General features: G+C 72.0%; 54 protein-coding genes (2 of these 54 only partly in view). 26 read left to right on the top strand and 28 right to left on the bottom strand.

What is annotated here, in order from left to right:
- Together ABZX65_RS11695 and ABZX65_RS11690 are read left to right on the top strand one after the other, a co-directional pair.
- Positions 1-320, top strand: the end of a protein-coding gene (locus tag ABZX65_RS11695; RefSeq protein WP_355336908.1) for an aldehyde dehydrogenase family protein. It extends 1,201 nt beyond the left edge of the window; only the last 320 of its 1,521 coding nucleotides appear in the window; the start codon falls outside the window, past its left edge; its stop codon occupies positions 318-320.
- Positions 313-1,188, top strand: a complete 876-nt coding sequence (locus ABZX65_RS11690) for an aldehyde dehydrogenase family protein (RefSeq protein WP_355336907.1) — start codon at positions 313-315, stop codon at positions 1,186-1,188. Before ABZX65_RS11695 ends, ABZX65_RS11690 begins: the two co-directional genes overlap by 8 nt.
- Positions 1,189-1,363: 175 nt before the next feature.
- On the opposite strand, the gene ABZX65_RS11685 is transcribed toward ABZX65_RS11690, so the two are convergent.
- Positions 1,364-1,744 (bottom strand): hypothetical protein, encoded by a 381-nt coding sequence (locus ABZX65_RS11685; protein WP_355336906.1) that lies wholly within the window; start codon positions 1,742-1,744, stop codon positions 1,364-1,366.
- Positions 1,745-1,850: 106 nt separating this feature from the next.
- Here ABZX65_RS11685 and ABZX65_RS11680 point away from each other — a divergent pair, with 106 nt between their 5' ends.
- On the top strand, positions 1,851-2,504 hold the full coding sequence (locus ABZX65_RS11680; protein WP_355336905.1) for an ATP-binding protein: 654 nt from the start codon (positions 1,851-1,853) through the stop codon (positions 2,502-2,504).
- Positions 2,505-2,728: 224 nt separating this feature from the next.
- Here ABZX65_RS11680 and ABZX65_RS11675 read toward each other — a convergent pair whose 3' ends face one another.
- The gene (locus ABZX65_RS11675; protein WP_355336904.1) at positions 2,729-3,556 is read right to left on the bottom strand and encodes a SigE family RNA polymerase sigma factor; all 828 of its coding nucleotides are present in this window, start codon (positions 3,554-3,556) and stop codon (positions 2,729-2,731) included.
- A gap of 284 nt (positions 3,557-3,840) precedes the next feature.
- Between ABZX65_RS11675 and ABZX65_RS11670 the strand changes: the two genes are divergently transcribed.
- The 4 genes from ABZX65_RS11670 to ABZX65_RS11655 all read left to right on the top strand — a co-directional run bounded on the left by ABZX65_RS11670 (position 3,841) and on the right by ABZX65_RS11655 (position 7,501).
- A complete protein-coding gene (locus tag ABZX65_RS11670; RefSeq protein ID WP_188279231.1) occupies positions 3,841-4,518 on the top strand; it encodes a response regulator transcription factor in 678 nt (225 codons plus the stop codon).
- Positions 4,519-4,721: 203 nt separating this feature from the next.
- On the top strand, positions 4,722-6,251 hold the full coding sequence (locus tag ABZX65_RS11665) for a HAMP domain-containing sensor histidine kinase (protein ID WP_355337212.1): 1,530 nt from the start codon (positions 4,722-4,724) through the stop codon (positions 6,249-6,251).
- 116 nt (positions 6,252-6,367) lie between these two features.
- Positions 6,368-6,967 (top strand): hypothetical protein, encoded by a 600-nt coding sequence (locus tag ABZX65_RS11660; protein WP_355336903.1) that lies wholly within the window; start codon positions 6,368-6,370, stop codon positions 6,965-6,967.
- A gap of 45 nt (positions 6,968-7,012) precedes the next feature.
- A complete protein-coding gene (locus tag ABZX65_RS11655; protein ID WP_355336902.1) occupies positions 7,013-7,501 on the top strand; it encodes a VanZ family protein in 489 nt (162 codons plus the stop codon).
- A 117-nt stretch (positions 7,502-7,618) separates the two neighbouring features.
- On the opposite strand, the gene ABZX65_RS11650 is transcribed toward ABZX65_RS11655, so the two are convergent.
- Positions 7,619-7,975, bottom strand: a complete 357-nt coding sequence (locus ABZX65_RS11650; RefSeq protein ID WP_355336901.1) for an ATP-binding protein — start codon at positions 7,973-7,975, stop codon at positions 7,619-7,621.
- Between the two features lie 92 nt (positions 7,976-8,067).
- Positions 8,068-9,237: an adenosine deaminase gene (locus ABZX65_RS11645; RefSeq protein WP_355336900.1), complete on the bottom strand. Its 1,170-nt coding sequence runs from the start codon at positions 9,235-9,237 to the stop codon at positions 8,068-8,070.
- A 100-nt stretch (positions 9,238-9,337) separates the two neighbouring features.
- Here ABZX65_RS11645 and ABZX65_RS11640 point away from each other — a divergent pair, with 100 nt between their 5' ends.
- Entirely contained in the window at positions 9,338-10,123 is a 786-nt protein-coding gene (locus ABZX65_RS11640; protein WP_355336899.1) for an alpha/beta hydrolase, read from the top strand.
- Positions 10,124-10,502: 379 nt separating this feature from the next.
- Here the strand turns inward: ABZX65_RS11640 and ABZX65_RS11635 are convergent, their stop codons facing one another.
- Positions 10,503-11,438, bottom strand: a complete 936-nt coding sequence (locus ABZX65_RS11635) for a LysR family transcriptional regulator (RefSeq protein ID WP_355336898.1) — start codon at positions 11,436-11,438, stop codon at positions 10,503-10,505.
- Positions 11,439-11,536: 98 nt separating this feature from the next.
- Here ABZX65_RS11635 and ABZX65_RS11630 point away from each other — a divergent pair, with 98 nt between their 5' ends.
- Positions 11,537-12,808 carry an MFS transporter gene (locus ABZX65_RS11630; protein WP_355336897.1) on the top strand — a complete coding sequence of 424 codons (1,272 nt, stop codon included), beginning with the start codon at positions 11,537-11,539 and terminating at the stop codon, positions 12,806-12,808.
- Here ABZX65_RS11630 and ABZX65_RS11625 read toward each other — a convergent pair.
- The 8 genes from ABZX65_RS11625 to ABZX65_RS11590 all read right to left on the bottom strand — a co-directional run bounded on the left by ABZX65_RS11625 (position 12,780) and on the right by ABZX65_RS11590 (position 22,239).
- Positions 12,780-13,217: a DUF4232 domain-containing protein gene (locus ABZX65_RS11625; protein WP_355336896.1), complete on the bottom strand. Its 438-nt coding sequence runs from the start codon at positions 13,215-13,217 to the stop codon at positions 12,780-12,782. The two genes, ABZX65_RS11630 and ABZX65_RS11625, sit on opposite strands and share 29 nt — an antisense overlap.
- A 474-nt stretch (positions 13,218-13,691) precedes the next feature.
- Positions 13,692-14,969: a thymidine phosphorylase gene (locus ABZX65_RS11620; RefSeq protein ID WP_355336895.1), complete on the bottom strand. Its 1,278-nt coding sequence runs from the start codon at positions 14,967-14,969 to the stop codon at positions 13,692-13,694.
- Positions 14,970-15,002: 33 nt separating this feature from the next.
- On the bottom strand, positions 15,003-15,428 hold the full coding sequence (locus ABZX65_RS11615) for a cytidine deaminase (protein WP_355336894.1): 426 nt from the start codon (positions 15,426-15,428) through the stop codon (positions 15,003-15,005).
- The gene (locus ABZX65_RS11610) at positions 15,425-16,714 is read right to left on the bottom strand and encodes an ABC transporter permease (protein ID WP_355336893.1); all 1,290 of its coding nucleotides are present in this window, start codon (positions 16,712-16,714) and stop codon (positions 15,425-15,427) included. Before ABZX65_RS11610 ends, ABZX65_RS11615 begins: the two co-directional genes overlap by 4 nt.
- Positions 16,711-17,895, bottom strand: a complete 1,185-nt coding sequence (locus tag ABZX65_RS11605; RefSeq protein ID WP_355336892.1) for an ABC transporter permease — start codon at positions 17,893-17,895, stop codon at positions 16,711-16,713. Before ABZX65_RS11605 ends, ABZX65_RS11610 begins: the two co-directional genes overlap by 4 nt.
- Positions 17,892-19,535 carry an ABC transporter ATP-binding protein gene (locus tag ABZX65_RS11600; protein WP_355337210.1) on the bottom strand — a complete coding sequence of 548 codons (1,644 nt, stop codon included), beginning with the start codon at positions 19,533-19,535 and terminating at the stop codon, positions 17,892-17,894. Before ABZX65_RS11600 ends, ABZX65_RS11605 begins: the two co-directional genes overlap by 4 nt.
- 292 nt (positions 19,536-19,827) lie before the next feature.
- Positions 19,828-20,856 carry a BMP family ABC transporter substrate-binding protein gene (locus ABZX65_RS11595; RefSeq protein WP_355336891.1) on the bottom strand — a complete coding sequence of 343 codons (1,029 nt, stop codon included), beginning with the start codon at positions 20,854-20,856 and terminating at the stop codon, positions 19,828-19,830.
- A 153-nt stretch (positions 20,857-21,009) separates the two neighbouring features.
- The gene (locus ABZX65_RS11590) at positions 21,010-22,239 is read right to left on the bottom strand and encodes an amidohydrolase (RefSeq protein ID WP_355337209.1); all 1,230 of its coding nucleotides are present in this window, start codon (positions 22,237-22,239) and stop codon (positions 21,010-21,012) included.
- Between the two features lie 379 nt (positions 22,240-22,618).
- Between ABZX65_RS11590 and cutA the strand changes: the two genes are divergently transcribed.
- On the top strand, positions 22,619-22,951 hold the full coding sequence (gene cutA, locus ABZX65_RS11585) for a divalent-cation tolerance protein CutA (RefSeq protein WP_355336890.1): 333 nt from the start codon (positions 22,619-22,621) through the stop codon (positions 22,949-22,951).
- A 3-nt stretch (positions 22,952-22,954) separates the two neighbouring features.
- On the opposite strand, the gene ABZX65_RS11580 is transcribed toward cutA, so the two are convergent.
- The 3 genes from ABZX65_RS11580 to ABZX65_RS11570 form a co-directional block, all read right to left on the bottom strand.
- Positions 22,955-23,560, bottom strand: a complete 606-nt coding sequence (locus tag ABZX65_RS11580) for a hypothetical protein (protein WP_355336889.1) — start codon at positions 23,558-23,560, stop codon at positions 22,955-22,957.
- 195 nt (positions 23,561-23,755) lie between these two features.
- Positions 23,756-25,189, bottom strand: coding sequence for a glycosyltransferase (locus tag ABZX65_RS11575; RefSeq protein WP_355336888.1), 1,434 nt, complete (start codon positions 25,187-25,189; stop codon positions 23,756-23,758).
- Positions 25,190-25,516: 327 nt separating this feature from the next.
- Complete coding sequence (locus ABZX65_RS11570; RefSeq protein WP_355337207.1) at positions 25,517-26,686, bottom strand: MFS transporter; 1,170 nt, start codon at positions 26,684-26,686, stop codon at positions 25,517-25,519.
- 194 nt (positions 26,687-26,880) lie between these two features.
- Here ABZX65_RS11570 and ABZX65_RS11565 point away from each other — a divergent pair, with 194 nt between their 5' ends.
- Positions 26,881-27,336: a helix-turn-helix domain-containing protein gene (locus ABZX65_RS11565; RefSeq protein WP_355336887.1), complete on the top strand. Its 456-nt coding sequence runs from the start codon at positions 26,881-26,883 to the stop codon at positions 27,334-27,336.
- A gap of 99 nt (positions 27,337-27,435) precedes the next feature.
- Here the strand turns inward: ABZX65_RS11565 and ABZX65_RS11560 are convergent, their stop codons facing one another.
- The 4 genes from ABZX65_RS11560 to ABZX65_RS11545 form a co-directional block, all read right to left on the bottom strand.
- On the bottom strand, positions 27,436-28,587 hold the full coding sequence (locus ABZX65_RS11560; RefSeq protein WP_355336886.1) for a hypothetical protein: 1,152 nt from the start codon (positions 28,585-28,587) through the stop codon (positions 27,436-27,438).
- 102 nt (positions 28,588-28,689) lie between these two features.
- Positions 28,690-29,631 carry an N-acetylneuraminate synthase family protein gene (locus ABZX65_RS11555; RefSeq protein WP_355336885.1) on the bottom strand — a complete coding sequence of 314 codons (942 nt, stop codon included), beginning with the start codon at positions 29,629-29,631 and terminating at the stop codon, positions 28,690-28,692.
- 88 nt (positions 29,632-29,719) lie between these two features.
- Positions 29,720-31,066 carry an acylneuraminate cytidylyltransferase gene (locus ABZX65_RS11550; protein ID WP_355336884.1) on the bottom strand — a complete coding sequence of 449 codons (1,347 nt, stop codon included), beginning with the start codon at positions 31,064-31,066 and terminating at the stop codon, positions 29,720-29,722.
- A gap of 145 nt (positions 31,067-31,211) precedes the next feature.
- Positions 31,212-32,510, bottom strand: a complete 1,299-nt coding sequence (locus ABZX65_RS11545; protein ID WP_355336883.1) for a DUF6716 putative glycosyltransferase — start codon at positions 32,508-32,510, stop codon at positions 31,212-31,214.
- Positions 32,511-32,733: 223 nt separating this feature from the next.
- Here ABZX65_RS11545 and ABZX65_RS11540 point away from each other — a divergent pair, with 223 nt between their 5' ends.
- The 3 genes from ABZX65_RS11540 to ABZX65_RS11530 all read left to right on the top strand — a co-directional run bounded on the left by ABZX65_RS11540 (position 32,734) and on the right by ABZX65_RS11530 (position 35,499).
- Positions 32,734-33,852: a glycosyltransferase family 2 protein gene (locus ABZX65_RS11540; RefSeq protein WP_355336882.1), complete on the top strand. Its 1,119-nt coding sequence runs from the start codon at positions 32,734-32,736 to the stop codon at positions 33,850-33,852.
- A complete protein-coding gene (locus ABZX65_RS11535) occupies positions 33,852-35,219 on the top strand; it encodes an alpha-2,8-polysialyltransferase family protein (protein ID WP_355336881.1) in 1,368 nt (455 codons plus the stop codon). Before ABZX65_RS11540 ends, ABZX65_RS11535 begins: the two co-directional genes overlap by 1 nt.
- Positions 35,220-35,334: 115 nt before the next feature.
- Positions 35,335-35,499, top strand: a complete 165-nt coding sequence (locus ABZX65_RS11530) for an SCO1431 family membrane protein (protein WP_355336880.1) — start codon at positions 35,335-35,337, stop codon at positions 35,497-35,499.
- 48 nt (positions 35,500-35,547) lie between these two features.
- On the opposite strand, the gene ABZX65_RS11525 is transcribed toward ABZX65_RS11530, so the two are convergent.
- The gene (locus ABZX65_RS11525; protein WP_355336879.1) at positions 35,548-37,128 is read right to left on the bottom strand and encodes a methylmalonyl-CoA mutase family protein; all 1,581 of its coding nucleotides are present in this window, start codon (positions 37,126-37,128) and stop codon (positions 35,548-35,550) included.
- 148 nt (positions 37,129-37,276) lie between these two features.
- Positions 37,277-37,642 (bottom strand): hypothetical protein, encoded by a 366-nt coding sequence (locus tag ABZX65_RS11520; RefSeq protein ID WP_355336878.1) that lies wholly within the window; start codon positions 37,640-37,642, stop codon positions 37,277-37,279.
- On the opposite strand from ABZX65_RS11520, the gene ABZX65_RS11515 reads away from it, so the two are divergent.
- Positions 37,614-38,240, top strand: a complete 627-nt coding sequence (locus ABZX65_RS11515) for a L,D-transpeptidase family protein (RefSeq protein WP_355336877.1) — start codon at positions 37,614-37,616, stop codon at positions 38,238-38,240. The genes ABZX65_RS11520 and ABZX65_RS11515 overlap by 29 nt on opposite strands.
- 272 nt (positions 38,241-38,512) lie before the next feature.
- Here ABZX65_RS11515 and ABZX65_RS11510 read toward each other — a convergent pair whose 3' ends face one another.
- Positions 38,513-39,133, bottom strand: coding sequence for an RNA polymerase sigma factor (locus ABZX65_RS11510; protein ID WP_317452472.1), 621 nt, complete (start codon positions 39,131-39,133; stop codon positions 38,513-38,515).
- A gap of 185 nt (positions 39,134-39,318) precedes the next feature.
- On the opposite strand from ABZX65_RS11510, the gene ABZX65_RS11505 reads away from it, so the two are divergent.
- The 6 genes from ABZX65_RS11505 to ABZX65_RS11480 all read left to right on the top strand — a co-directional run bounded on the left by ABZX65_RS11505 (position 39,319) and on the right by ABZX65_RS11480 (position 44,578).
- Entirely contained in the window at positions 39,319-40,119 is an 801-nt protein-coding gene (locus ABZX65_RS11505; RefSeq protein WP_355336876.1) for a DUF4253 domain-containing protein, read from the top strand.
- A 243-nt stretch (positions 40,120-40,362) separates the two neighbouring features.
- Positions 40,363-41,046: a 2-oxo-4-hydroxy-4-carboxy-5-ureidoimidazoline decarboxylase gene (locus ABZX65_RS11500; protein ID WP_355336875.1), complete on the top strand. Its 684-nt coding sequence runs from the start codon at positions 40,363-40,365 to the stop codon at positions 41,044-41,046.
- A gap of 49 nt (positions 41,047-41,095) precedes the next feature.
- Positions 41,096-41,476: a succinate dehydrogenase, cytochrome b556 subunit gene (gene sdhC, locus ABZX65_RS11495; protein ID WP_188279402.1), complete on the top strand. Its 381-nt coding sequence runs from the start codon at positions 41,096-41,098 to the stop codon at positions 41,474-41,476.
- 6 nt (positions 41,477-41,482) lie between these two features.
- Positions 41,483-41,965: a succinate dehydrogenase hydrophobic membrane anchor subunit gene (locus ABZX65_RS11490; protein ID WP_355336874.1), complete on the top strand. Its 483-nt coding sequence runs from the start codon at positions 41,483-41,485 to the stop codon at positions 41,963-41,965.
- Positions 41,966-42,050: 85 nt separating this feature from the next.
- Positions 42,051-43,805 carry a succinate dehydrogenase flavoprotein subunit gene (gene sdhA, locus ABZX65_RS11485; protein WP_355336873.1) on the top strand — a complete coding sequence of 585 codons (1,755 nt, stop codon included), beginning with the start codon at positions 42,051-42,053 and terminating at the stop codon, positions 43,803-43,805.
- The gene (locus ABZX65_RS11480; protein ID WP_355336872.1) at positions 43,805-44,578 is read left to right on the top strand and encodes a succinate dehydrogenase iron-sulfur subunit; all 774 of its coding nucleotides are present in this window, start codon (positions 43,805-43,807) and stop codon (positions 44,576-44,578) included. The genes sdhA and ABZX65_RS11480 overlap by 1 nt, the downstream gene beginning before the upstream one ends.
- A 103-nt stretch (positions 44,579-44,681) precedes the next feature.
- Here the strand turns inward: ABZX65_RS11480 and ABZX65_RS11475 are convergent, their stop codons facing one another.
- Both ABZX65_RS11475 and ABZX65_RS11470 read right to left on the bottom strand, forming a co-directional pair.
- Positions 44,682-45,524, bottom strand: coding sequence for a carboxymuconolactone decarboxylase family protein (locus tag ABZX65_RS11475; RefSeq protein ID WP_355336871.1), 843 nt, complete (start codon positions 45,522-45,524; stop codon positions 44,682-44,684).
- Between the two features lie 51 nt (positions 45,525-45,575).
- Positions 45,576-46,097 carry a MarR family winged helix-turn-helix transcriptional regulator gene (locus ABZX65_RS11470; RefSeq protein WP_355336870.1) on the bottom strand — a complete coding sequence of 174 codons (522 nt, stop codon included), beginning with the start codon at positions 46,095-46,097 and terminating at the stop codon, positions 45,576-45,578.
- Positions 46,098-46,362: 265 nt separating this feature from the next.
- On the opposite strand from ABZX65_RS11470, the gene ABZX65_RS11465 reads away from it, so the two are divergent.
- On the top strand, positions 46,363-47,556 hold the full coding sequence (locus ABZX65_RS11465; RefSeq protein WP_355337205.1) for an MFS transporter: 1,194 nt from the start codon (positions 46,363-46,365) through the stop codon (positions 47,554-47,556).
- A gap of 35 nt (positions 47,557-47,591) precedes the next feature.
- Here the strand turns inward: ABZX65_RS11465 and ABZX65_RS11460 are convergent, their stop codons facing one another.
- The 3 genes from ABZX65_RS11460 to ABZX65_RS11450 all read right to left on the bottom strand — a co-directional run bounded on the left by ABZX65_RS11460 (position 47,592) and on the right by ABZX65_RS11450 (position 51,675).
- Complete coding sequence (locus ABZX65_RS11460) at positions 47,592-49,238, bottom strand: hypothetical protein (protein WP_355336869.1); 1,647 nt, start codon at positions 49,236-49,238, stop codon at positions 47,592-47,594.
- A 98-nt stretch (positions 49,239-49,336) separates the two neighbouring features.
- Positions 49,337-50,944: a HAMP domain-containing sensor histidine kinase gene (locus ABZX65_RS11455; RefSeq protein ID WP_355336868.1), complete on the bottom strand. Its 1,608-nt coding sequence runs from the start codon at positions 50,942-50,944 to the stop codon at positions 49,337-49,339.
- A complete protein-coding gene (locus ABZX65_RS11450; protein ID WP_355336867.1) occupies positions 50,941-51,675 on the bottom strand; it encodes a response regulator transcription factor in 735 nt (244 codons plus the stop codon). Before ABZX65_RS11450 ends, ABZX65_RS11455 begins: the two co-directional genes overlap by 4 nt.
- Before the next feature lie 252 nt (positions 51,676-51,927).
- Here ABZX65_RS11450 and ABZX65_RS11445 point away from each other — a divergent pair, with 252 nt between their 5' ends.
- From ABZX65_RS11445 to ABZX65_RS11430, 4 genes are all read left to right on the top strand, one after another.
- Positions 51,928-54,606 (top strand): MMPL family transporter, encoded by a 2,679-nt coding sequence (locus tag ABZX65_RS11445; protein WP_355337203.1) that lies wholly within the window; start codon positions 51,928-51,930, stop codon positions 54,604-54,606.
- Between the two features lie 176 nt (positions 54,607-54,782).
- Positions 54,783-55,202: a hypothetical protein gene (locus ABZX65_RS11440; RefSeq protein WP_355336866.1), complete on the top strand. Its 420-nt coding sequence runs from the start codon at positions 54,783-54,785 to the stop codon at positions 55,200-55,202.
- A gap of 1 nt (position 55,203) precedes the next feature.
- Positions 55,204-55,848: a DCC1-like thiol-disulfide oxidoreductase family protein gene (locus ABZX65_RS11435; protein WP_355336865.1), complete on the top strand. Its 645-nt coding sequence runs from the start codon at positions 55,204-55,206 to the stop codon at positions 55,846-55,848.
- Between the two features lie 10 nt (positions 55,849-55,858).
- Positions 55,859-56,099, top strand: partial view of a TetR family transcriptional regulator gene (locus ABZX65_RS11430; RefSeq protein ID WP_355336864.1) — the 5' end (the start) only. Its footprint extends 602 nt past the window's final position; only the first 241 of its 843 coding nucleotides appear in the window; it begins with the start codon at positions 55,859-55,861; its stop codon lies beyond the right edge, outside the window.

The following is a 56,099-nucleotide window of genomic DNA, read 5'->3' as shown; positions in this document are numbered from 1 at the left end:
CGACGCTGTTCACCGGCGTCACCCAGGCGCACCGCATCGCCCGCGAGGAGATCTTCGGCCCGGTCCTGTCGGTGCTGACCTTCCGCACCCCGGCCGAGGCGGTCGAGAAGGCCAACAACACCCCGTACGGCCTGTCCGCGGGCATCTGGACCGAGAAGGGCTCGCGCATCCTGTCGATGGCGAACAAGCTCCGGGCCGGTGTGGTGTGGGCGAATACGTTCAACAAGTTCGATCCGGCCTCCCCCTTCGGCGGCTACAAGGAGTCCGGTTACGGCCGCGAGGGCGGTCGGCACGGCCTGGAGGGGTACCTCGATGTCTGACGTCCGCGACGCTCGGCTGAGCGTGTTCAAGACCTACAAGCTGTACGTCGGGGGCAAGTTCCCCCGCAGTGAGAGCGGTCGGGTGTACGAGGTGACGGACTCCAAGGGCGGCGCCTGGCTGGCCAACGCGCCGCAGGCGTCCCGCAAGGACGCGCGGGACGCGGTGGTCGCCGCCCGCAAGGCCGTGTCCGGCTGGTCGGGCGCGACCGCGTACAACCGCGGGCAGGTGCTGTACCGCGTCGCGGAGATGCTGGAGGGGCGGCGCGAGCAGTTCGTCCGCGAGGTCGCGGAGGCCGAGGGGCTCTCCAAGACGAAGGCCGGGGCCGCCGTCGACGCCGCCGTCGACCGCTGGGTCTGGTACGCGGGCTGGACCGACAAGATCGCCCAGGTGGTAGGGGGCGCCAACCAGGTGGCCGGTCCTTACTTCAACCTCTCGACGCCCGAGCCGACCGGTGTGGTCGCCGTCCTGGCTCCCCAGGACTCGTCCTTCCTCGGCCTCGTCTCGGTCCTCGCCCCGGTGATCGCCACGGGCAACACCGCCGTGGTCGTCGCCTCCGAGCGCTCGCCGCTGCCCGCGCTCTCCCTCGGCGAAGTCCTCGCCACCTCCGACGTGCCGGGCGGCGTCGTCAACATCCTCTCCGGCCGCACCTCCGAGATCGCCGCGCCCCTCGCCGCCCACCAGGACGTCAACGGCCTCGACCTCACCGGCGCCGACGCGGACCTCGCCGCCGAGTTGGAGCGGGGCGCGGCCGACAACTTGAAGCGGGTGCGCCGTCCGGCGCCGGAGGACTGGGGGACGGACCCCGGTCTCCCCCGCCTCACCGCGTGGCTCGAGACCAAAACCGTCTGGCACCCCATCGGCGCCTGACGGGTCCCCCGTAGGGGCGCGAGGAACTGCGCGACAAGCCACGACGTGCGTGCACGTCACCACCCGCCCCAGAGGGGCAGATCGGTGGTCTCCGGACCACCGGCCGGTGGGGGCGGGCCGCGCAGTTCCCCGCGCCCCTGAAAAATCGGCCTGCCGTCCCCGGCAAAGGAACCGCTCAGTGCGGGAGGAGTCCCGTGACAGGCCCCACCAGGGGAAGCGTGCCGAGGGAGCCCCCGTTGGTGATCGGAGCGGTCACGGCGGAGGTGGAGACGGGGTGGAAATCGGCGACCTGGGAGCCGACGGCGTTGTCGAGCGGGTCGACACCGGTGTTGCTCAACGGATCGATCGTGAGGTCGCGGACGGGGGCGACGCCCGCACCGAGTGCGCCGGTGACGTACTGGGTGGGGAGCGCGGAGGTGACGTCGGACGTCGGGAGGGCGTCGGTGGCGCTCTGGGCCGCCGCGAGGGGATCGGCGGCGGCGACACCGGCCGGTACGACGACGGCGGCCGCGGCGGCGGTGAGGGTCAGGGCGAGGGCGGTACGGAGCGAGGGCATGGACCGGTTCCTGTCGACGGGAGTCTTCCTGGCGCAGCGTAACGCAATGACCGCGCAGGGTAGTTGTCCTACGGCGGGTCGTCCCCCGGCCGGGGATACGGGACAATTGTTCTCCGTGAGTTCATCCCCGGTGTCGCTTCGCTCCCGTGTGATCCTGCTGACCGGCCCCTCGGGGTCCGGCAAATCGTCCCTCGCCACCCGTGCCGGACTGCCGGTGCTGGCCCTCGACGACTTCTACAAGGCGTGCGACGACCCGACGCTGCCCGCCCTGCCCAGCGGCGCGGGCACCGACTGGGACGCCCCGGGTTCGTGGAACGCGGACGCGGCGCTCGCGGCCGTGGCCGCGCTCTGCGCGGACGGCGCCGCCGACACCCCGGTCTACGACATCGCGACGAGTTCGGTCACCGGCCGTACCCGCCTCGACCTCGGCGGAGCGCCCGTCTTCGTCGCCGAAGGCATCTTCGCCGCCGAGATCGCCGGGCGCTGCCGGGAGCTGGGGCTGCTCGCGGACGCGCTGTGCCTGCGCGGACGCCCGACGACGACGGCGCGTCGGCGTTTCGTACGGGATCTGCGCGAGGCGCGGAAGTCGGTGCCGTTCCTGGTCCGCAGGGGCTGGAACCTCATGCGCGCGGAACGCGCGATCGTGGCCCGTCAGACCGCTCTCGGCTGCCACCCCTGCGGCCGTGACGAGGCGCTGGAACGTATCGCCGCGGCCGTCACCCCCGCGCCCCCGCTGCCCCGCGTCCCGGCCGAGGCGTGACGCCGTAGCGCTATAAAGCCGTAGAGCTGTAGAGCTGTAAAGCCGTAGAGCTGTACGGCAGCGGACGTACGACAGGGCCGGACGGCATTCCCCTGGCCGTCCGACCCTGCTCCCCCGTACCCCCCGGTACCCCCCGTTTCCCCCCTGCTCCCCCGTGTCCCCCCGACCGGCCCCCGTACCGGCGTGTGGAAATCCTTGGCCTTGAGCTGGGCCTCGGACGGCCCTCAGGCGACCAGTTCGCCGAAGGCGTCCTCCTCGTCGCGGCCGAAGCTCAGGGCCTCGTCGTCGCGCATGCGGCGCAGGGAGCGCCAGATGCTGCTCTTGACGGTGCCGACGCTGATCCCGAGGATGTCGGCGATCTCGGGGTCGGTGCGGCCCTCGTAGTAGCGGAGCACGAGCATGGTGCGCTGCTGCTCGGGCAGCCGGGCGAGCGCCTGCCACAGGACGGCGCGCAGTTCGGTGCCGCCCATCTCGTCGGTGTCGCCGACCGTCTCGGGCAGCTCCTCCGTCGGGTACTCGCTGAGCTTGCGCCGCCGCCAGGCGCTGATGTGCAGATTGGTCATGGTGCGCCGCAGGTAGCCGCCGACGGCCGCCTTGTCGCTGATCCGGTCCCAGGCCCGGTAGGTGGAGAACAGGGCGCTCTGGAGCAGGTCCTCGGCCGCGAAGCGGTCCCCGGTGAGGTGGTACGCGGTCGCGTAGAGCGACGCGCGGCGCTCCTGGACGTAGGCGGTGAAGGCCGCTTCGGCCTCGGCCCGCGCCGGGGTGCGGGCGGCGGCGCCGTCGAAGGTGCCGGACGGCTGGTCGGCGGTGGTCGCGGACGGTACGGGCTTCGCCTGGTGCTCGGCGCCGCTGTCGACCGCCGCCATGAACGGCGGGCGGTGCCGGGCGCTCGTCGGGTACGAGGTGCCGCGTCCGGCGCCGCGGACGTACCCCCGTCCGTTCGCGGCGCCGGACTTCTCCGTGGTGCGGACGGCGCAGGTCCCCGTGGAGTGCGCCGAGTGCGTGTGCGTCGCATGAACCGCGGTGTCGGTGGTGATGTGCAGTGTGTTCATGTCCCGCCCCCGTCGTTGGAACCTGATGCGTGGTCTTCGGCGTCGCATCCGGTACGGCGTGCGCTCTTCCGATGTGACAACAGACTGCCGGGCCAGTTTCATGACGCTGTCCGCCGAGTGTCACAGGCCCGTCACAGAGGCCGCGCGCCGCGTGACCGGCCGGTCGGCCCGGGTGCGGCACCGCCGGTCAGCAGGTCACGAGCAGGTCACGCGGACAGGGTCATGTCAGGGCGGAAGGTCCCCGCACTTCATGCGGACGCCGTCGTTAGGCAACAATGACCGGCGTGCCTTTCCTGTTGCTTATCGAGGATGACGACGCCATCCGTACGGGCCTCGAACTCGGCCTGTCCCGTCAGGGTCACCGCGTGGTGGCCGCTGCGACGGGCGAGGACGGCCTGAAGCTGCTCAAGGAGCAGCGCCCCGACCTGATCGTGCTGGACGTGATGCTGCCGGGGATCGACGGGTTCGAGGTGTGCCGGCGCATCCGCCGTACCGACCAGCTCCCGATCATCCTGCTCACCGCGCGCAGCGACGACATCGACGTGGTGGTGGGGCTGGAGTCCGGGGCCGACGACTACGTGATCAAGCCGGTGCAGCCGCGGGTGCTCGACGCCCGCATCCGGGCGGTGCTGCGGCGCGGCGAGCGGGACAGCACCGACTCCGCGGCCTTCGGCGCGATCGTCATCGACCGCAGTGCCATGACGGTGACGAAGGACGGCGAGGACCTTCAGCTCACGCCGACCGAGCTGCGCCTGCTGCTCGAACTGAGCCGCAGGCCGGGACAGGCGCTGTCCCGGCAGCAGTTGCTGCGTCTGGTGTGGGAGCACGACTACCTCGGTGACTCGCGTCTCGTCGACGCGTGTGTGCAGCGGCTGCGCGCCAAGATCGAGGACGTGCCGTCGTCACCGACCCTGATCCGTACGGTCAGAGGCGTGGGCTACCGCCTGGACACGCCCCAGTGACATCGCGGTTCGGCGACGGGCACGGCGGGCACGGCGGGCAGGAACGGCACGACCGGCAGGATCGGCACGACGACCCCTCCGAGAGCGGCCCGACCGACAACGGCCCTTCGGACGACGGCGGTTCCGACGGCACCGCCACCGGCACCGGCACCGGCTCCGCCACCGGCCAGGAACGCGACCGGGGCTGGAACTGGTCGCCCGGCATGGTGCGTTGGACGAGTCTGCGGCTGCGCCTGGTCGCGGTCTTCGCGGCCGTCGCGCTCACGGCCGCCGTCTCCGTCTCCGGCATCGCGTACTGGCTCAACCGCGACGCGGTGCTGACCCGCGCGCAGAACAGCGCGCTGAACGACTTCCGTGACTCCTTGCAGCGCAACGCGGCCTCGCTGCCGGTCTCACCGACCTGCGAGTCGCTGAACACCGCGGCGGGCCGGATCGGCGGACCCGACACATACCAGGTGGTGCTGATCGACACGACGCGGGACAACGCGCCGTGCGCCGCGCCCTCCAACCGGGACGTGTTCACGCTGGACGACGTGCCCGCGCAGTTGCAGCGGGCGGTCAACACCCCGGACGCCAAGGACCACAACCGCTACCACCTGCGGTGGATGCGCATCTCGTTGCAGGGCCGCCCGTATCTGGTAGCGGGCGCGCGGATCAACGACGACGGCGCGACCGGCTACATGCTCAAGTCGCTGGACGCGGAGCGCAAGGACCTCAACTCCCTCGCCTGGTCGCTGGGGATCGCGACCCTGCTCGCTCTGGTGGGCGCCGCGCTGCTCGCCCAGGCGGCGGGCTCGACCGTCCTGCGTCCGGTGCGGCGGCTCGGTGAGGCGGCGCAGCGGCTCGGCGAAGGCCACCTGGACACCCGGCTGAAGGTGTCGGGCACCGACGAACTCGCCGAGATGTCACGGACGTTCAACAGCGCGGCCGAGGCGCTGGAGAGCCGCGTCGAGGAGTTGAGCGCGCGGGAGGCGGCCAGCCGCCGCTTCGTGGCCGACATGTCGCACGAGTTGCGCACCCCGCTGACGGCCATCACGGCGGTCACCGATGTGCTGGAGGACGAGGCGGAGGCGCTGGACCCGATGATCGCCCCGGCGGTACGGCTGGTGGTCAGCGAGACGCGGCGGCTGAACGAGTTGGTGGAGACGTTGATGGAGGTCACCCGCTTCGACGCGGGCACCGCGAAGCTGCGGGTCGACGAGGTCGACGTCGCGGACATGGTGATGGCCTGCATGGACGCCAGGGCGTGGGTCGACTCGGTCGAACTGGACGCGCCGCGCGGCCTGCTGGCCACCCTGGACCCGCGACGGCTGGATGTGATCATGGCGAATCTGATCGGGAACGCGCTCAAGCACGGCGGTTCCCCGGTCCGGGTCAGCCTGCGCAGGGAGGGGGGCGCGGACGGCGACGTCGTCATCGCGGTCTCCGACCACGGCCCCGGCATCCCCGAGGACGTACTCCCGCATGTCTTCGACCGCTTCTACAAGGCGGACGCCTCGCGCGCCCGCTCCGAGGGCAGCGGTCTCGGCCTGTCGATCGCGATGGAGAACGCGCACATCCACGGCGGCGACATCACGGCGGCCAACTCCCCGGACGGCGGCGCGGTCTTCACGCTGCGGCTGCCGGTCAGGCCGCGCACCGACGAGGACGAGGACGACGTGGACGGCGACGGGGGCGCGAACGGCTCGGGCGCCACGGGCACGTCGCAGGGGCCCGGCGGTGACGCGCGATGAGACACCGCCCGACGAAATACCGCCCGACGAGACACCGCCCGACGAGATACGGCCCGACGAGATACGGCCTGATGAACCACCGCTCGATGAGACGCCGCCCGATGAGCCTCGGCCGGATGAGACATGCGCCACACAAGGTGCTGGCCGTCGTCCTGCTCGCCGCGCTGCCGCTGATCGGCGGCTGCGGCATCCGGTCGACCACGGTCCCGGTGGACGCGGGGCCCGCGCCGTCACGGGTGTCGTGCGCGGTGCCGCGCGACGGCAAGGCGCCGGAGACGGACACCGTCGTACGCCAGGTGTATCTGGTGTGCAGCATGCAGACCACGCCGGTCAAGCGGAATGTGACGCTGCGGCCGGGCAGGATCGACCGGCTGACGCAGGTCAGGGAGCTGGTCGCGCAGTTGCAGCGCAGCCCGCTGTCGGCCGAGGCGCAGGCCGGTTTCTCCACCGAGGTGCCGGGCAGCCTGGAGATCCTGGGGCCGTTCAAGGGCGATCCCGAGAACGCGCTGCGGCTGAACCAGCCGGTGGACGAGCTGCCGTCGTTCGCGCTCGCGCAGATCGTCTGCACGCTCGTCGACGACCCGTCGGTCACCGGCGACGGCGGTGTGGTGCTCGGCGGCGACGACCCCGACAGCAAGCCGCGCCGCTACGCCTGCACGCCCGACCTGCGGACCCGCCCGGACGCCGCGGACAGCGCGGGAACCGCGGTGGGGTGAAGCCGCGTCTTGGAGGGCGTGCGGCACGAAGGCTCCAGTTTCAGGGTGCGCGCGGCCGGGCTGCTGCTCACCGCCGCGTACCTCGCTTTCGTCGCCTGGCTGCTGCTGCGTCCGCATTACGTGGCGTGGGTGCCCGCGCCGAATCTGCGGCCGTTCGGCACGATCCGCGCCGACCTGGCGATGAGCGCGGGCGAGGCGGCCCGGCGGATCGCCGAGGGCCTGGGGCTGCTCGCGCCGCTGGGCGTGCTGCTGCCGATGGCCGGCGGCCGGGTCCGCACCTCGGGCTTCGCGTCCTTCGCGCGGACGGTCTTCGCCTCGCTGATGGTGTCGCTGACCCTGGAGTTCCTTCAGACGATGGTGCCGGGCCAGCTCTTCGACGTGGACGCGCTGCTGCTCAACACGGCGGGCGTGGCGCTGGCGCACCTCCTGGTGGTGCCGCCCGCGCGGCGCGCGCTGCGCAGGCGCGAGGCACGCAAGCGGGCCGCGCCCCCTGCCGAGGATCGCTCGGCGGGGGCGCGGCCCGTGGGGGTCTGACCGGTCGGCCGACGTACCGAGGCGGTACGCGCGGAGGCGGTACGTACTCCGGCCGGTGCCTGCCTGCTTGCTCCGTGCCGACGTGCGTACGTGGAGACGCGCCGACGTGTCCGCGGCCTACTTGCCGGTGAGGCCGCCGACCGGGAGGCCGCCGAGGAGGCCGTTCGCCGGGCTGACCTGGTTGCCGGAGGGCAGCAGCTTGCCCGGGTTGCCGGGGAGCGCGGAGGTGCCGTTGGTCAGCGCCTGCTGCGCGCCGTTGGCGCTGTCGGCGGCGCCGGGCAGGAGCTTGGCGGCGGTGCCGACCGGAGTCCCGTCGAGCACGGTGGGCGAACCGGCGTGGCCGAGCAGCGAACCGGCCTGGTCGGTGATCGGCAGGGCCGGGAGGGAGGCCGCGGAGGCGGTGCCCGCCGCGGCGGCGGCGAAGGCGAGGCCGAGCACGGTGGTGGCGAGGGTCTTCTGGGTACGGGTCTGCATGACTTCGGAACGTAGTCAGATGTTGACCGGCCGTGCAAACGGCGTGGCGCGGCCGTCACCCCTCGGGCCGGCCGCGCCGTGAAGGTGTTCCGTCAGCCCTCGTCGGGCACGGAATCGCTGGCCAGGGTCGGTGCGGCGGCCGACTGCCGGAACAGCCACTCGGCCTTCAGCTCCGCGTACCCCGGCTTGATCACCTCATTGATCATGGCCAGACGTTCATCGAAAGGGATGAACGCTGATTTCATCGCATTGACGGTAAACCACTGCATGTCATCGAGGGTGTAGTCGAACGCCTCCACGAGGTGCTCGAACTCCTGACTCATGCTGGTGCCGGACATCAGCCGGTTGTCGGTGTTCACGGTGACCCGGAAGTGCAGCCGCCGCAGCAGACCGATCGGGTGCTCGGCGTACGAGCTGGCCGCGCCGGTCTGGAGGTTGGAGGTGGGGCACATCTCCAGCGGCACGCGCTTGTCGCGCACGTACGACGCCAGGCGGCCGAGCTTGACCTGGTCGCCGCGCCCGTCGGAGGAGATGTCGTCGATGATCCGCACGCCGTGCCCGAGCCGGTCGGCGCCGCACCACTGGAGCGCCTGCCAGATGGACGGCAGGCCGAACGCCTCGCCCGCGTGGATCGTGAAGTGGTTGTTCTCGCGCTTCAGGTACTCGAAGGCGTCCAGGTGCCGGGTGGGCGGGTAACCGGCCTCGGCGCCCGCGATGTCGAAGCCGACGACGCCCAGGTCCCGGTAGCGGTTGGCCAGTTCGGCGATCTCCTGGGAGCGGGCGGCGTGCCGCATCGCGGTCAGCAGCGCGCCGACGCGAATGCGGTGGCCGTCCTCGCGCGCCCGGCGCTCGCCTTCCCTGAAGCCCTCGTTGACCGCCTCGACGACCTCTTCGAGGGTCAGGCCGCGCTCCAGGTGCTGCTCGGGCGCGTACCGGATCTCGGCGTAGACCACGCCGTCGGCCGCCAGGTCCTGCGCGCACTCGGCGGCGACCCGTACCAGCGCGTCCCGCGTCTGCATCACGGCGCAGGTGTGCGCGAACGTCTCCAGATACCGCTCCAGCGAACCGGAGTCGGCGGCCTCGCGGAACCACGCGCCGAGCTTGTCCGGATCGGTCTCGGGCAGCGCGTCGTAACCGGTCGCGCGCGCGATGTCCACGATCGTGCCGGGGCGCAGTCCGCCGTCGAGGTGGTCGTGGAGCAGCGCCTTGGGGGCGCGGCGGATCTGTTCCGGGGTGGGAGTGCTCGGTTTGGGGTTCTGCATGCTCAAACGATAGCCCCTACGCGCGTAGATATCGCGCTGCGCCCAACAATTTTCCGCCCGGCCATACAGTGCACACCCCTGCGTCTGCCATCGTTGCGCCATGGCTTCCCAAGCATTACCGGCGCGTGGCGCACGACTGGGCCGCCCGGTGCCGTCCGGGCTGGTGCCCGCGCCGAGGCAGCGCGAACACGATACCGGCGCCACGGTGCGCGCCGTCGTGCTCGCCCTGCCCGGCGGTGACGCGCTGAGCACCCGGCGCCGCTCCCCGGTGGCGGCGGCCGTCATGTGGCCGCTGGCCCGCCATCTCGTCCGCGAAGGGGCCGCCGACGGGGTGGCCGCGCACGTCGTGCACTACCGCTTCCGCGGCTGGAACGGCGGGCACGCGCATCCGGCGGAGGACGCCGAGTGGGCGGTCGGCGAGGCCGTACGGCGCTACGGTGACGTGCCCGTCTGCCTCGTCGGCATGGACATGGGCGCGCGGGCCGCCCTCCACGCCGCCGGTCATCCCGCCGTGACCTCCGTCGTCGCGCTCTCTCCGTGGCTGCCGCGCGGTGCCGAGCCCGAGCCGGTCAAGCAGCTCATCGGGCGGCGCGTGCTGCTCGTCCACGGCACCGAGGACGAGTCCACCGCGCCCGACATCTCCTACGGCTTCGCCGAACGCCTCAAGAACGTCAACCGCGACACCTGCCGCTTCGAGGTGCACTCCGACGGTCACGGCCTCCACCAGCACCGCAGCGAGGTCTTCGCCCTCACCTCCGATTTCGTCCTCGGCTCGCTTCTCGACCGGCCCCACGCCCGGCCCATCGCCGACGCCCTCGCGGCTCCGCCGCCTCTCGGCCTCCGCATGCCCCTGGCCTCCGGCTTCGGCAAGTCCCTCCGCGTCTGACCCGCCCCCTTACGGCCCCCTCAGGGGCGAGGCCCCTGTTCCCGCGCCTGGCGGAGGTACGTGCCCCGTAGGGGCTCGGGGAACTGCGCCGCGCGGACGGAGGTGAGTGCCCCGTAGGGGCGCGGGGAACTGCGCCGCGCGGACGGAGGTGAGTGCCCCGTAGGGGCGCGGGGAACTGCGCGGCCAGCCCACCACCGGCCGGTGGTCGCGAAACACACAGCGTCTGCCCCACTGGGGCGGTTTTTTACCCGCGCCGCCGTCGTGGCTGAGCGCGCAGTTCCCCGCGCCCCTAAAAACATGGGCTGGCGTCCCACGCCAAGGAACCGTACAGGGGCCGCGCCCCAAAGACGACGGGCTTCGCCCTCCGCAGGAGACCGGCTCAGGCCGGCAGAAGGGTGCCCGTCTGGGCGAGCAGGAAAGCACGGAAAGCGGCGACCGGGGGCGGGGCCGGGGCGCCGTCGAGCCAGGCGAGACCGATCTCGCGGACGGCACGTCGCCCGGTGAGGTCGAGTTCGACGACGCCGGGCCGGGGCACGGCCGGCGGGGGAAGGACGGCGACGCCGAGCCCGGCGGCGACCAGCCCCCGAAGCGTCTCGGCCTCCTCGCCCTCGAAGGCGACCCTCGGCGTGAACCCGGCCTCGGCGCACAAGGCGTCGGTGATGCGCCGCAGCCCGTAGCCCGGTTCGAGCGTGACGAACGCCTCGGCGGCGGCCTCGGCGAGCCGCACGCGCTTGCGGCCGGCCAGCCGGTGCCCGGCCGGGACGACGAGCCGCAGCCGCTGCTCGTCGAGTTTGCGGACGACGAGACCCGCCTCGTCCGGCGGCGGGGACGTCAGGCAGAGGTCGAGTTCGCCCAGCCGCAGGCGCTCCAGCATGGCCTCGCCGTACGTCTGCACGAGCTGGAAGCGGACGCGCGGATACTCGGCGCGGAAGGCGCGCAGGAGGGAGGGGACGGTCTCGGGCCCGAGCGTGTGGAGGAACCCGAAGGCGACCCGCCCGCTGTCGGGATCGGCGTCGAGGCGTACGGACTCGGCGGACCGTTCCACCTCGGCGAGCGCCCGCTCGGCGGCGGCGCGGAAGGTGACCCCGGCGCGGGTGAGGCGGACGGCGCGGCCGTGGCGGGCGAAGAGGGCGACACCGAGATCGGCTTCGAGGCGGGCCAGCGCGCGGCTGAGCGTCGACTGCGGCATGCCCAACTCCTGGGCGGCGCGCGTCACATGCTCGTGCCGCGCCACGGCCGCGAACTGCGCGAGGCGCGGTGCCAGCAGCGCGCCCCAGGACTCCGGGTCCGGCCCCGTACCGGCTGTGTCGGCCACCGTATATGCCCCCTCCACCTGCGCTCATGCACCAGTGCATCAATCATGCACGATCTGTGCATTGGACGCATAAATGTGGACGCCCCTACGGTCGTGACATGTCACACGCCGATACCGGGGCGGTCGCCGCGACCCGCGCGAACGCCCGAGCCCGAACGCAGGCCGCCACCACGGCCGATGACCGGCTCCGCCCCGGCTCCCCCGGCTACCGCCGCGCCAACCTCGCGCTGTTCGCCGCGGGACTGGCCACCTTCGCCCTGCTCTACTCCACGCAGGCGCTGCTGCCCGCCCTGTCCTCCGGCCTGTCGCTGAGCCCCGCGCGGGCCAGCCTCACCGTCTCGGCGACGACGGCCGCGCTGGCCGTCGCGCTCCTGCCGGTCAGCGCCCTCAGCGAGAAGTACGGCCGTACGCCGGTGATGACGGCCTCCGTCTTCGCCGCCTCGCTGCTCGCCCTCGCCGTGCCCTTCGCGCCCGACCTGGCCGTCCTCGTCGCGCTGCGCGCCGTGCAGGGCGTGGCGCTCGCCGGGCTGCCCGCGACCGCGATGGCGTATCTCGCCGAGGAAGTCCACCCGGCCGCCGTCCCCTCCGCGATCGGCCTGTACGTGGCGGGCAACTCCATCGGCGGCATGAGCTCGCGCGTCGTCGGCGGGGTCCTCTCCGAGGCGTTCGGCTGGCGCGCCGCGCTCTTCGCCGTCGGCCTGTCGGCGCTGGCCTGCGCGGTCGCCTTCCGGCTGCTCGTGCCGCCCGCCCGGCACTTCACGCCGGGACCCGTGCGTCCGGCCGCGCTGTGGCGCACGGTCACCGGGCACCTCGGCGACCCGCTGCTGCGCGGCCTCTACGCGATCGGCCTGCTCTTCATGGCGGTCTTCGGCGCCGTCTACACCGTCCTCGGCTACCGGCTGACCGCCGCGCCCTTCGGCCTCTCCCAGACCGCCGTCGGCGCGATCTTCCTCGTCTACCTCGTCGGTACGGCCGCCTCCGCCGCGTCCGGCGCGCTCCTCGCCCGTACGGGCCTGCGCGGCGCCTTCAGCGTCGCCGCCGTACTGTGCGCCGCCGGGCTGCTGCTCACCCTGTCCGGGTCCCTGGCCCTGATCCTGCTCGGGCTCGTCCTGGTCACGGCCGGTTTCTTCACCGGCCACTCGGCCGCCTCCGGCGCGGTCAGCCGGACGGCCCTCACGGGCCGCGCGCAGGCGTCCGCGCTCTACCTGACCGCGTACTACATCGGCAACAGCCTCGGCGGCACGCTCGGCGCCAGCGCGTTCCACGCCGGGGGGTGGGGCGCGACGGTGTCGCTCGCGCTGGCGACCGTCGGCGCCGTCGGGCTCGTCGCGGGCCTCGCGCTCAGGCGGCCGGGCGCCGCCACGCCGTGACGTCCAGCTTTCCGGTGGTGCCCAAGTCGACCATCATCGTCACGCGTTGGGGCGGGGCGTCCTTGACCGGCGTGATCTCCAGGTATTCGCCCGTGCTCGCCGCCACCGTGCTGTCCGTCACCGTGTTGCGCCACACCAGCACTGTCAACGCCCGCTGTCCCGGCCGCAGTTCGATACGTGTCGGGGCCGGGTCGTCGATGCCGGTCGTGATCGACAAGCCCTGATGGACCGTCACCTTCAGGCGCTCGCGCGCCTTGTCCAGGACATACGTCCGCGGGTAACCCTCCACCGTGCGCGGCGACTTCCCGCAGTTCGTCACGTAGACGGCCATCGCCCGCAGACCCATCGCGGCGTCCGGTTCCTCACCGGTGACGGCCAGGCCGCCCTCCGGACACGGCGGTTCCGTCACCACCGGCGCCGGCGCGGGGGGTGCCGCGTCCGTCGGCAGCCCCACGGCCGCCTCGGACCCCCCGTCCGTCCCGCACCCGCCTACCGCCAACACCGTTGCGGCCGCCGCCGCCACCGCCCACGTCCTCATCCCCACCATCCGCCGATCCTGACACATCCCCGGGGAGCCCCTCCGGGGCGGTGAGCCGATCTTCTACGGGGCGCGGCCCCGACGCCCCTTCCACCCGGGGCGGTGGGCCGATCCTGTAATGCGCTGGGGGCACCTCCCAGCGGTAGCTGGGGGAGGAACTGCGCGGCCCGCCCCCACCGGACCGGTGGTCCGGGGACAACCGAATTGCCCCGCTGGGGCCGGTGGTGACGTGCACGCACGTCGTGGCTGAGCGCGCAGTTCCCCGCGCCCCTAAAAACCAGGCCCTGCGCACGGGCACCGTGCCCCCCGGCAGGGCAATGTCGTGAGCGGGCCCGGTGCCGGGGCCTAGACGATGCGGTCGAGGATGATCGGGCGGGGGGAGAAGGAGGCACCCTCCGGGGCAACGGAGAAGGAGCCGTCGAGGGCTTCCTCCGCGTACGGGAACTTTTCCGGCGTGTCGGTGTGGAGGGTCAGGAGGGGCTGGCCCGCTACGACGGAGTCGCCCGGTTTGGCGTGCAGCTCGACCCCGGCCCCCGCCTGGACGGAGTCCTCCTTGCGGGCGCGGCCGGCGCCGAGCCGCCAGGCGGCGACGCCGACGGCGTAGGCGTCGAGGGAGGTGAGGACGCCGGAGGCGGGCGCGGGGACGACGAGGGTTTCGCGGGCCACCGGGAGCGGAGCGGAAGGGTCACCGCCCTGGGCGCGGATCATGCGGCGCCAGACGTCCATGGCGGAGCCGTCGGCGAGCGCCTTGGCGGGGTCGGCGTCGGGAAGCCCGGCGGCGGCCAGCATCTCGCGGGCGAGCGCCAGGGTCAGCTCGACGACATCGGCGGGGCCGCCACCGGCCAGCACCTCGACGGATTCGCGGACTTCGAGCGCGTTGCCCGCGGTGAGCCCGAGGGGTACGGACATGTCGGTGAGCAGGGCGACCGTGCGGACGCCGTGGTCGGTGCCGAGCCCGACCATGGTGGACGCCAACTCCCGTGCGTCCTCAAGGGACTTCATGAAGGCGCCGGAGCCGACCTTGACGTCGAGCACGAGCGACCCGGTGCCCTCGGCGATCTTCTTGGACATGATCGAGGAGGCGATCAGCGGGATGGCCTCGACCGTCCCGGTCACGTCGCGCAGCGCGTACAGCTTCTTGTCGGCGGGCGCGAGCCCGTCCCCGGCGGCGCAGATGACGGCGCCGACGTCGTCCAGGACGGCCAGCATCTCCTCGTTGGAGATCGAGGCGCGCCAGCCGGGGATGGATTCGAGCTTGTCGAGGGTGCCCCCGGTGTGGCCGAGGCCGCGCCCGGAGAGCTGCGGGACGGCGGCGCCGCACGCGGCGACCAGCGGGGCCAGCGGCAGCGTGATCTTGTCGCCGACGCCGCCGGTGGAGTGCTTGTCCGCGGTGGGGCGGGTGAGCGCCGAGAAGTCCATCCGCTCACCGGAGTTGATCATCGCGGCGGTCCAGCGGGCGATCTCGGCGCGGTCCATGCCGTTGAGCAGGATGGCCATGGCGAGCGCCGACATCTGCTCGTCGGCGACGGCACCGCGCGTGTAGGCGTCGATGACCCAGTCGATCTGGTCGTCGCTCAGCCTCTGGCGGTCCCGCTTGGTACGGATGACGGAAATGACGTCCACGAATAGTCCTAGCGGTCTGGCGGTTCAACCGCGTCAGCGGTTCAGGTCTTCCGGGCCGAACGCGTCCGGCAGGATCTCACTCATCGGCCGGATGCCGCCCGCGGTGTCGACCAGCAGGCCGGGGCCGCCGTTCTCCCACAGCAGTTGGCGGCACCGCCCGCACGGCATCAACAGGTTGCCGCGCAGGTCGGAGCAGGTGAAGGCGGTCAGTCTGCCGCCGCCCGAGGCGTGCAGCGCCGAGACCAGCCCGCACTCGGCGCACAGCGCGACCCCGTACGCGGCGTTCTCGACGTTGCAGCCGACGACCGTACGGACCGTGCCGTCGTCGGCGACGGCCAGCGCCGCGGCGCCGACCGGGAAACCGGAGTAGGGCGCGTACGCCTTCTCCATGATCTCCCGGGCGGCGGACCGCAGGCGGTCCCAGTCGACGGCGGCCGGGTCGGTGACGGGAGGCGTCATCCGCCCTCCCCCTTCCGGTACGGGACCCCGTCCGCCTTCGGCATGCGCAGCCGCTGTGCGGACAGGCCCATGACGAGCAGCGTGGCGACGTACGGCGTGGCCTGGACGACCTCGTCGGGGACGGAGTCGGTCAGCGCGTACCAGACGGCCAGCAGGACGGCGAAGCCCAGGGCGACGGCGGCGGGCACGTAGGACTTGCGGAAGAACTTCCAGGCGGCCATGGCCAGCAGCAGCAGCGCGAGCAGGAGCAGCAGGGCGTGCACGGAGGAGCTGCCGTTGCGGAGCTGGAGGCTGTCGGCGTATCCGAACAGGCCCGCGCCCATGGCGAGTCCGCCGGGGCGCCAGTTGCCGAAGATCATGGCGGCGAGACCGATGTAGCCGCGTCCGCCGGTCTGGCCCGCGAGGTAGAAGTGCGTGCCGATGGCGAGGAAGACGCCGCCGAGTCCGGCGAGGCCGCCGGAGACGATGACGGCCATGTACTTGTAGAAGTACACGTTGACGCCGAGGGATTCGGCGGCGACCGGGTTCTCGCCGCAGGACCGCAGCCGCAGGCCGAAGGCGGTGCGCCACAGCACGAAGAAGGTGGCGACGAAGAGCACCAGCGTGAGGATGGTCAGCGACGAGATGTGCGTGACCAGGCCGCCGAGGATGCCCGCCACGTCGGAGATCAGGAACCAGTGGTGGTTCTCGACGGTGGCCAGCCAGTGCGAGAGTCCGGGCACGGTGAAGGACTTGATGGAGTCCATCGGCGGGGACTGCTTGGGGCTGCCGCCCTTGGAGGCCGCCTCGCCGACGGTGAACCAGCGCTTGGCGAGGTACGCGGTGACGCCGGTGGCGAGGATGTTCATGGCGACACCGGCGATGATGTGGTCGACGCCGAAGGTGACGGTGACGATCGCGTGCACGAGGCCGCCCGCCGCGCCGCCGAGCACACCGGCCAGGACGGCGAGCCACGGGTCGGTCTGCCAGCCCACCGCCGCGCCGAAGAAGGCGCCGAGGATCATCATGCCCTCGAGGCCGATGTTGACCACACCGGCCCGCTCGGACCACAGACCGGCGAGTCCTGCCAGGCCGATCGGTACGGCGCCGGCGAGCGCTCCGGCGATCTGGCCGTCGGAGGTGATGTCGTTCGCGCCGGTGATGATCCGGACCAGGGAGACGACGATCAGCGCGGCGGCGATCATCAGCAGGATCACCGGGAAGGTGAGCTTGAGCCGGGGCGCCTTGCCGCCGTTGGTCACGCGCGGCGCGGCCGGCGGCGGGGTCTGGGTAGCGGTGGCAGTCACGCCGTCACCTCCTGCTTGTCGTCGGGGCCGGAGTCGGGGCCATTGCCGGTGCCGTTGCCTGAACCGTTGCCGGTGCCGGGGCCTGTTCCGTTGCCCGGACCGGACGCCGCGGCGAGTTCCGCGCCCACCTGGCGCTGCTGGCGGGTGATGCCGTAGCGGCGGACCAGTTCGTAGGCGATGACGACGGCCAGGACGATGACGCCCTGGATGACGCCGACGATCTCCTTGTCGTACCCCTCGAACTCCAGGCCGTTGGAGGCCCGCTCCAGGAAGGCCCAGAGCAGGGCGCCGATGCCGATGCCGATCGGGTTGTTGCGGCCGAGCAGGGCGACCGCGATACCGGTGAAGCCGATACCGGTCGGGAAGTCCGTGCCGTACTCGTACGACTGGTTGAGCAGGGTCGGCATGCCGACGAGTCCGGCCATCGCGCCGGAGATCAGCATGCTGGTGACGACCATCTTCTTGACACTGACGCCGCTGGCCTCGGCGGCGGACTCCGAGCGGCCGACCGCGCGCAGGTCGAAGCCGAAGCGGGTGCGCGAGAGCACGAACCAGTAGATGACACCGGCCAGCACCGCGAAGACGATGAAGCCGAAGACCGGGTCGGTGGAGGTGGTGAAGTTGAACAGGTGGCTGGAGGACGGCAGCGGCTTGGTGGAGATCATGTTCGCCGCTTTGTCGGTGACGCCGAGCCGTCCGTCGCGCAGGAAGTAGCCGATCACGATGCCCGCGAGGGAGTTCAGCATGATCGTGGAGATGACCTCGCTGACCCCCCGGGTCACCTTGAGGACACCCGCGATGGCCGCCCACAGCGCGCCGACGACCATGGCGGTGAGGATGATGACCGGGATCTGGATGATGCCGGGGATCGACATCGCGCCGCCCGCGGCGGCGGCGAAGAAGGCCGCGAGCCGGTACTGGCCGTCCACACCGATGTTGAACAGGTTCATCCGGAAGCCGACCGCCACCGCGAGACCCGCGAGGTAGTACGTGGTCGCCTTGTTGAGGATGTAGACCTGGCTGTCGGTCTTGCTGCCGTAGTTCACCATCACGTCGAACGCGTGGAACGGCTCCTTGCCGGTGGCCAGCAGCACCAGGGCGGTGACCACCAGCGCGCCGACGACGGCGAGCACGGGGGCGGCGACGCCCAGGGCCAGCCGGTCCTTGTCGAACTTCTTCATCGGTCCTCTCCCCCGAGCTTCTTGGGCCGGTCCTCTGAAACGGCCGAGGTGTCGGTCCCGGCCCCGTGTTCGAGATGGCCGCTGGCGGCACCGGTCATCGCGGATCCCAGCTCTTCCGGGGTGATGGTGGCGGGGTCGGCGTCGGCGACGAGCCGTCCCCGGTACATGACGCGCAGAGTGTCGGACAGGCCGATCAGCTCGTCGAGGTCGGCGGAGATCAGCAGCACCGCCAGACCCTCGCGGCGAGCCTCACGGATCTGGTCCCAGATCTGCGCCTGCGCGCCGACGTCCACGCCCCGGGTGGGGTGCGCGGCGATCAGCAGCTTGGGCAGGTGGCTCATCTCGCGGCCGACGATCAGCTTCTGCTGGTTGCCGCCGGACAGCGAGGCCGCGGTGACCTCGATGCCGGGGGTACGGACGTCGTACTCCGTGACGATCCGCTCGGTGTCGCGGCGGGCGGCGCCGGAGTCGATCAGGAAGCCGCGGCTGTTGGGGCGCTCGGTGACATGGCCGAGGATGCGGTTCTCCCACAGCGGCGCTTCCAGCAGCAGGCCGTGCCGGTGCCGGTCCTCGGGGATGTAGCCGATGCCGTCCTCGCGCCGCTTGCGGGTCGGCACGTGGGCGATGTCGCGGCCGTCGAGCACGAGGCCGCCGGAGTCCAGCTCCCGCATGCCCATGATGGCCTCGACCAGTTCGGCCTGGCCGTTGCCCTCGACGCCCGCGATGCCGAGGATCTCGCCCTTGTGGATGGTGAAGGAGATGTCGTCGAGCACCTTGCGCTCGATGCCGTCGAGGTCGACGGTGCCCAGCCGCAGCCCGTCCACGGTGAGCATCGGCTCGGTGGTGACGGTCGACTCGCGGGTCTCGGGCGAGGGCAGTTCGCTGCCGACCATCAGCTCGGCGAGCTGCTTGGCCGTGGTGGTCCCCGGGTCCGCCTCGCCGACGGTGGTGCCGCGCCGGATGACGGTGATGACGTCGGCGACCGACAGCACCTCGCCGAGCTTGTGCGAGATGAAGATGACGGTCAGGCCCTCGGCCTTCAGTCCGCGCAGGTTCTCGAAGAGCGCGTCGACCTCCTGCGGCACCAGGACGGCGGTCGGCTCGTCCAGGATCAGCGTGCGGGCGCCGCGGTAGAGGACCTTGAGGATCTCCACCCGCTGCCGGTCGGCGACGCCCAGGTCCTCGACCAGGACGTCGGGGCGTACGCCGAGGCCGTAGGCGTCGGACAGCTCCTTGATCCGGGCGCGGGCCCTGCCGCCGATGCCGTGCAGGCCCTCGCTGCCGAGGACGGTGTTCTCCAGCACGGTGAGGTTGTCGGCGAGCATGAAGTGCTGGTGCACCATGCCGATCCCGCGGGCGATGGCGTCGCCGGGGTCGCCGAGCGTCACCACCTCGCCGTCGATGGCGATGGTGCCCTCGTCGGGCTTCTGCATGCCGTAGAGGATCTTCATCAGGGTGGACTTGCCGGCGCCGTTCTCGCCCACGAGGGCGTGCACGGTGCCGCTGCGCACAGTGATGTCGATGTCGTGGTTGGCGACGACGCCGGGGAACCGCTTGGTGATGCCGCGCAGTTCGACGGCGGGCGGCGCGGCGGACCGGCCGGGGGCCGGGGCGGCGGGTGGACTCGTGGACGCGTTGATGACGCACTCTCCTGGGGGGAAAGGCTCGGAGCGGCAGGGCGGGTGGGGTGAAGGTATCGCGTGAACGTATCGCGGAAATGGCACTCTACGCGCGTAGTTGTGTTCATTCCACAGGCTGGGGACCACGGGATTCCGACAGGACGGTTCCTGGGATTTCCGGGTGTTCCCGGATGGTTCCGCACAGTGATCGAGGCTCGGCGGGGGGCGCCGCAGCATCCCCCCGCCGAGCCTCGCGAACCGGTTGTCGTACCGCCGGTCCAGCGGGGACCCGTGGCCGGGTCCCCGGCTTACGTCACGGCTTCGAGCTCACCTTGATCGCGCCCGAGACGATCTTCTGCTTGGCCGTGTCGAGCTGCGACTGGATGTCGGCGATGAAACCGCCGGACGTCGCCAGCGACACACCGTCGTTGGCCAGGTCGTACGTGTTGGTGCCGGTCTTGGCCTTGCCCTCGTGCACCGACTTGATCAGGTCGTACGTGGCCACGTCGACGTTCTTGACCGCCGAGGTCAGGATGTGGTCCTTGTACTTGGCCAGGGCCGGGTCCTCGTACTGGTCGGAGTCCACGCCGATCGCCCAGGCGCCGGCCTTGCCCGCCACCGCCTGGATCGCGCCGTCACCGGACAGACCGGCGGCGGTGTAGATCACGTCCACGCCGCTGTCGAGCATGCCCTGCGCCTTGCCCTGCGCCGACGTCGGGTCGTTGAAGCCCTTGGTGTCGGTCTCGTACAGGTACTGGCGGGTGAGCTGGACCGACGGCTTGGTGTCCTTGACGCCCTGGGCGAAGCCCGCGTCGAAGGTGCCGATCAGGGTGTTGTGCACACCGCCGATGAAGCCGACCTTGTTGGTCTTGGTCTTCAGGGCCGCGGCCACACCGGCGAGGTACGAGCTCTGCTCGGTGGCGAAGACCATGGAGTCGACGTTGGGCAGGTCCACGACCGAGTCGACGATGCCGAAGGTCACCTTGGGGTACTTCTTGGCGATCTTCGTGACCGAGTCGCCGTAGGTGAAGCCGACCGCCACGACGGGGTTGTAGCCGCCGCCCGCGAGGAGGTCGAGGCGCTGCTCGCGGTCGGACTCCGTCTCGCCGTTGCTGGCGGTCTGGTCCTTCGACCCGATCTTGAACTCCTTGACGGCCTTGTCCATGCCGCGGGCCGCGGAGTCGTTGAAGGAGTGGTCGCCACGGCCGCCGACGTCGAAGGCGAGACCGACGCCCTTGTCCTTGCCGCTGTCCGAGGAGCTGCTGCTGCCGCACGCGGTGGCAGTGAGCCCCAGAGTCGCGGACACCATACCCGCGACGATGATCTTGGATACCCGGCGCAAGAGGGTCCCCTTCAGTCTGAAGCGCCCCGTCCGGCGCTGGCTAAGCGGGAGCTTAACGCGCGTAGATGTCAGGTAAAGACCGAATGACGGCCCGTTATCGGATCGACGCATTTCAGCCAGGTGACGGACCGGTAGCGGGGGGTTCACCCGGTGTCAGGACAGCAGGACAGCCGCCGTGAAAAGCTCCACGCCGACCGCGATCGCCCCCTCGTCCACGTCGAAATCGCCCTGGTGCAGATCGCGCTTGGCGGTGTCGCCGACCGGCCGCACGCCGAGCCGGGCCAGCGCGCCCGGCACCCGCTCCAGATACCAGGAGAAGTCCTCGCCGCCCAGGCTCTGCTCGGTGTCCTCGACCGCGTGCAGGCCGTAGCGCGCGGTCATCGCGTCCCGCAGCAGCTCCACCGAGACCGCCTCGTTGACCACCGGCGGCACACCGCGCTGGTAGGTGATCTCGCACTTCGCCCGGTACATCGCCGTGATCTGGTCGATCACCTCGTGCACCAGGTCGGGTGCGTCGTGCCAGGCCGTCAGGTCCAGGCAGCGGACGGTGCCCTCCAGCTCCGCGTACTGCGGGATGACGTTGGCCGCGTGCCCGGCCTGGATGCGGCCCCACACGATGCTCAGCCCGGACCTGGGGTCCACGCGCCTGGCCAGTACGGCGGGCAGTTCGGCGGCGAGCTTCGCGGTGGCCATCACCAGGTCGGTGGTCAGATGCGGGCGGGCGCTGTGTCCGCCGGGGCCCTCCAGCGTCAGGGTCAGCCGGTCGGCGGCCGAGGTGATCGGCCCCTGGCGCAGCCCGATCCTGCCGACCTCCACCTTGGGGTCGCAGTGCACCGCGAGGATACGGTCGACGCCGTCGAGCACGTTCGCCTTGATCGCGTCCAGCGCGCCGCCGGGCATGATCTCCTCGGCCGCCTGGAACACCAGCCGCACCGGGCGCGGGAGCGTGCCCCGCTTGTCCAGCTCCGCGAGGACCAGGCCGGCGCCGAGCACGATCGTGGTGTGCACGTCGTGGCCGCACGCGTGCGCCCGGCCCTCGACCGTCGAGCGGTACTCCACGGTCTTGGTGTCGGGCACCGGCAGCGCGTCCAGGTCGGCGCGCAGGGCGAGGCGGGGGCGCTGGGGGCGTGCCGCGCCGCTGTCGCCGCCGTTGCCGCTGTCGTCCGTGTCGCCGATGTCGCACACCAGTCCGGTCCCGCCGGGCAGCACCCGCGGACTCAGCCCCGCGCGCTCCAGCCGCGCCCTGATCTGCTCGGTCGTCCGGAACTCCTGCCGCCCCAGTTCGGGGTTCCTGTGCAGGTCACGGCGGAAGGCGATCAGCTCGGCGCGCAGTGCGTCGTCCACGACGGTCTCGGCGAGACCGGACAGCACAGCCGCGGTCAGCCCGTCGGACGGCGGTGTAGGTGAATCGTTCACCTCAGTCAGCGTAGGGCCCATCACCGGCTCCTCTTACGTGATCGGGAAAGTTTTTGTCCTGCGGGAGGAGAAGAAGTCGCCCGATCGGCGCATACCCAGTCACCCTCGGGGGTAAGAAAACTTTTTAGGTCTCTTACACCCATACTGGCTCAACGAGCCGTCCCACGCGAGGCAACGCGACCGTCTCCGACGACCCCCGCCTCACGGGTGAGACCCCTCACCTTACGACCCTCGTGTTACGGCAACGTGTGCCGCCCGAGTGTTCCGCGCCCCACGCCCCATGCCCCGCACCTCCGCCGCCCACCGCGCCCGGCTGCGCGCCCAACGCGGCGGTTACTCTCGCGACATGGGCGACTTCCTTCAGGTGAGCACTGCTACGGAAACTCGTGACCAGGCGGTGGAGTTGGCCGCGTCCGCGGTGCGTGAGCGTCTGGCCGCGGGGGCGCAGGTCGTCGGGCCGGTGACATCGGTGTTCTGGCACCTGGGGAAGTTCGGTACCGGGGAGGAGTGGCGGTTGCTGCTGACCACCCGGGCGGAGCGGTACCAGGCCCTCGAAGATCATCTGTTGCGGCACCATCCGTGGGACAACCCCGAGGTGTCGGCGGTGCCGATCGTCGCCGGTTCGGAGGCGTCCTTCCGGTGGATCGAGACGAACACCACGCCCGAAGCGGCTTCGTAACCCTCAGACCGCTGCCTTCTCCAGCACGTCCGCCACCGCGGCGACATCACGGTGCCGCGCGAGCCGCTCCACAAACGGTGCGAGGCGCTGCTTCGGACGGACGGATGCGACCCCGTTGGCGAGGTCGAGCGCGCGGCCGGTGACCTTGGCGGCCTGTTCGATCTCTCCGGCGGTCAGGTAGGAGGCGGCCAGCCACGACAGGTAGAGCGCTTTGTCGCGGGCGTGGCTGTCGTCGTACCCGGCCAGTGCTGCCTGCAGCACGGGCACGGCGCGCAGCGGACGGCGCAGTTCGCTCCAGCAGCGGCCGGACATGATCTGGAGTTCGTTGCTGTCGACCCATGCCACCCAGTCGGGTTGGGGCGCGGCGCCGACGTCGGCCAGTGCTTCCTCGGCGTGGCTGAGCGCCTTCTCCGCTTCCGTGGCGAGTCCCGCGACGGCGCAGGCCCACGCCAACCGCTCGTGGAGCAGGGCTCGCACCCCGGCCGGGGCGTCGGGTGTGAGGGTCCGGCAGGAACGCGCGGCGATCTCCACTCCGGCTTTCCGGTCGCCGGCCACGGTCTGGTAGGCGGTGTGGCGATCGCTGGGGTCGTTCGCGTTCACCGTCGCCACGCCCGCCCGCGTGTATCTCTACGAAGCGCGCGGCCTGAGTTGTGGTCCGCAGGAACTCGCGGAAAGCGAAGCGGACTTCGCGCTCGGGTGGTGGTCCATGGGAGAGGCTTTGCGCGCCGCCGGAGACGGTCGGTTTCTGTTGCCCGCGGGGCCGCTCGCGCTGTTGCTGGCGGACCGGGCGGGGGCTCAGGGGGCTCAGGTGTCGGAGGGGCGGGGGCCCAGGAGGCGGGTGTAGAGGTCGAGGAGGGGGGCGGACTCGGTCTGCCAGGACCATTGGCGGAGGATGTCGGTGCGGTCGTATGCCTTGCGGTAGCGGCGCGGGTTGGTGAGGACGGCGCCGACCGCGCGGACGAAGTCGGCGGTGTCGCGGGCGCGGAAGACCTCGCCGTTGCCGAGTTCGAGGGTGGCGGCGGCCATGGCGCGGACGTCGCTGACGACCACGGGCAGCCGGGCGTGGGCGTATTCGAAGTAGCGGGTGGCCAGCACCGTTTGGTGGTGCGGGAGTTGGTGGACGGGCAGGACGCCGATGTCGGCGGACGCGAGGAAGCGCGGGATCTCGGCGACGGGGACGTACGGGAGGACGTGCAGCCGTCCGTGGACGCCGAGTTGGGCGGCGCGCTCGCGCAGCTCGCGCAGGTGCGGGTGGCCGGGGTCGGGCACGACGAAGGCGGCGTGCAGGTCGTACAGCTTGGGCAGCGCCTCCACGACGGTGGCCGGGCCGCGGTCCGGGGTGACGGGTCCTGTGTGCACCAACAGCGGGATGTCGGGCGCCAGATGGCAGCGCGCCCTGATGCCCGCGGGGTGTGCGGCGACGGAGGCGGCGGCCAGCGGCGGGGCGTTGCGGACTACGGCGGGCGTGGCCGACAGCCGGTGCCGTGCGCGCAACTCCCTTGCCAGGCCCTCGCCGACGGTGACGACGCCGTCGGCCTCGGGCGCGAAGGTCCGTTCGTACGCCTCGCCCGCCACGGCCGCGCGGCGGGAGGCGGCCGGGGTGCGCGGCGGCGCGTCCCACACGACCTCGATACGGTGCCCCGCCCCTTCGGCCCGCAGCGCCGCGCGGGTGGCGACGCCGAGCGCCCGGTGGCCGAGCGCGTGGATCAGATGCGGGCGGACGGCGTCCAGCACCGGGCCGTACGCGACCTCCTCGTCCAGCAGGCCGGGGTCGAGGCGGCGCCACGCGCGGCGGCCGAGCAGCAGCCGCAGCGTCTCGGTGACGAAGTTGTCCAGCCGGGCCGTCGGGCTTTTGCGGCGGCGGACCGCCGCCAGGTACTGCGCCGCGCGCAGCCGTGTCCATCCGGCCCGCAGTCCGTGCCGCAGCCACGCCAGCGCGTGGCCCGTGCGGGCCGCCGCGAGCAGCGGCAACGCCCGGTGCACGACGTCCAGTTCGGCGGTGCGGGTGACCAGCACCGCGCGCTCGGCCGTCACCAGTGCCGTGCGGTGGTCGTACGCCGCCGCGCTCCGGTACGCCAGCGGCCAACGCAGCCCGGGTCTCGGCCGCCGCACCCGGTGCGCGCCGAGTACGCCGCGCACGGCGACCTTCCGTACGTCCACGCCCTTCGGCGTCACCGTCGCCGGTGCCCTGCCGATCAGCGTGACCCGATAGCCCGCCGCCCGCGCCGCGTCCGCCACCCTCAGGGCACGCGAGTCGCCGTCCAATCCACCGGGGTCGCCTCCGGCGAGGATCGCTACGTGGGCCGGGGCCCTTAAACCCTCCGTCATTCCCGAAGCCAACCTCACGGGGGTGATCATTTGGTTACGTCAGCCTTGACGTGAGGCGAACGAGGCTGGGCCGCCGCCCCGTTGGCCCCACCGGCCGGTGGTCAGACAACAGCCGAATCGCCCCGCTGGGGCCGGGGGTGACGTGCAGCCACGTCTCGGCCGCCCGCGCAGTTCCTCCCCCAGATACCGCTGGGAGGTGCCCCCAGCGCCCCAAAAAGATCGGCTCGCCCCACAGCGTCAGCGCGGTTCGCGGCGGCGCGGAGTTGTGGCCGCCCAGAGGAGGAGAGCGGCCAGGCTCAGGGCGGCGCCGAGGGCGCAGACGGCGGGCCAGCCCGCGGCGGCGTAGAGGGTGGTGGCGGCGAAGGCGCCGGAGGCGCTGCCGAGGGAGTAGAAGACCATGTACCCGCCGATGAGGCGGCTGCCGGCTTCGGGGCGGAAGGCGTGGACCAGGGTCTGGTTGGTGACGTGGACGGCCTGTACGGCGAGGTCGAGGACGATGACGCCGACAGCGAGGGCCCAGAGGGACTGGCGGGTGAAGGCGAGAGGCAGCCAGGAGACGGTGAGCAGGGTCAGGGCGATGCCGGTGGTGCGCTGGGACAGGCCGCGGTCGTTGAGGCGGCCGGCCGCGGTGGCGGCCAGGGCGCCGGCGGCCCCGGCCAGGCCGAAGGCGCCGATCGCGGTGTGGGACAAGGAGAGCGGGGGTTCGCTGAGCGGCAGCGCGACGCTGCTCCACAGGACGCTGAAGGCGGCGAAGACCAGGAGCGCGAGCAGGGCTCGTATCCGGAGCAGGCGTTCCCGCGCGAACAGCGTGACGGTGGAGCGCAGCAGCCGCCCGTATCCCCCGGACGTTCGCGGAGCGCCGGGACGGGACGGCAGCAGGCGGTGCAGGGCCAGGGCGAGCGCGCAGGTCAGGACGGCGGAGGTGAGGTAGACCGAGCGCCAGCCCGCGAGGTCGGCCAGGACGCCGGAGGCGGTACGGGCGAGCAGGATGCCGGTGACCACGCCGCTGGTCACCAGGCCGACGACGCGCCCGCGTTCGCCGGGCGGAGCCAGCGACGCGGCGAAGGCGACGAGCGTCTGGGTGACGACCGCGAGCAGTCCCACGGCGGCGAGCCCCACGAGCAGGAGCGCCGCGTCGCCCGCCGTGCCGACCGCCGTCAACGCCCCTGCCAGGAGCAGGAGTTGTGCCACGACGAGGCGTCTGCCGTCGAGCAGGTCGCCGAGCGGTACGAGGAAGAAGAGGCCGAGGCCGTAACCGACCTGGGTCAGGGTCACGATCGCGCCGACCGTCGCCGTACCGATCGAGAAGTCGCGGCCCATGGTGACCAGGAGGGGCTGCGCGAAGTAGACGTTGGCCACGGAGGTGCCGCAGGCGACCGCGAAGAGCAGGGTGATGCCTCGGGTCAGCGTGAATCCGGGTTTCGCCGCGCCGGGCCCCGCGCTCCGCGCCGTATCGACAGGAACGGCCTCGCCCACGACCTCGCACGCTCTTCCCACGCCACGCCCTCCCTCGCTGGTTTCATCTTGCCACCAGGTGGACCATAGGCCGATCCGGTAGCATGATGCAACCAGGACGGAACACGTCACAGAGGGAGGGCGACATGGTGGAGCGGACCCGCTTCGACGACAGCGACTGCCCCGTCGCGCGCTCGGTCGACACCATCGGGGACTGGTGGTCCCTGCTGATCGTGCGGGACGCCTTCGACGGCAGCCGCCGCTTCGGGGAGTTCCAGCGCGGTCTCGGCGTCGCGAAGAACATCCTCACCGCGCGCCTGCGCTCGCTGGTCGCCGCCGGGGTGCTCGACACCGTCCCCGCCTCGGACGGCAGCGCCTACCGCGAGTACGTACTGACGCCGAAGGGCAAGGATCTGTTCCCCGTCGTCGTCGCGCTGCGGCAGTGGGGCGAGCGCAATCTCTTCGCCCCCGACGAGCCGCACTCGGAGCTGACCGACCTCCGCCAGGGACGTCCCCTGCGCACGCTGGAGGTCCACGCCGCGGACGGGCGGCGGCTCGACGCCGACGACACCGCCGTCACCAAAGTCACCAAAGTCCCCTGAGGCGGCGGGACTTGAGCCGGACCCGGGGCCCTGGGGCTCAGGCCGGACCCGGGACTTGAGCCCGACCCGGGGACCTGGGACTCAGGCGGGACCCGGGACTCAGGCCGGGCTCGGGGACTCGGCCCCGTTCAGGCCGTGCAGGTCACGGGCCGAGTGGTTGATGCCGGTCAGGAAGGTGTGGGCGCGCGGCGAGGCGGCGGCCGTCAGCCACTCCTGGTCGATGTCGATGACGACGATACGGACTCCCGTACCGCCGAGCGCGAGCGGCAGCGTGTGCACGACCGTGGAGGGGAAGGACAGGACGGTCCGGCCGATCGGGCCGCGGCGGGCGACGAGTTCGAGCGGGAGGTCGGGCCGGACGATCTCCAGGCCGGTCTCGGCGGCGAGCCGGTGGAGCTTGTCGACGGCCTCGCGGCGGTGGGCGAAGTACCGCTTCGCGCCGTGCCGTTCGGCGAGCGAGCGGACGACGGCGAGGTACCGCTCGGGGTCGACGACACCGGTCTCGACGAGGGAGGTGCCGATCAGGTCGGTGCCCGCCAGCGTGCGCGGCGGCCCGAAGCGGCTGCGGGTCCAGGCGAAGCGGTTGGTGCGCAGCGCCATCCCCGGAGGCGGCGTCGCGGGCATCGCGCTGAAGAGTTCGACATGGCGCCGCTTGCCGGGCGTCAGGCGGCGGCGGGCCGCGGAGGAGAAGATCCCGAAGGCCGCGTCGACGGGCGAACGGCGCCGCCCCGAGCGGTGCCAGCGCACCAACCGGCCGCCTCTGGAGAGGATTTCGGTGAACTCCATGGTCGCGGTGCCGTCGTCCACGACGGTCAGCTCACGGGCGCGGCACAGCGGGAGCAGCACCTGGACGAGGCGTGAGAACGGGTCGCCGATCACGAGGTGCTCGACCCGGAAGAGCAGCGGCGCGAGCGAGACCGCCGTACGCAGGAGGCCGCCGCGGCTGCCGCGGGCCTCGAACCAGCGGACCACCGCGCCCTCGTCGCGGGCGAGTTCGGCCATGCGGCGCAGTTGGCCGCGGCTGGTGGGGTCGACCGGGGACAGGACGACGACGGTGAGCGGTCGCGCGACCGGTTCCGGTCCGGCGGGTACCGCCGGTTCACCGGTGGTGCGGGCGGCGGGGACGGTGGGCGGATGGATGTGCGCCCACTCCAGGACGTTGAGGAGCTGGACGGGTGACTCGACGAGCGCGACGGCGCCGATACCCGGTGCGGGCACCTGCCCGGCCGCGACTGCGGGCTTACCGGTCATGGCCGTTCCCCTTTTCCTCTGCGGTTGTGCGCGGGACCGGGAGACCCGAAGGTCCCGCGGTCCCGCCGGTCCTGGTCAGTGATCCCCGCCGCCCTTCCGGGGTCAGACGGCGGCGGGTGCCTCGACGCCCGCGGCCTCGGACTCGGCGACGACGCCCGCGACGCGGCGCAGCTTCTTCATCGGGCCGAGCTCGCCCTCGTAGACCTTCTTGACGCCGTCGCCGAGGGAGGTCTCGATGATCCGGATGTCGCGCACCAGGCGCTCCAGGCCGGTCGACTCGACCGAGGCGGCCTGGTCGGAGCCCCACATGGCGCGGTCGAGGGTGATGTGCCGCTCGACGAAGACGGCGCCGAGCGCGACCGCGGCGAGCGTGGTCTGGAGGCCGACCTCGTGGCCGGAGTAGCCGACGGGCACGTTCGGGTACTCGGACTGGAGGGTGTTGATCATGCGCAGGTTCAGCTCTTCGTGCTTGGCCGGGTACGTCGACGTGGCGTGGCACAGCACGATGTTGTCGCTGCCGAGCACCTCGACCGCGTGCCGGATCTGCTTCGGCGTGGACATGCCGGTGGACAGGATCACGGTGCGGCCGGTGCCGCGCAGGGCGCGCAGCAGGTCGTCGTCGGTCAGGCAGGCGGAGGCCACCTTGTGGGCGGGCACGTCGAACTTCTCCAGGAAGGCGACGGACTCGACGTCCCACGGGGAGGCGAACCAGTCGATGCCGCGCTTGCGGCAGTACTCGTCGATCGACCGGTAGCCGGCCTCGTCGAACTCGACGCGGTGCCGGTAGTCGATGTACGTCATACGGCCCCAGGGGGTGTCGCGCTCGATCTCCCACTGGTCGCGCGGGGTGCAGATCTCCGGGGTGCGCTTCTGGAACTTGACCGCGTCGCAGCCCGCGGCGACGGCCGCGTCGATCAGTGCGAACGCGTTCTCCAGGTCGCCGTTGTGGTTGATGCCGATCTCGCCGGTGACGTAGACGGGCTGTCCGTTGCCGATGTGGCGGGAGCCGACGCGGCGGAGGTTTGCGGGGATGGATGTGGTCACGAGGGTGTTCCTTACGGGTTGGGACTGTCGGGGGGATGGATGTGTGCCGCCGGCGGGGCCGGGGTCGGCGGTCGCCGGCGGCTGCTTGTCAGCGGGCGAGAGTGGGGCCCAGCAGCCAGGCGGCGATCTCTCTGATCGCGCCGTGACCGCCCTGGGCGGTGGTGATGGCGCGGGCCGAGGCGCGCACCACGTCGTGGGCACCGGCGACGGCGACGGGCCAGCCGACCAGGCCGAAGCACGGCAGGTCGTTGACGTCGTTGCCCGCGTAGAGCACCCGCTCGGGCGCGATGCCGTTCTCCTCGCACCACTGCTTGAGGGCGAGGTCCTTGCGGTCGATGCCGTGCAGCACGGGGACCTTGAGCTTGCGGGCCCGTGCGGCGACGACCGGGTTGGTCTCGGTGGACAGGATGAGGACGGGCATTCCGGCGCGGCGCAGGGCCGCGACGCCGAGGCCGTCACCGCGGTGCACGGTGACCGACTCGTGCCCGTCGGCGTCGATCAGCACCCGGTCGTCGGTCTGGGTGCCGTCGAAGTCGAGGACGACCGCGTCGACGTCGACCCAGCCGGGGGTCGTCGTGCGCGGGTCGAGCAGCGGGGCGAGGGCGCGGGCCCGTTCGAGGTCGGCGGGTTCGTCGATCTCCAGGACGCGGGCCGGGTCGGTGCGCACCAGGGCGGTCCTGCCGAAGAAGCGGTGGTTCGCGGCGCGGAAGCCGTCGGCGCGCATCGCGTACGCGGTGCCGGTCTCCAGCAGGTCCTGCGGCCGGTCCTGGCGGCGCGGCCGGGTGGCCTTGTCGTGGTTGACGCCGACGGCGCCCCCGGCGGCGGGCGCGGTGACGGCGGAGGCGGGTGCGGTGACGGCAGGTGCGGTGACGGCGGAGGCGGGCGCGGTGACGTCGGCCGTCCTGCCCGATGGGGCTTCCGCGGTCCCGTTCCCCGGCTCGTGCGACGTGTCGGCCGCCGCCGCGTCCCCGGCCTCGCGCCATATGAAGCCGTGGAAGGGGGCGACGGTGTGGGCGGTGTCCGCGCCGCCGTCCAGCACCGCGGCGGCGACGCCGTCGACCTCCTCCGCGGTGATGAACGGGCTGGTGCACTGGACGAGCAGGACGACGTCGGTGGCCGCGCCGCTCATCGCCTCGTGGGCGTCCATCGCGTGCAGCACCGCGGCCTCGCTGGTCGCGGTGTCGCCCGCGATCGCCGCCGGGCGCAGGACGACTTCGGCGCCCGCGGCGCGCGCGACCTCGGCGATGGAGGGGTCGTCGGTGGAGACGACGACCGCGGTCACCCGCCCGGCCTCGACGCAGGCCGCCACCGCCCGCGCCACCAGCGGCACCCCGCCCACCGGCGCCAGGTTCTTCCCGGGCACCCCCTTGGACCCCCCGCGCGCGGGGATGACGGCAAGGACGCTTCCGGCCGGGGTGGTGGATCGGTCGCTCATCGGGTGACTCCTGTCGTCTTTCGGGCCGGGCGGCCCCGGCGCCCCGCTCCCGCGAGGGGCTCTGTGCTTTCGCCGCGTATGCGGAGGACGGCCGCTCCAGGGGCGCGGGGAACCGCGCGCTCGGCCGGGAATCGCGTGCGGGCCGTCACAGCTGGCCCCAGCGGCGGATGGTGGGGGCGACGCGCTGGACGCCCTGGCGGTAGGCGGTGCGGGCGGAGTTGCGGACGAAGTCGCGGACCGCGCGGCGGACGGGGCCGGGGTCGCGCGGGGCGAGGCCGCCGACGGGTTCGCCCTTGGGGTCGAGGCCGTGGCGGGCGAGGACACCGGGGAGGTAACCGGGGGCGGTGCGCAGCGTGTAGTACGGCGTGATCCGCGGCAGTTCGGGTTCGGCGAGCAGTGCCTGGACGCGGGCGCGCAGGGCGGCGAAGGGCGCGAGGGCGGCGACGCCGTGGGCCGCGGTCCAGTCGGGGTGGGCGTGCGGCACGTGGCCGTCGTCCAGTTCGTCCCAGGAGGCGAAGCAGCCGGAGCCGAGGAAGTGGTGGTTGCCGAGCGATTCGCGGATGCCGAGGTCGGTGAGGATCGCGGTCGGGATGCCCCGGTGCAGCGATTCGAGCGCGGCGGTCGAACTGACCGTGACCAGCAGGTCCGTACGGTCCAGGACCTCGGCCATGTTGCCGTAGACCAACTGGAGGTTGTCCGGCGGATCGAGGGCGGCGACCAGCTTCTGGTACGGGTGTTCCTCGATGTGCGTGGTGTGCTCGCCGGGCTTGCTGCGCAGCTTGACCAGCACCTCGCGCTCGGTGTGCCGCCGCGCGTGGTCGACAGTGCGGCGCAGCAGGTGCGTCCGGTCGGCCCGGCCCTCGGGCGCGGACGGCTGCACGGCGAAGGTGACGGTGAACGGCCGCTGGTCGTCGGGCCGGTACGGCTCGCCGCCGAGGAACGGCAGCGCGGTCTCGACGATGCTCGTGGTGCGGTAGCCGACGCCTTCGTACACGTCCCTGAACCGCCGTGCGTCGTCGGCGCTGTTGGCGAGGACGACATCGGCCCCGGCGCGCAGCAGCAGACCGTCGGCGAGCTTCTCGTATACGACGCCGACGTATCCGGTGACGACCAGCGGTCGCTGCGGGCGGCCTTCCCAGGCGCGCGCGAAGCCGTGCAGCAGCGCCTGGACGGTGCCGCCGACGCAGGAGATGACGACCACGTCGCAGCTCTCCTCGTCGATGTCGGCCAGCATCTCGGCGGCGGTCGCCTCCTCCATGGAGTCGGCCGGAATACCGAGTTCCGCCAGTTGGCGGGGCGTGGGGGTGGCCCGGCCGCGCAGCAGCCGCGCGTCGAGTCGGGCCTCGGGGTCGATCCGGCGCGCGGTCAGCGCACCCCACTTCCACCGGGTGTCCGAGTCGGCGATCACAGTGACCCGCAATGGGCCGGGCTTACGTTTTGGCACGGCAAGACCTTAGGAAGCCGTTGAGTTCATCGTGCTAATTGGCGACCAACAGCAGGTAAACATAGAGCCGCCACTTAGCCGTCTGCCGTGGATAGGCCAGGAGTTCTCCGACCGGCAGAAGAGCCCGTGCGGGGCCTGCTTCATCGCTCCGACATCTGCCGTTTACCCAGATGTACGCTCGACGCAAAGCAAAAGGACAGGCAAACGCCCTAAGGTACGGCGGGTGGTCAAGCTCACCGTTATCGTGCCCTTTTTCAATGTGCAGCAATTCGTGCCCGACGCGCTGCGCAGTCTCCGTGCCAATGCACGCTCGGATTTCGAGTTCCTGCTGATGGACGACGGGTCGACCGACCGGACTCCGGAGCTTCTGGAGCAAGGGGTCGGCTCGCTGCCCGGCGCACGGATCATCCGGCGTGACCACACCGGGGTGGCGAGCCTGCGCAACGCGGGCATCGACGCGGCCAGGGGGACGTATCTGACGTTCCTCGACGGCGACGACTGGATGGCCCCGGGCTATCTGCCGCAACTGGTGCGGGCGATGGAGGAGTTGGACGTCGACTTCATCCGTACCGACCATGTGCAGTGCACCGGCAGCACCCGCAACATCATCCGGGCGCCGTACGGCCGCCGCGGTCAGCGGCTCGACCCGCGCGCGACGATCCTGCCCGCCGACCGCCCGACGCTGGTCGACTACCCGTACTCCTGGGCGGGCGCCTACCACCGGCGGATCGTGGACGAGGGGCTGCTGCACTTCCCCGAGCACCTGCGCACCGCCGAGGACCGGCCGTGGATCTGGCGGCTGCACCGCGAGGCGAAGTCCTGCGCGGTGCTGGGCCTGCTGGGCGTCTACTACCGGCGCGGCGTGGCCAGTTCGCTCACCCAGATCGGTGACATCCGGCAGCTCGACTTCGTCCGCTCCTTCGACCAGGTCATCGCGGAGATCACCGCGGACCGGGACGCGGAGCTGTTCCTGCCCAAGGCGGTCCGCACCTACTGCGCGATCATCGCCCACCACCTCGACAACATCGACCGCTTCGAGCCCGTGCTGGCCCGCAAGCTCAAGGCGATCAGCGCCGCCGCGCTGAACCGGCTGCCGCACGACGTGCTCACCGACGCGCTGGACTCGATGGACCTGGAGCGCAGTGTGAAGATCCGCCGCCTGCGCTGGCGGGTGCCGGTAAGGACCGACGGCCTGGACGCCGATCCTTACCCGGAGCTGTCGCCCGCCGCACGGCGCACCGCGGCCTCCGCCTCCCCGGCCGCCGGAGCGGGGGCGGGCGCCGCGAAGCCCGAGGACGACGACGATCCGGACGCCACGGACAACGGATCGGCGGTCGCGTGATGGCACGTACCACTCAGCTCTTCATGGCCTCCACGCTGTACGGCGCCGCCACGCTGGCCGCCGGCCTGGACTCCGGGTCGTTCCCGCCCGCCGACCGCCGCATCCTGGTGGTCAGCAACAACGCGTCGGTGCCCGAGACCAATCCGGGGCTCGACCAGGCGCCCGGCTTCGAGGTGCTGCGCGACCGCTTCGACCGCATCGTGTCGTGGAACGAGACGATCACCCCGCTGCACCCGGGCGGCTGGGTCCCGCGCCCGGACGACGTGCCGCTGTGGGAGCGGCATCTGCGGATGCTGTGGAGCCTGGGCGACGACGCGGTGGAGCTGATCGTCGAGTCCCTCCAGGTCGCGCCCGCGCTCTCCTTCGTGCAGGTCTTCACCGGCGCCCCGATCAGCGTGTACGCGGACGGCCTGATGTCGTACGGCCCGACCCGCAACAAGCTGGGGCTGCTGGTCGACACCCGGATCGACCGGCTCTACCACCTGGACCTGGTGCCGGGGCTGCGCCCGCTGCTGCTCTCCGAGCACGGCGTGGAGCCGCAGGTGGTGCCGACCGAGGGCTTCACCAAGGTGCTCTCCGAGGTCGCGGAGGGCTCCGCCGACCTCGCCGAGGAGCATCTGGCGGACGTGCCGGAGGGCGCGGCGCTGCTGCTGGGCCAGTACCTGTCGGCGCTCGGCATCCTCTCCGTGGCCGAGGAGGAGGAGCTGCACCTGTCGATGGTGCGCGGCGCCGCCGCCCTCGGGCACCGCGCGATCGTCTTCAAGCCGCACCCCACGGCCCCCGCGCACTGGACGGAGCCGCTGCGCGCCGAGGCCGAGCGGCTGGGCGCGAGGCTGACGGTGCTCAACACGCCGGTACTGGCCGAGGTGGTCTACCAGCGGGCCCGCCCCGCGCTGGTCGTCGGCTGCTTCTCCACCGCGCTGCTGACCGCGTCGGCGCTGTACGGCATCCCGGTGGCCCGTACCGGCACCAAGCTGCTGCTGGAGCGCCTGTCGCCGTACCAGAACAGCAACCGGGTGCCCGTGACGATCGTGCACGCGCTGCTGCCGGACCTGGCGGACGCCTCGGCCGTACGGTCCTGGTCGTCGCCGTCGCCCGAGCGGGTGGCGGCGGAGCTGACGCCGCTGCTGCACGCGGTGGGCTTCTGCATGCAGCCGAAGGCGTACCCGAAGCTGCGGGCCGGGGCGGAGGCGTATCTGACGGGTCATCTGAGCGCGGCGACCTGGCCGTACTTCAAGCGGCGGCGGCTGACCTCGCTCGGGCTGCCGGGCGCGGTACCGGCCCGGCTGGCGTTCGTGCCGCGCAATCGGACGGTCCGCAGGGTGGCCCGCAGGGCGCGCGCTCTGAAGAAGGCCACCATGGGGTGACATCCCTCACGATCGCCGCCGGTGGGGCATTCGCCCCTTTACCGGCGGCGTCGGACGGCGCATCGTGGAGGACTTCCGGGGGCCGCACCGGCCTGAGGGGCCGTACACCCACACGATGAGGACCGACACCGTGAGCGACTTCGCCGCACCCCGCCCGCACACCGAGCCCGGCACCGGCACGGGCGGGCCCAAGGACCGCAAGCACCTCATGGAGCAGGTGCTGGGCTGGACGCTCACCGTGCTGGTGGCGATGCTGATCACGCAGATCCACCTGCTCTGACGGCGCTCCCGGGGCCCGCGTGACGGTGTCGGCGGGCCCGGACGCGGATCAGAAGGCGTCCGTGGGGACGTACGTGCCCCAGATCTCCCGCAGCGCGTTGCAGACCTCCCCGACGGTGGCGCGGGCCCGCAGCGCCTCCTTCATCGGGTAGAGGACGTTGTCGGTGCCCTGCGCGGCCTTCTGGAGGGCCGCCAGCGCCGCGTCCACGGCGTCCTGGTCGCGGCCCGCGCGCAGGGCCGCCAGCCGGGCGGCCTGCTGGGCCTCGATGGCCGGGTCGACGCGCAGCGGCTCGTACGGCTCCTCCTCGTCGAGCTGGTAGCGGTTCACGCCGACCACCACGCGCTCGCCCGAGTCCGTCTGGAGCGCGATCCGGTACGCGCTGCGCTCGATCTCCGACTTCTGGAATCCGTTCTCGATCGCCGCGACCGCGCCGCCGAGGTCCTCGACCTTCGCCATCAGCGCCAGCGCGGCGGCCTCGACGTCGTCGGTCAGCTTCTCCACCACGTACGACCCGGCGAAGGGGTCGACGGTCGCGGTCACGTCCGTCTCGTACGCCAGCACCTGCTGGGTGCGCAGCGCGAGCCGGGCGGACTTGTCGGTGGGCAGCGCGATGGCCTCGTCGAAGGAGTTGGTGTGCAGCGACTGCGTGCCGCCCAGCACCGCCGCCAGGCCCTGGACGGCCACCCGTACGAGATTGACCTCGGGCTGCTGCGCGGTGAGCTGCACACCGGCGGTCTGGGTGTGGAAGCGCAGCATCAGCGACTTCGGGTTCTTCGCGCCGAACTCCTCGCGCATCACCCGCGCCCAGATGCGCCGCGCGGCCCGGAATTTCGCGACCTCTTCCAGGATCGTGGTGCGGGCGACGAAGAAGAACGACAGGCGCGGCGCGAAATCGTCCACGTCCATCCCGGCGGCGACGGCGGTGCGCACGTACTCGATGCCGTCGGCGAGGGTGAACGCGATCTCCTGCGCGGGCGAGGCACCGGCCTCCGCCATGTGATAGCCGGAGATCGAGATGGTGTTCCACTTCGGGATCTCGGTCCGGCAGTATCCGAAGATGTCCGCGATCAGCCGCAGGGACGGCTTGGGCGGGAAGATGTACGTGCCCCGCGCGATGTACTCCTTCAGCACGTCGTTCTGCACCGTGCCGGTCAGCGCGGACGCCTCGATGCCCTGTTCCTCGGCGACGAGCTGGTACATCAGCAGCAGGAGCGCGGCGGGCGCGTTGATCGTCATCGACGTCGACACGCGGTCCAGCGGGATGCCGTCGAAGAGGACCTTCATGTCCTCGACCGAGTCGATCGCCACACCGACCTTGCCGACCTCACCGTGCGCGATCACCGCGTCGGAGTCGTGGCCCATCTGGGTGGGCAGGTCGAAGGCGACCGACAGGCCCATCGTGCCGTTGGCGATCAGGCCCTTGTAGCGGGTGTTGGACTCCGCCGCCGTGCCGAAGCCCGCGTACTGCCGCATCGTCCAGGGACGGCCGGTGTACATCGACGGGTACACACCGCGGGTGAACGGGAACGCGCCCGGCTCCCCCAGCTCGGCCGCGGGATCCCAGCCCTCCAACACGCCCGGCCCGTAAACGGGCTCGATCGGCAGTCCCGACTCCGACTCGCGTGTCATCTTCACGCCTCCGTGTGCTGCTGAATGGCTGTGTGGCTGGCGTAACGGACTGTAGCGGCGGCCCTGCGTGCGGTGCACCGCGGCGGCCTGGGACCTTCCTCACAGTCTTCCCCGCGGTTCGCGCAACCGCACGGCCGGGAATCGATGTCTAGGGAAGAACAGGAAGTACGAGCGGGGGGACGCAGGGGATGAGGACGATGACGGGGACGGGCAGCAGATCGCCGCTGGCGGTGGCCGCGGCGGTCGTGACGGCGGCGCTCTCGACGGCCGTGCTGGCGGGCTGCGGACCGCAGGACACCGGGGCCTCGGGCAAGGACAGGCCGCCGGCCACCTCGGCCGCGCCGTCGCCGACCGCGACGACCGCGCAGCCGTCGTCGGAGCCACCGGCCACCACCGCGCCCCCGACGACGTCGGCCGCGCCCACCACGACCGCACCGGCCTCGCCGACGGCTCCGGCCACGACCGCGCCGCCCGTCGTCCCCGCCGTGATCGCCACCGGCTCGACCAGCGCCAAGGTCCGCGAACTCCAGGCCAGGCTCGCCCAGCTCCACCTCTTCAGCCAGTCCCCCACCGGCTACTACGGCACCGTCACCCAGCACTCGGTGAGCGACTTCCAGGAGCGGCACGGCTTGGCCATCACCGGCCGCGTCACCCAGGACACCTGGACGAAGCTGCGCTCGCTGACCCACGCCCCGACCCACAAGGAGCTGTACCCGGTCGCGCCGCCCAAGCCCGCGGGCAAGCTCGACCCGCGCTGCATGACCGGCCGCGCCATGTGTGTGAGCAAGACCACTCGCACGCTGTCGTGGGTGGTCGACGGCAAGGTCAGGGCCACCATGGACGTCCGCTTCGGGTCGCAGTACACCCCGACGCGCGAGGGGCTCTTCCACGTCACCTTCAAGAGCCGCGACCACGTCTCGACGCTCTACAACACGGCGATGCCGTACGCGATGTTCTTCAGCGGCGGCCAGGCCGTGCACTACTCCTCGGACTTCGCGGCCCGCGGCTACGCGGGCGCCTCGCACGGCTGTGTGAACGTACGGGACAAGGCGGCGGTCTCCGCGCTGTTCGACCAGGTCAAGGTGGGTGACAAGGTCGTCGTCTACTGGTGACGCGGGCATCGTCGATCCGTGTGGTGACGGGCGCGGCCGGGCAGGGGGAATGCGCCCGGCCGCGCCCTTTGCACGGACCCCGATACGGGGAGAACCGGGGTCCGCAGGACCGATGACCAGTCGGTCCACTTCCTACAGCGCACCGGCACGCGGAAGTGTCACCTGGCCGCACCCGCCCCGGCCGTCCCATGATTCGTCGGAGGGGTCGGCGGCCGGGGCCGCGGGTCCCGGAAGCGCCCCGCGCGGCGCCGTACCGAGCCCCGCGGGTCGCGTCACAGGGCCTTGGAGGTCGAGAAGGTCACGCCGACGTGGTCGGCGTCGGCGCGCGGGTCGTCGTCGTGTTCGAGGAGTTCGGCCAGGCGGCGCAGGCCGCGGTGGGTGGCCATCCGGACGGACCCGGCGCGCTTGCCGAGGACGCGGGCGGCGCTGGTGGAGTCCAGGCCCATGACGACGCGGAGCAGGACGGCCTCGGCCTGCTCGCGCGGCAGGGCGGCTATCGCGGCCAGGGCGCGGTCGGTGGCGACGGCGTCCAGCGCCTCGCCCGCGGTGTCGGCCCGGTCGGGGAGCTGGACGAGTTCGTCGACCCCCGCGCCGGAGACGGGCCGCCGGGCGCGGGCACGGATGTGGTCGAGCGCGCGGTTGCGGGCTATGCGCGCCGCCCAGCCGCGCACCGAGTCGCCCGCGCCGCGGAAGTTGGGGAGGTCGCGGGCGATCTGCAACCAGGTCTCGGAGGCGACGTCCTCGGCGTCCACCGGTCCGACCAGGCTGCGGACGTATTGCAGCAACTGCGGTTGCACAGCGCGGTACACGACGCGGAACGCGGCTTCGTCCCCGCGCTGCGCCCCGGCTACCGCGGTCTCCAGGTCCACCTCTGGCCCCACCCCCTCGAACACTCGCCCCATCCTGCCTCATGTGGGAGCGCTGACACTTTTGAACCATGGGAGCGGTGACACTTTTGAACGGGGATACGCCGTACAAGACGGCGGCCGGGGACGCTCCTGTGGGGGGAGGCGGCCCCCGGCCGTCGTCAACTTCCCCCACGCACTCCCCTCATGAACGGTCGTTGAGGAGTCCTCCGATGTCATTGGACCGCCTCCTCGACGGGCTCCCGGGCGGACTGCCGCCGGGACGGCTGGTCCCCGGCTCCGCGCCGGGACTGTGGCTGAGCGACGAACCCGTGGTCGCACCGGGCCGGTTGTGGGCCCGCTACCAGGCGCAGCAGGAGGAGACCGGCTGGCGGCCGGTGCTGATGGCGTGGCCGTGCGCGAACGGCTTCGGGCACCGCGCGGCCGAGATCGACGCGGTGGACGCGGAGGCGTCGCTGCGCGAGTCGTGGGGGACGTACCAGGAGGCGCGGTCGCTGCTTCCGCCGCACCCGGCGATCGACGAGGTGTGGCCGGACGACGCGGCGGCGCTGCTGGCGGCCGACCCGGGGCCGCCCTTCACCGCCTTTCCCGGGCTCGCCGCCGCCTCGCCGCCGCATCCCGGCCCTTCGCCCGACGCGGTGGCGCGCGCGGCCGTCGGGCAGATGCTGCACTACTTCACGACCCGTTTCATCGCGCACATCGCGCTGGTCCGCGCCGAACGCAGCGCCGACATCCCGGCGCTGGCGGGCTGGGAGACCGAGGCGCCCGCGCTGGAGCTGTCGGCGCTGCTGCGTACGTGGGAGGACCGGTTCGGGGCGCGGGTGATCGGCTTCGAGGGCTCGTCGGTCTTCGTGTCGGTGGCCTCGCCGCCGCTGGCCTCCGCACACGCCGGGCACGTCGCGCTCGAACACGTGCTGACCGGGGCGTCGAATCTGAACGACGGGACGTTTCCGTTCCCCGACTACGCCGAGGCGCTGCGCGGGGAGCGGCTGTGGTCGTTCTGGTGGGACTGAGCGGCGCCGGGCCGGGGCGGGCCGACGGGGGGCGCGTCAACGGGGCTCACGTCAACGGAGGGCGCGTCAACAGGGGGCGCGTCAACGGGGGGCGCGTCAACGGAGGGCGCGCCGCCTCACGTACGAGTGAAGTTCAAGGTCCCGTCGGACATGTTCGAACCGGCTGCCCCTAAAGTGGGAGCACTCCCCCTGCCGTACCTTCCCGAGCCGAAGCCGTACCGAATCCGCACCTGTCGTACCGCCGTGCCGATTCCGTACCCCCGGTCCACCCGATCCAGGAGCCCAGCGCTGTCCAGCGACACCCCGCCCGAGGGGCTGTATCTGCTCAACCGGGCCCCCTCCCTGGTCGCGGAGGCGGCGCTGCGCACCTGCTGCGGCAGCCACCGCTGGGCCCGCCGGGTGGCCGCGCACCGGCCGTATCCGACGGTCGAGGCGCTGCTCGCCGCGGCCGACGAGGCGGCGTACGACCTGACGTCGGGCGATCTCGCCGAGGCGCTGGCGGGCGAGGCCACCACCGCGCTGCCCGACCGCGGCGGCCTGACCGTGCACACCGCGCTGCGGGCCGCGAACGCGGCGTACGAGGCGAAGTTCGGCCACGCCTTCGTGATCGCGCTGACCGACCTGGACGACCCCGACGATCCGGCCGCCGCCCTCGACCTGACGCTGGCGAGCCTGCGCCAGCGCCTGGGGCACGACGAGGACGAGGAGTCGGTGGCGACGGCCGAGCAGCTGCGCCGGATCTGCCGCGCGCGGCTGCTGCGACTCGCGGACACCGGTGGGCATCTGGCCGAGTCCGGCCCGCGAAAGACCCCCGCCGGTTCACCCGACCGTGCGGGATCGATCACACCTGGCCTACCCCGCGGTCCGGAGCCGACATCGCGTCGCTACGATGGCCGGGGCCGGTGGACCGTACCCGGCCGGGCGTGACCGACACCGAAGCCGGCACCCCTCGCCCCGCTCCCGGAGGGTTTTTTCCGTGCCGGCTGGAACGCTGTACCGCGGCCGGGAAGGCATGTGGTCCTGGGTGGCTCATCGAGTCACCGGTGTCCTCATCTTCTTCTTCCTGTTCGTCCATGTCCTCGACACCGCCCTGGTGCGGGTCTCCCCCGAGGATTACGACAAGGTCGTCGCGACCTACAAGACCCCCATCGTCAGCCTGCTGGAGTACGGCCTCGTGGCCGCGATCCTCTTCCACGCGCTGAACGGCCTGCGGATCATCGCGGTCGACTACTGGACCAAGGGCCCGCGTTACCAGAAGCAGATGCTGTGGACGGTGCTCGGCCTGTGGGCTCTCCTGATGGTCGGCGCGATCTACCCCGTCCTCGGCCACGCCGCACGAGTCCTGTTCGGGAGCTGACCGCACATGTCCACCGAAATCACTCCCGCGGACGCGGTCGAGCTGACCGGCTCCAGCGTCACGTACAGCCCGGACAACCCGGCCCCGGTCATCGAGCCGCCGCGCGCCCGCACCAAGCGGACCCCGCGCAGCTCCCGCACCAACTTCGAGCTGTACGGCTGGCTGTTCATGCGGCTGTCCGGTGTGGTGCTGGTCGTCCTGGTCCTCGGCCACCTGCTGATCCAGCTCGTGCTCGACGGCGGTGTCACCAAGGTCGGCTTCGCGTTCGTCGCGGGCCGCTGGGCCTCGCCGTTCTGGCAGGGCTGGGACCTGGTGATGCTCTGGCTGGCCATGCTGCACGGCGGCAACGGCCTGCGGACCGTCATCAACGACTACGCCGAGCGGCCGAACACCCGCATCTGGCTGAAGACGCTGCTGTTCACCGCGACGGCGTTCACCATCGTGCTCGGTTCGCTGGTGATCTTCACCTTCGACCCGAACATCCGCTAACGCGGCCGACACGGCCATCACCGCCAAGCCGCGAAGCCGCTGACGCCAAGCGCTGAGCCAGGGCTGGAACAGGGAAGCGACCCCCATGCAGATCCACAAGTACGACACCGTCATCGTCGGCGCGGGCGGCGCCGGCATGCGCGCGGCCATCGAGGCCACCAAGCGCAGCCGCACCGCCGTTCTGACCAAGCTGTACCCGACCCGCTCCCACACCGGCGCCGCCCAGGGCGGCATGGCCGCCGCCCTCGCGAACGTCGAGGAGGACAACTGGGAGTGGCACACCTTCGACACGGTCAAGGGCGGTGACTACCTGGTCGACCAGGACGCCGCCGAGATCCTGGCGAAGGAGGCCATCGACGCGGTCCTCGATCTGGAGAAGATGGGCCTGCCGTTCAACCGGACGCCCGAGGGCCGGATCGACCAGCGCCGCTTCGGCGGCCACACCCGCAACCACGGCGAGGCCGCGGTGCGCCGCGCCTGCTACGCCGCGGACCGCACCGGCCACATGATCCTCCAGACGCTGTACCAGAACTGCGTCAAGGAGGGCGTGGAGTTCTTCAACGAGTTCTACGTCCTGGACCAGCTCCTGGTCGAGGTCGACGGCGTCAAGCGCTCCGCGGGCGTGGTCGCGTACGAACTGGCCACCGGCGAGATCCACGTCTTCCAGGCGAAGGCCGTGATCTACGCGTCGGGCGGCACCGGCAAGTTCTTCAAGGTGACGTCGAACGCGCACACCCTGACCGGTGACGGCCAGGCCGCGGTGTACCGGCGCGGGCTGCCGCTGGAGGACATGGAGTTCTTCCAGTTCCACCCGACGGGCATCTGGCGGATGGGCATCCTGCTGACGGAGGGCGCCCGCGGTGAGGGCGGCATCCTCCGCAACAAGGACGGCGAGCGCTTCATGGAGAAGTACGCGCCGGTCATGAAGGACCTCGCCTCGCGTGACGTCGTCTCCCGCGCGATCTACACCGAGATCCGTGAGGGCCGCGGCTGCGGTCCCGAGGGCGACCACGTCTACCTCGACCTCACGCACCTGCCGCCGGAGCAGCTCGACGCGAAGCTGCCGGACATCACCGAGTTCGCGCGGACGTACCTGGGCATCGAGCCGTACACCGACCCGATCCCGATCCAGCCGACCGCGCACTACGCGATGGGCGGTATCCCGACCAACGTGCAGGGCGAGGTGCTGAGCGACAACAGCACCGTCGTGCCGGGCCTCTACGCGGCCGGTGAGGTCGCGTGCGTGTCGGTGCACGGCGCGAACCGGCTGGGCACCAACTCGCTGCTGGACATCAACGTCTTCGGCCGCCGTTCCGGCATCGCCGCCGCCGAGTACGCGCACGCGCACGACTACGTGCCGCTGCCCGACGACCCGGCGTCGCTGGTCGAGGCGCAGGTGGAGCGGCTGCGCGCGTCCACCGGCACCGAGCGGGTCTCGGTGATCCGCACGGAGCTGCAGGAGTGCATGGACGCCAACGTGATGGTGTTCCGCACCGAGCAGACCATCAAGACGGCCGTCGAGAAGATCGGCGAGCTGCGCGAGCGCTATCTGAACGTGGCGATCCAGGACAAGGGCAAGCGGTTCAACACCGACCTGCTGGAGGCCGTCGAGCTGGGCAATCTGCTCGACCTGGCCGAGGTCATGGCGGTCTCCGCGCTCGCCCGCAAGGAGTCGCGCGGCGGTCACTACCGCGAGGACTACCCGAACCGCGACGACGTCAACTTCATGCGGCACACGATGGCCTACCGCGAGGTGGACGCGACCGGCGTCGAGTCGATCCGCCTCGACTACAAGCCGGTCGTGCAGACCCGCTACCAGCCGATGGAGCGTAAGTACTGATGAGCACCCCGACGCTCGACAAGCACTCGGCGGCCCTCGACGCCGCCGAGGTGACCGACGCACACCTGATCACGATCACGCTGCGAATCCGCCGGTTCAACCCGGAGGTCGCGGCGGACGCGGAGTGGGTCGACTACCAGTTGGCCATCGACCCGAAGGAGCGCGTCCTGGACGCGCTGCACAAGGTCAAGTGGGAGATCGACGGCTCGCTGACCTTCCGCCGCTCGTGCGCGCACGGCATCTGCGGGTCCGACGCCATGCGGATCAACGGCAAGAACCGGCTGGCGTGCAAGACGCTGATCAAGGACATCAACCCGGACAAGCCGATCACGGTCGAGGCGATCAAGGGCCTGACCGTGCTGAAGGACCTCGTGGTCGACATGGACCCGTTCTTCCAGGCGTACCGCGATGTGATGCCCTTCCTGATCACCAAGGGCAACGAGCCGACGCGTGAGCGCCTTCAGTCCGCCGAGGACCGTGAGCGCTTCGACGACACCACCAAGTGCATCCTGTGCGCCGCGTGCACGTCGTCCTGCCCGGTCTTCTGGAACGACGGCCAGTACTTCGGCCCCGCGGCCATCGTCAACGCCCACCGTTTCATCTTCGACTCCCGCGACGAGGCGGGTGAGCAGCGCCTGGAGATCCTGAACGACAAGGACGGCGTCTGGCGCTGCCGCACCACCTTCAACTGCACCGACGCGTGCCCGCGCGGCATCGAGGTGACGAAGGCGATCCAGGAAGTCAAGCGCGCCCTGATCACCCGCCGCTTCTGACCCCTGCGTCCCCAAGGGCCCGCCCCGACCGGCCACCACCGGCCACGGGCGGGCCCTTTCGCGTGCCCGTACGCGGGTCCCTTCTCGGTCCTCTTCGCGCGCGCTAGCCCGCGGTCCCGGCCGCGTCGTGCTCGGTGAAGATCTCGCGGGCTGCCGTGACGCCGTTGAGGGCGGCGGGGAAACCGGCGTAGCCGGCCATTTGGGTGAGCGTTTCGACGACTTCGGTGCGGGTGCCGCCGAGGCGGAGGAAGGCGCGGATGTGGATGCGGAGTTGGGGGGCGGCGGTGCCGAGGGCGGTGCAGATGGCGATGGTGAGGAGTTCGCGGGTGACGAGGTCCAGGCCGGTGCGGCAGTAGATGTCGCCGAAGACGTGCTCGACGATGTAGCGGCCGAGGTCGGGGGCGATGTCGTCGAGGGTGGCCACGACGCGGACGCCGTCGGGGCCGTCGACGGTGCGCAGCGCGTCCAGGCCGCGTTCGTAACGGCCGCCGTCGACCGGCTCCTTGACGACCGGGTCGTCGTCGGCCGGGTGGTCCGCGAAGACCTCACGGGCGGCGCCGAGGGCGTTGAGCGCGGCGGGGAAACCGGCGTAGACGGTGGTGTGGATGAAGGTCTCGACGATCTCGCGCCGGGTGCAGCCGACGTTGAGCGCACCTGCGATGTGGAAGCGGAGCTGCGGGGCGGCGTTGCCGAGGGCGGCGAGCGCGGCGACGGTGGCGAGCTGCCGCTGCCGCGGGGTGAGGCCGGGGCGTGACCATAGGTCGCCGTAGCCGAACTCGATGGTCATCCGGGCCAGGTCGGGGGCGATCTCCGCGACCGAGTCGAGCAGGGCCGGGCGCTCGTCGCCGGTGACCGTGCGGAGGGCGGCCAGGCCGCGCGCGTACCGGTCGTCGGCGGGAGCGGATTCGGCGCGGTCGGTGGGGTCGGAGCCGTCTGCGGGGGTCATGACGACGACGCTAGGGGTTGGAGTCGACTCCAGCGCAAGTCCCACGCCAGCTCAGCCCGTGCAGTCGCGTCCGCCGTCCCCGTTCCCCTCGGCCGCCAGCATCACCCGCCGCAGCAAGTCGGAGAGCGTGCGCCGTTCGGCCGGGGTCAGCACGCCCAGCAGCCGGCGCTCCTCCTGGCCCTGGAACTCCAGCGCCCCGAGCCACGCCTGCCGCCCCGCCTCGGTGAGTTCGACGTCGACCCGGCGGCGGTCGGCGGCCGACGGCGTACGGCGTACGTACCCGCGCCGCTCCAGGCCGTCGAGACGGCCGGTGATGGAGGCGGGGGCCATCTTGAGGTCGGCGGCGAGTTCGGAGGGAACGGTACGGCCGCCGCGCCCGGCGAGCGTGTGCAGCGTCTCGTACTCGTGCTTGTGCAGGCCGTGGTCGACGAGCGAGCGCTGTTTGACCCTGCGGATGTGGTCGGTGAACAGCATGGCGCGGGTGGCGGCGCCTTCGACGTCGGGGTCGAGGTCGGGCAGTACGGGCTGCCAGCGGGCGACGTGGCCGTCGGTCCAGTCGTGCGGGGTGGGCATGGGCCGATCCTATGCCTACCCACCGGAGATACGTCGGTGCCGAAATATTCGTTGACGAAATGTTCGACGCCGAAATACCTTGTTCGCCGTGACCACCCCGCCCCCGCACGAAGACCGGCACGAAGACCCGCGTGACGACCCCCGCGACGAACGGCACGACGACCTCCACGACGACCGGCACGACGCCTCCCGCGACGGCTCCCGCCAGGACCCCGTCGCCCCGCCCTCCAAGCCCCGGCACCCGCTCCGGCACCGCTCGTTCCGCCTGCTCTTCTTCGGCCGGACGCTCTCCGCCCTCGGCGACGCCGTCGTCCCGGCCGCGCTCGCCATCGCCATCAGCCGCGCGACCGGCTCGGCGTCCGCGCTCGCGGTCGTGCTGGGCTGCGCGATGGTGCCGCGCCTCCTGCTGCTGCCGGTCGGCGGCGTGATCGCCGACCGGTTCGACGCGCGCAAGGTCGCGCTCACCACCGACCTCGTCCGCTGCGCCGCGCAGATCTTCGTCGGCCTCGAACTCGTCGGCGGCGACCCGAGCATCCTGGTCCTCGCGGTCGCCGAGACCGTCGGCGGCGCCGCCTCCGCCTTCGCCATCCCGACCTCCGCGCCGCTGGTCGCGGGCACCGTCGAGGAGGACGGCCTGCTCCGCGCCAACTCCCTGATGGCGTCCGCCGCGAGCGCGACCCGGCTCGGCGGCCCCGCGCTCGCCGGGCTGCTGATCTTCACCGCGGGGCCCGGCTGGGCGTTCCTGCTGGACGCCGCGTCCTTCGCGGCGAGTGCGGCGCTGCTCACCCTCGTCCGGGTGCGCCGCACCCCCATCCCGCGCCGCTCGATGCGCGCCGACCTCGTCCAGGGCTGGACCGAGGTCCGCGCCCGCGACTGGTACTGGACCAGCCTGATCGCCCACGCGGTGTGGAACGGGGCCGCCGCCGTCCTGGCCACCCTCGGCCCGCTGATCGCGCACCACCGGCGCGGCGGCGACGGCATGTGGGTGCTGATGCTCGAAGCGGGCTCCGTCGGCCTGCTGACCGGCTCGCTGCTCGCCTCCCGCGCCCGGCTGCGCCGCCCCGTGCTCACCGGCAATCTGGCCCTGACCAGCTACGCGCTGCCGCTGGTCCTGCTCGCCGCCGATGCCCCCGCCGTGCCCTTGATCGTCTCCTACGGCCTCGCGCTCGGCGCGCTCGGCTTCTTCAACCCGGTCTGGGAGTCCTACGTGTTCAGCTCGGTGCCCGCCGGGGTGCTGGCCCGCGTGACCTCGTACGACTGGCTGCTCTCGCTCGGCGCGATGCCGGTCGGATACGCGCTCGCGCCGCTCGCCTGCGACGCCTTCGGACCCGCCGTGCCGCTGTACGTGGCGGCGGCGCTGGTCGGCGCCCTGTGCCTGGGGACGGCGGCCGTCCCCGGTGTGCGGCACGCGACGACGGTGACCGACGCCCCCAGCAAGCGGGCACCGGTCACCGTCTGATCACCCCGTGGGGGGAGCTGTCGGGAACCCGCGGACTACGCAGTACGGCGGCGGTTGCGCGCGGTGAACAGCACCGCGCCGCCGAACGCGACGGCGCCGACCGCGATCGCGCCGATCAGCCGGGTCGCGCCCGCGCCGGTGGCGGGCAGCGAGGCGTTGCCCGCGCCGCCGGACACCGCGCCGGAGGACCCGGCCGATCCGGTGGTCCCGTTGGAGCCGGAAGAACCGGAAGAACCGGCGGTGGCCGAGGCGTTCGAGGCCGACGTCTTGACCACGAGCGCGACCGTGTTGTTCGCCGAGTTGTGGTCGAAGGGCAGCTCGATCCGGTTCGGCCCGGTCGTCAGCAGCGCCGCCTCGCCCTGGTGCACGCCGGTGGACGTGACGCGCAGGGTGAGCGGGAAGTCGTACGACTTCCCGCTGTAGAGGGTGACCGGGTGCTCGACGTCGGACTCCGTGTCCGACGCGCAGCGCAGGTACCGCTTCGCGGTGTCGCGCGGCGCGCACGTCACGGGCCACTCCACGAGTGCGGTGCCGTCGGGCACGCGGACGTCGAAGCGGGTGACCGGCGTGAAGTACTCGAGCGGGTCGATCGAGGCGGGTCCGTGGTTGTCCACGTGCACGGTGAGCTTGACCTGCGCGCCGTTCGCACCGGTGACCTCGGGCGCGGAGATCCCGAAGTCCGCGGTGTTGGTGACCGTGAAGTCCGCGCCGCCGTACGAGGTGTCGTTACGGCCGTCCGCCCCCGGGGTCCCGCCGGGAACCGGCACCAGGTGCAGGGCGGGCCCGGTGCCCGGCTCGCCCGCGGGGTGCGCGGTGGCTTCCTTCGGGGTGAACGCGGTGACGTCCACGCTCTCCGCGTAGGCGTCCGCGTTCGCCTTCATCGAGACGGTGTCGCGCACGCCGTAGCTGGCGCCGGCGGCGAGCGGCTGGTCGACGGCGCAGCGCGCCACCATACGGTCCACGCCCTGCCGCGGGTCGCGGGAGGTGTCGTACACGCAGTTGGAGAAGCGCTCGACCGGGGTGAGGCCGTGCGACCACCGCAGCTCCAGTTGGACCGAGGCGACGTCGGCGTTGCCCTCGTTGGTGACGGTGACCGGCACGTCGCCGTTCGCTCCGGGGGCGAGGGTCGTGGCCGCCGCCCGGCCGACGACCAGGGACGGGCCGTCGGCCAGCGTCACCGTCGGCTTGAAGGTCTGCGTCTTGCCGTTGGTGTTGCGGTGGCTGACGCTGAACGACCCCTTGGCCCCGGCGGCCACGCCCGGCAGCGGCCGGATCTTCACCGCGACGTCGGGCAGGTCGAGCCGCCCGGCCGGCGCGCCGGGCACGGTGCAGACGGCGTCGGCGCCGGTCACCGTACAGCCCTGCGGCCAGACGACCTCGGCGACGTTCTTCATGCCCGCCGCGGAGAAGGTCAGTCGCTGTGCGGGCACGGCCACGTTCGGGTCGTGGTGGAACATCGTGACAGCCATCGAGCGGGTGACCGGTTCGGCCCCGGCCGCCGTGGGCGCGAAGGTCACGTCGTAGGCGCGCAGGCCCAGGTCGATCGAATCGGCCGGCGCGGTGTCCGCCGGCGGCCCGTCGGCTCCGAAGGCCACGGCTCCGCCGCCGAGCGTTAACACCCCGGCCGCCCCAAGGGCCAGCGCCGCCGGGCGCAGCCGTCCGGTGAATGCGCGACCTCGCATGGTGTCTCCCCGTCACTTCGAGTGGTGGTTCGTTGTGGGGAGTTGGACGGCCGATGTCGCACAGGGGTTGTACGGGTTTCCGTTTGTTATAGATTTGGTCAAGTAGCGGCGGGGACAGTGGACTTCGCACCGGTTACCACCGTCTCCTGGCCCCTCGCAGCGTCCGCCGCCGGGTCCTCGCCGACCGCCGTCCCCGCGCCCACCGTCGGCAGCGTCACGCAGACCGTGAGGCCGCGGCCGGGTGCCGTCTCCAGCGCGACCGTGCCGTGGTGCGCCTGGACGACGGCCTGCACGATGGCCATGCCGAGGCCCGCGCCGCCGCTGTCGCGGGCGCGTCCGGCGTCGGCGCGGAAGAACCGGTCGAAGACGCGGGCCGCGTCCCGCTCGCTCATACCGGGACCCGAATCGGTGATCCGCAAGAGCAGTTTCTCGCCACGCGCGGCGACTTCGACGCTGGCCGGGGATCGGGCCGGGGTGTGCACCCGCACATTGCTCAGCAGATTGCCCACGACCTGCCGCAACGCGGCCTCGTCGCCGAGGACTTCGGGCAGCGGTCCGCCGTCGGCCCGGCAGTCGGGCACCATCAGCGTCAGCGGCCGTTCCGGCTGCTGCGCGGCCAGGTCGGCGGCGGCGTCGCGGACCAGCCGGGACAGGTCGACGGCGCCGTGCGGCAGCGCGGGCCGGTCGTCGAGCCTGGCCAGCGCGAGGAGTTCGTCGACCATGCGGCTCATCCGCAGCGCCTCGGAGCTGACCCGGCTCAGCGCCCGCTCCTTCTCGTCGGCGTCGAGCATGCCCTTCTCGTAGAGCTGGAGGTAGCCGCGCACCGACGCCAGCGGGGTGCGCAGCTCGTGCGAGGCGTCGGCCAGAAATCGCCGCAACTGTGTGGTGGCGCGCTCGCTTTCGGTCACGGCGGTCTCGATCTGCTGGAGCATCGCGTTGAGCGCGCCACTGAGCTGTTCGACCTCGCTGGAGCCGTGCCGCGCGGTGCCGATCCGCCGCCCGAGGTCGCCCCCGGCGATGGCGGACGCGGTCTCCACCATGTCCTCCAGCGGGCTCAGCCGCCGCCTGGCCGCGGTCAGCGAGCCGGTGGCGAGCAGCGCGAGCAGCACCACGCCGACGACCGATTCGACGATCAGCAGATTGCCGATCGCGTGCTTGACGCCGCTGAGCCGTATGCCCTTGACCACGATGGTGCCGTCGGAGAGCCGGATCGCGACCACCCGGTACTCCATCGAGCCGGTCTTCACGGTCTTCGCGCCGCCGCTGCGGACCAGCCCCGCCGGGTCGGGGATCGCCTCGGCGAGCCGCCGCTGCTCGGAGCTGACCGGAATGGTGCCGTCCTGGCAGACGGCGGCGGGCTCGCCGCGCCGGTCGAGCATGACGAACAGATCCTGCTGGAACGCCACCGCGATCGCCGAACTCCCCTGCCCGCCGCCCCCGTTCTGGCCGCCCTGCCCGCTCTGCAGGAGGTCGGCGAGCTGGCAGAGCCGCCGCACCATGTCCGCGTCGATCGAGGTCTTGGCGAGCGAGGACTGCGAGCCCTTCAGCGAGTCGTCGATCTCGCCGACCAGCACCATGTACGTGGCGGCGATGCTCGCGCAGGCCGCGAGCAGCAGGCCGACCGCGAGGAAGGTCACGTTGGCGATCGTGAAGCGCCCGCGCAGCGAGTGCGGGCGGGGCCACAGGCCGCACTTGTTCACCTTCACACCGCTCCCCCGGCCGCGGCGGCGCCCGGTTCCGCCGCGCGCAGCCCGTATCCGATCCCCCGCCGGGTCTCGATCAGCGGCGGCCCGAGCCGGTCGAGCTTGCGCCGCAGATACGAGATGTACGTCTCGACGACCGTGGACGAGACGGCCGTGTCGTACTGCCAGACGTGCTGGAGCAGTTGCTCCTTGGTGACGATCCGCCCGGCGTTGCGCAGCAGGTGCCGCAGCAGGTTGTACTCGGTGGGCGTCAGCTCGACGGGCTGACCGCACCTGCGGACGGTGTACGTGGCCTCGTCCATCTCCAGGTCGCCGTGGCGCAGGACGCGCCCGTCGGCGCCCTCGCGGCGCCGGGTGCGGCGCAGCACCGCGTGCACGCGGGCCACCACCTCGTCGACGCCGAACGGCTTGGTGATGTAGTCGTCGCCGCCGAGCGCGAGCCCGGCGACCACGTCGCGGGGGGCGTCCCGCGCGGTGACGAAGATGACGGCGAGGTCGTCGGCGTCGGTCTCGGCGGCGCGTTCCTGGCGCAGCGCGCGGCAGACCTCCCAGCCGCTGCCGTCCGGCAGCATCACGTCGAGCAGTACGAGGTCGGGCCGGTGTTCGCGCGCGGCGGCCAGCGCCTCGCGCCCGGTCGCGGCACTGTGCACCGTGAAGCCGTTGTATTTCAGGGTGATGCGCAGGATGTCCGCGATCCCCGGTTCGTCCTCCACGATGAGCACGGTGGCGTCCATGCCCACCAGTATCCGCACTCCCCCCGGGGCCCTGTCCCGGCCGGAACTTTGGAGTTCCTTGAGAGAAGCGGGATCGGCTTGGCGGTCGGCGCGACAGCCACGGAGGCTGAAGAGGCTCGTTGGTCAGTCCACGGGTCCGTCGGTGAGTGCGCGGTCCCGTTGGTCAACTCGTCGGTCGTGGAACGCTCGTTGATGGGGGATGTGGTCGTGGCCGTTGTGGCTCGATGGTGTTTTCGGCACAAATGGCTGGTGATGTCGTTCTGGCTGGCGGCGCTGCTGTGCGTCGGCGCGGTGGGCAACGCGCTCGGCAGCGGCTACTCCAACGCGTTCTCGCTCAAGGGCACCGAGTCCACCAAGGTCCTGGACCTGATGGACCAGGTGGTGCCCGAGCGGTCCGGCGAGGCCGACACGGTGGTGTGGCACGTCGACTCCGGTACGGTGCGCGACGCTTCGGTACGGGCGCGGCTCGACCCGGCGCTGGCGGACATCGCCCGGCAGAAGGACGTCGGGCAGGTCGTCAGCCCGTACGACCCGGCGGGCGCGGCGCAGATCAGCAAGGACGGCCGTACGGCGTACGCGACGGTGACGTACACCAAGCTCGGCGGTGACCTCTCCGACGACCAGGCGCAGAAGCTGATCGACACCGCGCACCACGCGGCGGCCAAGGGCCTGAGGGTCGAGGTCGGCGGCAACAAGCCCGCGCAGGCGGAGCAGCCGCTGCCGGGCCTCGCCGAGGGCGTCGGCATCGCGGCGGCGGCCGTGGTGCTGTTCCTGGCGCTGGGCTCGCTGTTCGGGATGCTGCTGCCGATCGTGACGGCGCTGTTCGGCATCGGCATCTCGTCGTCGGCGATCATCATCCTCAGCCACGGCATGGACGTGGCGGACTTCTCGCCGCAGCTCGCGACGCTGGTGGGTCTGGGCGTCGGCATCGACTACGCGCTGTTCATCGTGACCAGGCACCGCAGGGGAATCCTGCGCGGGAAGAGCCCCGAGGACGCGGCGGTCACCGCGCTCAACACCTCGGGCCGGGCCGTGCTGTTCGCGGGCGGCACGGTCTGCATCGCGCTGCTGGGCATGTTCACGCTGCGGCTGACCTTCCTCGACGGTGTGGCCGTCGCGGCGGCGCTGACCGTCGTCATCACGGTCGCCGCCGCGATGACGCTGCTGCCCGCGCTGCTCGGCCTGCTGGGCATGCGGGTGCTCAGCCGCGGGCAGCGCCGCGCGCTGGCGGCCGAGGGACCGCAGCCGGAGGTCGCGACGGGCGCGGCGGCGCGCTGGTCGTCGTTCCTCCAGCGGCACCCGCGGGTGCTCGCGGTGGCGGCGGTGGCCGTGATGGCCACCTTGGCGATCCCGGCGCTCGGCCTGCGCCTGGGCTCCTCCGACCAGGGCAACAACCCGACGACGACCACCACCCGCAAGGCGTACGACATGCTCGCGGACGGCTTCGGCCCCGGTTTCAACGGGCCGTTGACGATCCTCGCCGAGGTGCCGACCGGCGCGGACAGGACCGCGCTGAACGGCCTGGTCACGACGTTGAAGGACACCGATGGCATCGCGTACGCCGCCGCCCTGCCGATGAAGCCGGGCGACAAGGTGGCGTTCATCCAGGCGGTGCCGACCACCTCGCCGCAGGACAAGGCGACCTCCGACCTGATCGACCACCTGCGCGACGACGTCGTCCCGGCCGCCGAGCGGGGCAGCACGATGCGGGCGTACGTCGGCGGCCAGACGGCGATCTTCGAGGACTTCGCGACGGTCCTGTTCAACAAGCTGCCGCTGTTCATCGGCGTGATCATCGTGCTGGGCTTCCTGCTCCTGCTGGTCGCCTTCCGCAGCCTGGTGGTGCCGCTGACGGCCGCCGCGATGAACCTGATCGCGGCGGCGGCCTCCTTCGGGGTGCTGGTGGCCTGCTTCCAGTGGGGCTGGGGCGGTTCGCTGGCCGGGCGCGAGGGGCCGATCGACGCCTTCCTGCCGGTCATCATGCTCTCGCTGCTCTTCGGCCTGTCGATGGACTACCAGGTCTTCCTGGTCAGCCGGATGCACGAGGAGTGGGTGCACACCAAGGACAACGCGCGGGCGGTACGGGTCGGGCTCGCCGAGACCAGCCGGGTGATCAACTCGGCGGCGGTCATCATGATCTGCGTCTTCGGCGCCTTCGTGCTCAGCGGCGAGCGGGTGCTGGCGATGTTCGGCATCGGCCTGGCGGGCGCGGTCGCGCTGGACGCGTTCATCCTGCGGACGGTGCTGGTGCCGTCGCTGATGCACATGTTCGGCACCTCCAACTGGTGGCTGCCCGCGTGGCTGGACAAGCGGCTGCCGCACCTGGCGGTGGAGCCGGCCGAGGACGACGACCCCGCGGCAGGCGCGCCGACGGGCACGCTGATGGCCGCCGGGGCCGGTACCGACATCGTCTCCGGGCCCGCCGTACGCGGCCGGGTCACGGGCGCCGCAGGGCTGCCGGTGCCGCGCTCGGAGCTGACGCTGATCGCGGCGGACGGCCGCCAGGTGGGCCGCGCGGCGGCGGACGACGAGGGCGCCTTCGCTCTGCCGACACCGCGCGCGGGCTCGTACGTCCTGGTCGCCAACGCGCCGGGACACCACCCGCAGACGGCGAGCGTGCTGGCCTCCGACCGACCGGTGGAGTGTGATCTGCGCCTCACGGGGACGGGTGCGCTGACCGGTACGGTGCGGCGCGCGGACGGCCAGCCGGTCGAGGACGCGCGGGTCGTGCTGCACGACGCGGACGGCCACGAGGTGTCGGAGACGCGGACCGGCAAGGACGGCTCGTACGCCTTCGGCAATCTCTACCCGGGCCGGTACACGCTGCTGACCATGGGCTATCCGCCCTTCCCCGCCACCGTCCGGGTCCCGGACGACGGCGGCGAGGGGGACGGTGACGTCGATCTGGAGCTGAGTTATTCGCAGGACTGACCGCGGCCGGGCGCCGCCGCTCCCCCGGCGGCGCCTGTTGTCAGGGCCCGGTTCCGAACCTTCGGAGCCGGGCCCTTCCGTATGCCCGGAGCACCGACCTTGAACATGTTCAAAACCGGGTCTAGAGTCGTCGCGTCAGTAGGTTTGAACACGTTCAAACAAGGGGTGGACCCGCTATGGACCTGACCGTCCTCGCGTATGTGATCTATCTGGCCGTCAGCATCGGCCTGACCGTCTGGGTGGCCCGTACCCTCAGCAGCAACGGCCGGATCTTCCTCGCCGACGTGCTGCACGGCGACGAGAAGCTCGCCGACGCCGTCAACCACCTCCTGGTGGTCGGCTTCTATCTGGTGAACCTCGGCTTCGTCGCCCTCTACCTGAAGTCGGCCGACGCCGTCGACAACGCGCGCGGCCTGTTCGAGGCGCTGTCGGTCAAGCTCGGCGTCGTGCTGCTGGTGCTCGGCGTGATGCACCTCGGCAACGTCTACGTGCTCAACAAGATCCGGCGGCGCGGGCTGATGGAGCGCGAGCAGTACCCGCCGGTGGACAGCGACGGCTGGACGCAGCCGAACGGCCCGACCCCGGCCGGGGTGTGACATGACGCGCCTCACGCAGAGCGCGGTGACCGCGCGGCCCGACCGGCCGACGGCGCGGCCCGTGGCGCGGACGCCCCGCCCGCCCGTACGGCGGCTCACCGTGCTGTACGACCCCGCCTGCCGACTGTGCGCCTTCGTACGGGACTGGCTCGTCCGGCAGCGGCAGCTCGTCAGACTCGACATGGTGCCGGTCGGCTCCCCCGAGGCCATGCACCGCTTCCCCGGCCTCGACCACGCGGCGACCGGGCGCGAGATCACCGTCGTCGGCGACGCGGGCCAGCTCTACCGGGGCGACTCCGCCTGGGTGGTGTGCCTGTGGGCGCTCGCCGACCACCGCGCCTTCTCGCACACCCTGGCCACCCCCGCGGGCCGCAGGCTCGCCCGCGCGGCGGTGCTGACCGCGGCCAAGTACCGCGAGAGCAAGCAGCGTTCGGCCGCGGCCCCGACCTGGTTCCCCGGGCGCAACGCGGCGGGCGCGCCCGGCCCCGCGCCGGTCAGGTCCGTACCCGGCTGGATCTACGACAAGGCGACCGGCTGGACGCAGAGCGACCCGGGCGCCCCGTCGGCACCGCCGGCCGTACCGCCGGCCGACCCGCGGCGCGGCCGGGGCGAGGACTGCGCCGACGGCTGTGCGGGCGACGGATAGGCTCACCCGGGTGGAGCACGTGACAGACCAGCCGGAGCCCGCGGCCACGGGTCCGGCGGCGGAGCCGGGCCCCGGCCTGGGCGAGGAACTGCCCGGCGGCCGGGCCCGGCCCAAGACCGGCAAGAGCGAGCAGACCCGCGCGGTGATCCTGGAGACCGCGATGCGGCTGTTCCGCGAGCGCGGCTACGACAAGACCACGATGCGCGCCATCGCCCAGGAGGCGGGCGTCTCGGTCGGGAACGCCTACTACT

Source organism: Streptomyces sp. NPDC003300, assembly GCF_040610915.1.
In the GTDB taxonomy this organism is placed as follows: Bacteria; Actinomycetota; Actinomycetes; order Streptomycetales; family Streptomycetaceae; genus Actinacidiphila.
This window is presented reverse-complemented; position numbering and strand designations above follow the sequence as displayed.

What these genes read in the sequence shown, in the direction of transcription:
- ABZX65_RS11690 (WP_355336907.1), top strand. Translation starts at nt 313, where the DNA reads ATGTCTGACGTCCGCGACGCTCGGCTGAGCGTGTTCAAGACCTACAAG.
- ABZX65_RS11685 (WP_355336906.1), bottom strand. Translation starts at nt 1,744, where the DNA reads ATGCCCTCGCTCCGTACCGCCCTCGCCCTGACCCTCACCGCCGCCGCG.
- ABZX65_RS11675 (WP_355336904.1), bottom strand. Translation starts at nt 3,556, where the DNA reads ATGAACACACTGCACATCACCACCGACACCGCGGTTCATGCGACGCAC.
- ABZX65_RS11665 (WP_355337212.1), top strand. Translation starts at nt 4,722, where the DNA reads ATGGTGCGTTGGACGAGTCTGCGGCTGCGCCTGGTCGCGGTCTTCGCG.
- ABZX65_RS11660 (WP_355336903.1), top strand. Translation starts at nt 6,368, where the DNA reads ATGAGACATGCGCCACACAAGGTGCTGGCCGTCGTCCTGCTCGCCGCG.
- ABZX65_RS11650 (WP_355336901.1), bottom strand. Translation starts at nt 7,975, where the DNA reads ATGCAGACCCGTACCCAGAAGACCCTCGCCACCACCGTGCTCGGCCTC.
- ABZX65_RS11645 (WP_355336900.1), bottom strand. Translation starts at nt 9,237, where the DNA reads ATGCAGAACCCCAAACCGAGCACTCCCACCCCGGAACAGATCCGCCGC.
- ABZX65_RS11640 (WP_355336899.1), top strand. Translation starts at nt 9,338, where the DNA reads ATGGCTTCCCAAGCATTACCGGCGCGTGGCGCACGACTGGGCCGCCCG.
- ABZX65_RS11630 (WP_355336897.1), top strand. Translation starts at nt 11,537, where the DNA reads ATGTCACACGCCGATACCGGGGCGGTCGCCGCGACCCGCGCGAACGCC.
- ABZX65_RS11615 (WP_355336894.1), bottom strand. Translation starts at nt 15,428, where the DNA reads ATGACGCCTCCCGTCACCGACCCGGCCGCCGTCGACTGGGACCGCCTG.
- ABZX65_RS11605 (WP_355336892.1), bottom strand. Translation starts at nt 17,895, where the DNA reads ATGAAGAAGTTCGACAAGGACCGGCTGGCCCTGGGCGTCGCCGCCCCC.
- cutA (WP_355336890.1), top strand. Translation starts at nt 22,619, where the DNA reads ATGGGCGACTTCCTTCAGGTGAGCACTGCTACGGAAACTCGTGACCAG.
- ABZX65_RS11565 (WP_355336887.1), top strand. Translation starts at nt 26,881, where the DNA reads ATGGTGGAGCGGACCCGCTTCGACGACAGCGACTGCCCCGTCGCGCGC.
- ABZX65_RS11560 (WP_355336886.1), bottom strand. Translation starts at nt 28,587, where the DNA reads ATGACCGGTAAGCCCGCAGTCGCGGCCGGGCAGGTGCCCGCACCGGGT.
- ABZX65_RS11550 (WP_355336884.1), bottom strand. Translation starts at nt 31,066, where the DNA reads ATGAGCGACCGATCCACCACCCCGGCCGGAAGCGTCCTTGCCGTCATC.
- ABZX65_RS11535 (WP_355336881.1), top strand. Translation starts at nt 33,852, where the DNA reads ATGGCACGTACCACTCAGCTCTTCATGGCCTCCACGCTGTACGGCGCC.
- ABZX65_RS11530 (WP_355336880.1), top strand. Translation starts at nt 35,335, where the DNA reads ATGAGGACCGACACCGTGAGCGACTTCGCCGCACCCCGCCCGCACACC.
- ABZX65_RS11525 (WP_355336879.1), bottom strand. Translation starts at nt 37,128, where the DNA reads ATGACACGCGAGTCGGAGTCGGGACTGCCGATCGAGCCCGTTTACGGG.
- ABZX65_RS11505 (WP_355336876.1), top strand. Translation starts at nt 39,319, where the DNA reads ATGTCATTGGACCGCCTCCTCGACGGGCTCCCGGGCGGACTGCCGCCG.
- ABZX65_RS11490 (WP_355336874.1), top strand. Translation starts at nt 41,483, where the DNA reads ATGTCCACCGAAATCACTCCCGCGGACGCGGTCGAGCTGACCGGCTCC.
- sdhA (WP_355336873.1), top strand. Translation starts at nt 42,051, where the DNA reads ATGCAGATCCACAAGTACGACACCGTCATCGTCGGCGCGGGCGGCGCC.
- ABZX65_RS11480 (WP_355336872.1), top strand. Translation starts at nt 43,805, where the DNA reads ATGAGCACCCCGACGCTCGACAAGCACTCGGCGGCCCTCGACGCCGCC.
- ABZX65_RS11475 (WP_355336871.1), bottom strand. Translation starts at nt 45,524, where the DNA reads ATGACCCCCGCAGACGGCTCCGACCCCACCGACCGCGCCGAATCCGCT.
- ABZX65_RS11470 (WP_355336870.1), bottom strand. Translation starts at nt 46,097, where the DNA reads ATGCCCACCCCGCACGACTGGACCGACGGCCACGTCGCCCGCTGGCAG.
- ABZX65_RS11460 (WP_355336869.1), bottom strand. Translation starts at nt 49,238, where the DNA reads ATGCGAGGTCGCGCATTCACCGGACGGCTGCGCCCGGCGGCGCTGGCC.
- ABZX65_RS11450 (WP_355336867.1), bottom strand. Translation starts at nt 51,675, where the DNA reads ATGGACGCCACCGTGCTCATCGTGGAGGACGAACCGGGGATCGCGGAC.
- ABZX65_RS11445 (WP_355337203.1), top strand. Translation starts at nt 51,928, where the DNA reads ATGTCGTTCTGGCTGGCGGCGCTGCTGTGCGTCGGCGCGGTGGGCAAC.
- ABZX65_RS11440 (WP_355336866.1), top strand. Translation starts at nt 54,783, where the DNA reads ATGGACCTGACCGTCCTCGCGTATGTGATCTATCTGGCCGTCAGCATC.
- ABZX65_RS11435 (WP_355336865.1), top strand. Translation starts at nt 55,204, where the DNA reads ATGACGCGCCTCACGCAGAGCGCGGTGACCGCGCGGCCCGACCGGCCG.